We start from the raw sequence: 57,671 nt of genomic DNA, 5'->3' as shown, positions 1-57,671 counted from the left end.
AACTTGCAGAAAGTGAAAGTCATTCGCGAACCAGAACAAATTGACGACATCGTCAATAGATCAATTAGACAAACAATGACACGTTCCATTAACACAGTACTCACTGTAGTTGTTGTGGTTATCGCATTACTCATCTTTGGTGCAACAAGCATCTTTAACTTCTCACTCGCATTACTCATCGGCTTAGTTTCAGGTGTTATTTCATCTGTATTTATCGCCGTACCTCTTTGGGGTATTATGAAAAAACGCGAGTTGAAGAAAAATAACGGTAAAATTGTCGTACACAAAGAGAAAAAATCAAATGATGAAAAGATTTTAGTATAATCTTGATGATCAAGTCCGTAGACGCCCGAGTCTACGGACTCTTTTATGTTCTAGAGTCATAACAATGTGAATTTAATTTCCCATCTTTTAACACGCTTTTAGGGTGACTTAGAACTCTACTTGATTTCATAGTTGCATCAATTATTCCAGTCAATTGTTATAGAAGAACTGTGTGTTTTTAAATTTTATAGAGATTAGTACACGAGAATCACTAAGAGGTTGTCTGCCTAAAATATCGTTTGAACGAAGAAGAGATACTTTTTATTTACGCAGTTGTCTTGTATAATGACTTGTGGAAATGAGGGCGTATAAATGATTAAACCGAAATATAATTGGCTTTTATCAGAAACGAACGACAATCAAATTACGGACGACGTCGCACAACAATTTAATTTGAGTCCTATCATGAAACAAGTGTTAGAAAGTAAAGCAATTACTACAGCAGAAGAGATTGAACGCTTGCTTAAAGCACAGGTGAAACATGATCCTGCAATGATGAGTGATATGGCCAAAGCGGTAGAGCGGATTAATCAGGCGCTAGATCGCAACGAAACGATTCTTGTCTATGGAGACTATGATGCTGACGGTGTCACTTCAACGACGATCCTCGTCAAGACGTTAAGAGAATTAGGGGCACACGTCGGTTGGTACATACCGAATCGCTTCTCTGAAGGCTATGGTCCCAATGAATTAGCTTTCCAGAACGCGGTTGATGAAGGCGTTTCACTCATTATTACAGTAGATAATGGTATTCAAGGTCATGATGAAATTAAACTTGTACAAGATCAAGATGTTGATGTCATAGTGACTGACCATCACGAGATCGGTTCATCATTACCTGAAGCGTATGCGATTGTTCATCCAATGCATCCGGATTATGATTATCCATTTAAATATTTATGTGGTGCTGGTGTAGCTTATAAGCTTGCACAATCATTGTTGGATAATCCTCCTAGCTATTTCAAAGCTCTAGTAGCAATAGGGACGATTGCAGACCTTGTTTCAATGACGGATGAAAATCGTACATTAGTCAAAGAAGGTTTGGAAGTGCTTAATCAGCATCTACCTGTCCCTATCAAAGCTTTATTACAACAAGCTGGCTTTGATCAAACGATTACGGAAGAGACAGTAGGCTTTATTATCGGCCCCCGTTTAAATGCAGTAGGGCGTTTAGAAGATGCAAGTCTCGCCGCTGAATTATTGATGACAGACGAGATGGAAGAAGCTCAATTTTTAGCTGAACAAGTGGAGTATTTTAATAATGAACGTAAAGACATCGTCCAATCCATTGCGGATCAAGCTATGGCGATGGCACAAGAGCAAGTTGAACAAGGATCAAAGTTCTTATTATTAGCTCATCAAGATTGGCATGAGGGTGTGCTAGGTATCGTCGCATCTCGTGTAGTTGAAACGTATCATCTACCGACATTGATCTTAAATATCGACGAAGCTCAGAATCATGCTAAAGGTTCAGCACGCAGTATTGATCAAGTATCGATGTTTGAAGTCTTGAGCGAACAATCTGATTTGATTACGAAATTTGGCGGTCATCATATGGCAGCGGGTATGACGTTACCGATAGAGGATATTGAACCTTTACATCAAGCGCTCGATCAAACGATGCAAGCGTTAGCTAAACAAGTTTCTCTCGTGCCGACCAAGAAAGTAGATGTTGAGATAGCAGAATCTGATATTTCCGTTGACAATATTAGAGATTTACAGAAGTTACGTCCATTCGGTACAGACTTTGCTATGCCGTGCTTTAAACTTAGCGATATCAACGTGGTTCAAGCGAAAGGCATTGGTCAAGAGAAACGGCACTTAAAGTTAACGCTTGGTGCGGACCGTCTTCAAGCGCTTTACTGGCAGCATGGCCAGTTAGCATCGGAACTCGGTGAAAGCCAACCCCTTGATTTAATTGGTACGCTTGAAATTAATGAGTGGAATGGTCATCAATCTCCGCAGTTGATGATTCAAGATTTAGCAAGCAATCAATTACAAATCTTGGACTATCGCAGTAAAAACAAGCATATCTCCTTTGAAGATAGTAATGAAGTGGCTTATATTATTCGCGGTGAGCAAGATAAACCTTCAGAACATCATTACTATTATGGTGAAACATTCCAACAGCCCTATGATAAATATGTCATGATGGAATTGCCGGAAACATTATCGGTGATGCAAGAAACATTGAAACAAATTAATAATGCACAAATTTATTTGGTTCTGACACACCAACATTCTGTATACTTTGAAGGTATACCTAAGATGGAGAGCTTTAAAGCTTGCTACAAAGCGATTTATCAGAAAGGGAATTTAAATTTAGCGTCAGAAGGCATGCAGTTATGCGAATACTTGAGAATCAAACCTGATCATCTGAAATTTATTTTACGCGTATTCTACGACTTAGACTTTATTAAAAATGAAGATGACTTTATCGTGATCAATCCTGATTCAACAACGAAGGCGATTGATTCAAGTTCGCTCTATCAAGCACGACAAGCACGAATTGAAGTGGAACAATTGCTTCTATATGAAGATTTTAATAAACTAAAAAGCTGGATTAAAGCTGAAATGAACAATAATTAGGAGGCAAATCTTATGGATTTAAAAAAATACGTATCAGAGGTGCCAGATTGGCCACAACCTGGAGTAAGTTTCAAAGATATTACAACGATCATGGATAATGGTGAAGCGTTTGGTTACGCAACGGATCAAATCGTGCAATATGCGAAAGAGCGAGACGTCGATGTGGTCGTTGGACCTGAGGCGCGTGGATTTATCATTGGTTGTCCGGTTGCTTACTCTATGGGCATTGGATTTGCTCCTGTTCGTAAGGAAGGTAAGTTGCCTCGTAAGGTTATCCGTTATGAATATGAGCTCGAGTACGGTACAAATGTCTTAACGATGCATGAAGATGCCATTAAACCAGGTCAACGTGTGCTCATTACAGATGATTTACTTGCTACTGGTGGTACGATCGAGGCAGCGATTGGCTTAGTTGAGAAACTCGGTGGTATCGTCGTTGGTATCGCATTCTTAATTGAGCTCAAATATCTAAATGGTATTGAGCGCATTAAAGACTATGACGTTTATCGCTTAATTTCATATGATGAATAAGTGATACTGAATCACTTCATTTCATCCTATACGTATCATGATCACTCGTTTCAAGGTAGAATTGTTCTAAATTGAAACGAGTTTATTTTATTTGATGGTAGCTACAACAAACCATCAAACATTCAAATCTATTTCATGTCGTTTAAACATTTTATCTACTCAACCTAACATGTAATTGAAGTGATTTATTTCTGTGAAAAGTTGTAGTATGATAGAACTAATATTCTATTGAACGAGGACAGTTGACGTAGCGCCAGTCTGATAAGTTACAATATAGAGTAAATAACGTACAATAAGGAATTTCAGTAATAAGGTATAGGGGTGTCTAACTTGAATAACGAATATCCATACAGCGTAGACGAAGTATTATCCAAAGCGAAATCGTATCTTTCTCCAGGTGATTATGAATATGTACTGAAAAGTTACCATATCGCTTACGAAGCACATGAAGGCCAGTTCCGTAAAAATGGCTTGCCTTTCATCATGCATCCCATTCAAGTAGCAGGAATACTGACTGAAATGCGCTTAGACGGTCCAACGATTGTTGCTGGCTTTCTACATGATGTCATCGAAGATACATCTTATACCTTCGACGATGTTAAAAATATCTTTAATGAAGAAGTCGCAGTCATAGTTGAAGGTGTGACCAAACTTAAAAAGGTTAAATATCGTTCGAAAGAAGAGCAACAAGCAGAAAATCATCGCAAGTTATTTATCGCTTTAGCAAAAGATGTACGCGTGATCTTAGTTAAACTTGCAGACCGCTTACATAACGTACGTACGTTGAAAGCTATGCCACGCGATAAACAAGTCCGTATTTCTAAAGAAACATTAGAAATTTACGCGCCATTAGCTCATCGACTCGGTATTAATACGATCAAGTGGGAGCTCGAAGATACTGCATTACGCTATATAGATAGTGTACAATATTTCAGAATAGTTAATTTAATGAAGAAAAAGCGTAGTGAACGTGAAGCTTATATAGAACATGCGATTGATCACATCAACTCAGAAATGCAACAAATGAATATACAAGGTGAAATTAATGGCCGTCCTAAACATATTTATAGCATTTACCGTAAAATGGTGAAGCAGAAGAAGCAATTCGATCAAATATTCGACTTACTCGCTATCCGCATTATCGTGAACAGTATCAATGATTGTTACGCTGTCTTAGGCTTAGTACACACGCTGTGGAAACCTATGCCAGGTCGTTTCAAAGACTACATCGCTATGCCGAAGCAGAATATGTATCAATCTCTGCATACCACAGTTGTAGGTCCTAATGGTGATCCACTTGAAATTCAAATTCGCACTTATGAAATGCATGAAATTGCTGAGCATGGGGTCGCTGCTCACTGGGCTTATAAAGAAGGCAAGAAAGTCAACAGTAAGACACAAGACTTCCAGAATAAGCTCAATTGGTTGAAGGAACTTGCTGAAACAGATAAGACAACTTCGGATGCACAAGAATTTATGGAATCTCTTAAATTCGACTTACAAAGTGATAAAGTATACGCTTTTACACCTCAAAGTGATGTTATCGAGCTCCCTTATGGGGCCGTGCCTATCGATTTTGCTTACGCTATTCACAGTGAAGTAGGGAACAAGATGATAGGTGCGAAAGTCAATGGTAAGATTGAACCGATTGACTATGTTCTCCAAACAGGTGATATTGTTGAAATTAGAACGAGCAAGCATTCCTATGGACCAAGTCGTGACTGGTTAAAAATTGTAAAATCATCCAGTGCTAAAAGTAAGATTCGAAGTTTCTTTAAAAAACAAGATCGTTCATCCAATATTGAAAAAGGTAAATTCATGGTCGAAGCTGAAATTAGAGATCATGGCTATAGAGTCGAAGATATTTTAACTGAAGAAAATATTGAAGTCGTAAACGAAAAATATAACTTCTCAAATAGCGATGACTTATTTGCTGCAGTAGGATTTGGTGGTGTGACCGCTTTACAAATCGTCAATAAATTATCTGAAAAACAGCGCGTGCTCGATAAACAGAAAGCATTAAATGACCCTCAAGAAGTCAGCAAGACTGTACCGATTAAAGATAGCATTACAACAGAAAGTGGCGTGTACGTAGAAGGTTTAGACAATGTACTCATCAAACTTTCTAAATGTTGTAATCCGATTCCTGGCGATGATATTGTAGGCTATATCACTAAAGGTCATGGCATCAAAGTTCACCGTTCCGACTGTCCAAATATTAGAAATGAACAAGAACGCTTAATTGACGTGGAATGGGTAAAATCTAAAGATTCAACACAACGTTATCAAGTTGACTTAGAAATTTCAGCATATGATCGTAACGGACTCCTCAACGAAGTCTTACAGGCAGTCAACTCAACGACAAGTCATCTCGTCAAAGTTTCAGGCAAGTCTGATGTTGAGAAGAATGCAACAATTAATTTAAGCGTGATGGTTAAGAACGTCAACGAAGTCTTCAAAGTGGTTGAGAAGATCAAGCAACTCGGTGACGTCTATACTGTGTCACGTGTATGGAATTAGAGGTGTTATATAAAGATGAAGGTAGTAGTACAACGTGCGAAACATGCAAGTGTCTCCAATGACTCAATGAGTAACGAGATTCAACAGGGCTATTGTCTCCTCGTAGGTCTTGGTAAAGCGTCTACACAAGCAGACATCGAAGCTATAGCTAAAAAAATAGCTCATGCGCGATTATTCGAAGATGATAATGGTAAACTTAACTTAAATATTCAACAAGTCGAAGGTGAAATTCTATCTATTTCACAATTCACATTATATGCAGACGTGAAGAAAGGAAATCGTCCAGGCTTTTCTAACTCAATGCCACCAGACGAAGCTAACGAGATGTATCAGAAATTTAATCAAGCGCTAGAAAGTTATGGCATTACAGTTAAGACAGGCGAATTTGGGACAGACATGCTAGTGGATATCGCTAACGATGGACCTGTAACGGTTATTTATGAAAGTCAGGACGGTAAGATTCTATGACAGGCGTACGTAGATGGCTGAGTAAACATCGAATGTGGAATTTACCCACACTCATTGCCTTAGTACTTTTTCTAATCTTTGTCCTCTTCTTATTTATGGTGATGAATCATAACGATGAGAATAGTAGTACGATTTATGTAACTCAAGATGCCGAATTACGCACGGGGCCTAATGCTGCTTATCCAGAACTTTATCCCGTTCACAAAGGCGATAATTTTCATAAAATAGGTAAATCTGGTAAATGGATTCAAGTTGAGTCACACAACAAGAAAGAGAAGGGTTGGATCACCGGTTGGCATACGAATCTTGATATTAAGAAAGATGTCACTGCGAGCAAAGATTCTTTAAAAGGTAAGACGATTGTCCTCGACCCTGGTCACGGTGGTAGTGATCAGGGCGCTTCAAGTCGTACTCAGAAAAAGAGTTTAGAGAAAGTTTATACGCTTAAAACAGCCAAGGAGTTAAAGTCATTGCTTAATCGTGAAGGTGCGCATGTTAAAATGACGCGTGAAGATGACTCTTACGTCTCTTTAAGTGATCGTAATTTAAAAGGTGATGCGTATATCAGTATACATAATGACTCTCTCGATTCGACGAAAGCCAATGGAGGTACAGTCTACTGGTATCGTAAAGGACAAGAAGGTTTAGCCGAGACGTTAAACCAAAGCATCCAGAAGAAAGCCTTACTCAGTAACCGTGGGGCCAAGCAAGAGAATTTCCAAGTGTTAAGACAAACCAATCAACCCGCAGTATTACTTGAGTTAGGTTACATTAGTAACCCTACAGATGAAGATATGATTACTGACAAATTACATCGTCATGTAGTCGAAGAAGCAGTGGTTGATGGACTGAAAATATATTTTAGTAACTAACACTTGCAAACTACCAAGAAAGCCTTTAATATATAGATTGAATCTAATAGTATTGACCGTTAATATTCTTGATAACTACATGTGAAAGAGGTAAAGTTCTTCGACACAGTTAAGGTGAGACACGATATTACCTTTAACTGAGGAACTTGTAGAGACGTTATTCATAGCTGAAAGAATACGCTGAGTAACTTGTAGGTGGAACACAAGAAGAGGTACTTTACGAGAGTAAAGCGCGTGACGTCCGATAAACGTCGAGAGTGGGTTATATGTGAAGTATAACCAATTAGGGTGGCAACACGGAAATTCGTCCCTTGTGTGATTAATGATATCACGCAAGGGCTTTTTTAATGTAGAAGAGGAGAGATTCTATGATTAATATACCAAGAGGTACGCAAGATATACTTCCTGGAGAAACGAAGAAATGGCAATTTATTGAATCCAGACTTGAAGAACTAATGAAACTTTATAACTACCAAGAAATTCGCACACCTATCTTTGAGAGTACAGACCTCTTTGCGAGAGGTGTTGGCGATTCTACTGATGTGGTACAGAAAGAAATGTACAACTTTAAAGATAAAGGTGATCGAGATCTCACATTGCGTCCAGAAGGTACAGCAGCGGTTGTAAGATCTTACATTGAGAAGAAAATGCAAGGTCAAGCGAATCAACCGGTGAAACTTTATTATGTAGGACCTATGTTCCGTTATGAACGCAAGCAAAAAGGGCGTTATCGTCAATTCACTCAATTCGGTGTTGAAGCGATCGGTTCTGAAGATCCAAGCATTGATGCTGAAGTATTAGCCATGGTCGTGCATATATACGAATCATTTGGCTTAAAAAATCTAAAACTTGTCATCAATAGTATCGGTGATATCGATTCACGCCAAGAATATAATCAAGCGTTAGTCGAACACTTTGAACCCGTGATTGACGACTTCTGCCAAGACTGTCAATCTAGACTGCACACCAATCCAATGCGTATTCTTGATTGTAAAGTAGACCGTGACAAAGAGGCAGTGAAGACTGCACCACGCATCACAGATTACCTCAATGAGGAGTCTCAAGCATACTACAATCAAGTGAAGGCACACTTAGACGATTTAAATATTCGTTACGAAGAAGATCCTAACCTTGTTCGTGGCCTTGATTATTACACGCATACGGCGTTTGAGTTGATGATTGATGACCCTGATTATGATGGTGCGATCACCACACTTTGTGGTGGCGGTCGCTACAATGGGCTACTACAGTTACTTGATGGGCCAGACCAAACAGGTATCGGCTTTGCATTAAGTATCGAACGCCTGTTGATGGCATTAGAACAAGAGGGTATCGAGCTCGTTGAAGAAGACCCACTTGATCTCTTCGTTGTTACGATGGGTGATGATGCCGACCGATACGCAGTACGCTTGCTTAACGATTTAAGAAAGCAAGGTATTAGTGTCGATAAAGATTATTTAAATCGTAAGATCAAAGCTCAGATGAAACAAGCGGATCGACTCAACGCTCGTTACACTGTCGTCATCGGAGACCAAGAATTAGAACAACAACGCATTGCGATTAAAGATATGCAATCAGGTGAATCTGAAGATATCGCTTTAGATCAAATCGCTGAATTTTTTACTAAATAAGGAGTAGATAAAATGTCTAAACGTACAACATATTGTGGTTTAATCACAGAAGATTATTTAGAACAAGAAGTAACATTGAAAGGTTGGGTACACAACCGTCGTGACCTCGGTGGTCTTATCTTCGTAGATTTAAGAGACCGTGAAGGCCATGTACAAATTGTCTTCAACCCTTCATTCTCTGAAGAAGCACTTCAAGTGGCTGAAACAGTGCGTTCAGAGTATGTCGTTGAAGTGCAAGGTGTAGTTAAAAAACGTGACCCTGAAACAGTTAACCCTAAAATCAAAACAGGTAACGTAGAAGTTCAGGTTTCTAACATTGAAATCATCAATAAATCTCAAACACCACCATTTGCAATTAACGAAGAGAACATCAATGTAGACGAAAACGTACGTCTTAAATATCGTTACCTTGACTTACGTCGTCAAGAACTCGCTCAAACATTCAAAATGCGTCACCAAACAACAAAATCAATTCGTGAATATTTAGATGGCGCTGGATTCTACGATGTTGAAACACCTGTACTAACGAAATCAACACCAGAAGGCGCACGTGACTATCTCGTTCCATCACGTGTTCATGAAGGTGAATTCTACGCGTTACCACAATCACCTCAAATCTTTAAGCAATTGTTAATGATCAGTGGTTTCGACAAATATTATCAAATCGTTAAATGTTTCCGTGACGAAGACTTACGTGCAGACCGTCAACCAGAGTTCACTCAAGTCGATATCGAAATGAGCTTCGTAGACCAAGAAGATGTCATTGAAATGGGTGAAGAACTTCTTCAAAAAATCGTCAAAGATGTCAAAGGTGTTGAACTTGAAGGTTCATTCCCTCGCATGACATACGCTGAAGCAATGGCACGTTACGGTTCTGACAAACCGGACACACGTTTCGGTATGGAACTCATTGACGTATCTGAACTTGGCGAAACAATGGACTTTAAAGTATTTAGCAATGCTGTAAATAGCGGAGGCCAAGTTAAAGCGATCGTCGTAGAAGGTGCAGCCGACAAATATACACGTAAAGATATTGATAAACTTATGGAATTTGTTAATATCTACGGCGCTAAAGGTCTCGCATGGGTTAAAGTTACAGATGAAGGCCTTAACGGTCCGATTGCTCGTTTCTTTGAAGAAGAACACGTATCACGCTTAAGCGAATTAACTCAAGCGAAATCAGGCGACATCGTCTTCTTCGTTGCAGATTCAGTTAAAGTTGTAGCACAAAGTTTAGGTGCTTTACGTTTGAAACTTGCGCGTGAACTTGACCTTATCGACGAATCTAAACTCAACTTCTTATGGGTAACTGACTGGCCACTTCTCGAGTACGATGAGGATGCAAAACGTTACGTAGCAGCTCACCATCCATTCACTTCACCTAAAGAAGAAGACATTGCGAAATTAGATTCTGAACCTGAAAATGCACAAGCAAATGCATACGATATTGTGCTTAACGGTTACGAACTCGGTGGAGGTTCAATCAGAATTCATAACGAAGATTTACAAGCTAAAATGTTCGAAGTACTTGGATTTACTGAAGAACAAGCGAGAGAACAATTTGGTTTCTTACTCGATGCATTCAAATATGGTGCGCCTCCACACGGCGGTATTGCACTCGGCTTAGACCGTCTTGTAATGGTACTCACAGGTCGCACTAACTTAAGAGATACGATTGCTTTCCCTAAAACAGCATCCGCAACATGTCTCTTAACTGACGCACCAAGCGAAGTGTCTGATAAACAATTAGACGAATTATCACTACGCATTAAACATTAATTTGAGATGACAGGGCATTGTGTCCTATCCTGAGTTAATTAATTTCAATGCGCCAGTCAATGTGGTACTATTGAACCATACAGATAGAACCTGTTGTGTTCGAAAGTTTGCTTTTTATTTGGGCCTAACACTCTTTGATCCGGGAGCCCAATAGGTTTTCTTGCGGCGCACATGCCTCGTTCTGAGGACTTGCAAACCAAGAAACAGGGCACCCACCTGTACTTAGCAGGCCGAATGATCAAGCTTTTTACAACTACGGCACGAACGGATTCTATCATGCGCAAGGCGTTTGCCTTGCGTATTTTTTTGATTTTAACAGCAGAAGTAGTTAGGAATAGGAGTTAATTGGAACATGAAACATCAATTTTCACGTAATGAGCTTGCGTATGGCTCAGAAGGTATAGAAAGACTAAATGAGAAGACAGTTGTCGTGCTAGGCGTAGGTGGAGTAGGCTCTTTCGCAGCTGAAGCACTTGCACGTACGAACATCGGGCATATTATTCTGATTGATAAAGATGATGTTGATATTACTAACGTCAATCGTCAGCTTCATGCGCTTACTACAACCATTGGTCAGAGCAAAGTTTCTTTAATGGAAGATCGAATTAAACTCATCAATCCAAATTGTAAAGTTACGTCATTACATATGTTCTATACGGAAGAAACGTATGAAGATTTATTTAATAATTATGATATCGATTACTTCGTAGATGCGAGTGATACGATTATGTATAAAGTCCATTTAATGAAAGAATGTCTTAAACGCAATATTAAAGTGATTTCAAGTATGGGTGCCGCAAATAAAACGGATCCGACAAGATTTGAGATTGCTGACATTTCTGAGACACATACAGATCCTATCGCCCGTATCATTAGACGTAAATTACAAAAGGATGGGATTAAAAAGGGCGTACCAGTAGTATTCTCTGATGAAAGTCCCATCGTCATTCGTGAAGATGTTAAAGAAGTCGTAGGTGACGCGAATGCAGCGACAAGAAAGGGGCAGATGCCTCCATCTTCAAATGCCTTCGTGCCGAGTACAGTAGGACTTATCTGCGCAAGTTACGTAGTTAATGATATTCTGAAAGATTTCCCAGTAACGCGCATTAAAGATAAAGGGCAATAATATTGAGATCACTACTGAGTAGTAGGTATGTATTAAAAATGAGTATTACCTTTTGTTCAGTATAGATAGTACTAAGGGTCAATTTCACATCATTGAGAAATTGACCCTTATTATCTGTATTAAATTAAGCTCTTTTTAGCTTAAAAGCTTAAAGCGTTTTTAACCTCTTTAACTGCCTCTGCAGAAGCTCTCAATTGTGTTTGCTCTTCTTCACCTAAGTCTAATTCAACGATTTGTTCTACGCCATTTGAACCTAAGATCGTTGGCACACCTAAGTAAATGTCGTCAAAACCATATTCACCTTCAAGTAAGGCAATGCTTGGAAGTAAACGACGTTGATCTTTTAAGATAGATTCCATCATATTATAAATCGCTGCAGCTGGTGCATAGTAAGCTGAGCCATTTCCTAGTAATCCAACGATTTCAGCGCCACCTTTACGTGTACGTTCTACAATTGCCTCGAGCTTATCTTTAGCAATTAACTCTGTAACCGGTACACCATTCACATTAGTTGATTGAACGAGCGGCACCATAGTATCACCGTGACCACCAAGTACTAGGCCACGCACGTCTTTCACAGAAACACCTAACTCTTGCGCGATAAATGTTTGGTAACGTGCAGTATCGAGTACACCTGATTGTCCAATAACTCGAGACTTAGGGAAACCAGATGTTTTATAAACTGTGTAAGTCATCGCATCGACAGGGTTAGTTAATACGATAATCTTACAATCTGGAGAGTATTTAACAATTTGCTGAGTAACATCTTTCATGACTTTCTCGTTCGTTTGAACTAAATCATCACGACTCATACCTGGTTTACGAGCGATACCTGCTGTGATGACTACGATATCTGAATCTTTCGTCTTCTCGTAATCTGAGCTTGCAGTTACGTTCACATCGAAGCCAAAGATAGGACTGCTCTCCAACATATCTAACGCTTTACCCTTAACTGGATCTTCGACTTGAGGAATATCGACGAGAACGACATCCGCTAATTCATGTGTTGCAGTAATAAATGCAAGTGTTGCGCCAGTATTACCGCCACCAATAATAGATACTTTTTTTCTGCTCATGTGTGTTCACACCCCTTAAGTTGTTGAATATATCTTTTACAACTTTATTATACCATAGGTTCTGGTACGAAAGGGCTTTCTTATGTGCGAATTACGCATGAAAGTCACTTTTGTAAAAGACAAGAGAGTTATCGTTAAATTTAGCGTGCTATCGTTAATAAATTCTCTCTTACAACTAGATAAATAAAATCCCCACCAATGTTATATTAGTGGGGTGAATCAAATATGGTATCCCAACGTCACAACTTTTTCTGAGCAGCAAGAATATTATCATGCACCGATTTAAATTGTTGTTCACTTTTAGAAGTGGTTTTCGGTTCGTAGTAAATTTTATTTTTAAGCTTATCAGGAAGGTATTGTTGCGCGACAAAGCCACCCTCATGGTTGTGTGGGTATTTATAACCGATGGCACGTCCCAGCTTCTTAGCACCGCTATAATGGCCATCTCTTAAATGATCTGGAATTTGACCTGCTTGGCCTTTTCTAATATCACTAAGCGCAGCATCAATTGAAGTAATCGCAGAATTTGACTTCGGAGATAATGACAACTCGATAACTGCTTGACTGAGAGGAATACGTGCTTCAGGAAAGCCAAGGCGCTCAGCAGATTCAATCGCAGCCAAAGTGCGCTGACCCGCACCTGGGGAAGCTAATCCTACATCCTCATAACTAATCACGAGCAAGCGTCTCACAATCGTAGGGAGATCGCCGGCTTCGATTAAACGAGCGAGATAATGAAGTGCCGCGTTAACATCACTGCCACGAATCGATTTCTGAAATGCACTCATCACGTCGTAATGCATATCTCCATCTTTATCGCTCAGAAATGCACCGCGTTGCAAGCAGTCTTCGGCATCTTGTAATGTAATATGACGCAAATCATCTTTCGAGACATCACTACTTAAGACAGCGAGTTCTAAAGCGTTTAACGCACTGCGCACATCACCTTGACTTTGCGTAGCGAAATACGTCATCGCCTCATCATCTACTTTAACATTGTACTTACCTAATCCACGTTCTTGATCATGTAATGCTCGTTCTAACGCTTCATGAATATCATCTTCATCAAGCGGATAGAGTTCAAAGATTTGTGCACGTGAACGAATCGCTGGGTTTATCGCGTGATATGGGTTAGAAGTCGTCGCTCCAATTAAGACAATCTTTCCATTCTCGAGATGTGGTAGCAAGAAATCTTGTTTCGCTTTATCTAAACGATGAATCTCATCTAAGAGTAAGATGACTTGTCCTGACATCTTGGCCTCATCGACAATCATCTGCATATCTTTCTTCGTGTTCGTCACGGCATTCAGTTGTCTAAATTTATATTCCGTACTTCCTGCAATGGCCTTGGCGATACTCGTCTTTCCAATCCCTGGTGGGCCATAGAAGATCATGGATGATAATTGACGCGTCTTGACCATTCGTCTTATAATACCTTTTTCTCCAACAAGATGCTGTTGTGATATGATTTCGTCAATATTGTTAGGACGCATTCTTGAAGCTAATGGTTCGTTTGCCACGTTATTCACACCTTTCTCGCTATGATTTTAACATACTCTAGGGGAGTTGAAGATTATTTTAAGCTCGTCCATGCAGAGTAAAATGTACTGTATGACCTAGAGTTCAGTTTTATTTTTTTATTTATTTTATAACACAAACAGACACTTAGGGTTGATAAATGTTATAATATGTTTGAGATGATACAATAGATTGCAACAGTATTCGAACTAAGTGAGGTAATAAAATGAAGATATCAACAAAAGGCAGATATGGATTAACACTCATGATTTCCCTTGCTAAGAAAGAAGGCCAAGGTTGTGTTTCTCTAAAAACAATCGCAGAAGAGAATCACTTAAGTGATTTGTATCTAGAACAATTAGTCGGACCTTTGCGTAATGCTGGTTTAATCCGCAGTGTAAGAGGGGCGAAAGGCGGTTATCAATTACGCGTTCCTGCTGAAGAAATTAAAGCAGGCGATATTATCCGCTTACTTGAAGGTCCGATTACATTCGTTGAAAGCATCGAATCAGAACCACCAGCACAAAAACAATTGTGGATACGCATGCGCGATGCCGTGAGAGAAGTTCTAGATAATACAACATTGAAATATTTAGCAGAGTACAAAGAAACAAATAATTTAGATGGCTATATGTTCTATATTTAAGAAATAGTAGCTAGATCAACCCTTAAACAAAATAATAATTCAAATGAGAACAAATTAATCACAAAGAAATCCTATCTTTTACAAAATAAGATGTTTAGATCTGAAAGATAGGGGTATAAAGGAACTACACCAACGAAGGAGGACATCGAAATGGCAGACGAAAGCAAATTCGAACAAGCTAAAGGCAACATCAAAGAAACAGTAGGTAACGCTACAGACAACAAAGACTTAGAGAATTCTGGTAAAGAGGATAAAGCTTCAGGCAAAGCGAAAGAATTCGTGGAGAACGCGAAAGACAAAGCGACTGAAGTGATTGATAAATTTACTAAGTAATGAACTAATCGAAAGGAGTTATCTATAATGAGTGAAAATTTCTTAGATAAAGCCAAAGATGCAGCTAAAAACGTATCAGACACTTTAAAGAAAACGGACAATGATAAAGCGAAAGAAGTAAGCGATAAAATTGATTCCGTTACAGGTGAAGATAAAAAAGACGACAAAAAAGACAAGAAAGATAAATAATCTTTCAAACGTCTTAACGTTTTAAGAAGTGATGTTTCCATCACTTCTTCTTTTATTAAAAACCGTCAATTTCTGTTGAGTCGTAACTCAAGAAATTGACGTTTTTTGTGTTTAGTGTGAGTGAGTAAAGCCGCTTAGTTTCACTCACCTATATACAACACAATTATGCTTCATGCTTACTATTAAAGATATTCATTAAGTGCTCATATGATTCATGTTGGGCTTCTTGATCGTAAATATAGCTGACTGCCATTAATTCGTCGACTTCGCCATATGTGTCTTCAAATGCTTCAAACTTCTGTTTGACTGTTTCTTCAGAGCCGATAAGTGATTGTTCTAAGCGTTGTTTCGCCATTTCATATTCTCTCGGAGTGAGTAAGCCTTGTAAATCATCCGTGGGAGGTTGAACAGGTTGCATGCGACCACGTACGATACTAATCATCGTTTGCGCTTGCGTTGTAGCTAAGTATTCCGCTTGTTCGTCTGTCTCTGCAACGATTGCGTTCAGACATACGATGACATACGGTTCTGAAAGATGTTCAGAAGGCTCAAAGAGTTCTTTGTAAATTTCAATTGCTTCTTTCATTTGTTGTGGTGCAAAGTGTCCTGCGAAGACATAAGGCAAACCTTTGCGCGCCGCAAGATGTGCAGAGTCAGTAGAAGAACCTAGAATGTATAATGGCACATTTTTACCTACAGCGGGATAAGCTCTGACATATGCTTGCTGATTAGCAGGGCCGAAATACGTTTCTAACTGCTCAACCTCTTCAGGAAATTCGTAAACACCGTTGTGCTGATCACGACGTAAAGCACTTGCTGTCATCATGTCCGTACCCGGTGCACGCCCTAATCCTAAGTCTACACGGTCGGGGAACATCGTCTCCATCGTACCAAATTGTTCAGCTACGATGAGTGGGGCATGGTTAGGCAACATGATACCGCCAGAACCTACACGCATTGAAGATGTATGTTCTAAAATATGTTGAATCAGCAATGCCGTTGCTGAACTTACAAGATTAGGTGCATTGTGGTGTTCTGCAATCCAATAGCGTTCATAATTAAGTGATTCGAGATGTTGACCTAGAGACACCATATCATTGATGGCATCGCGATCTGTTTGACCTTCACGAATAGGTACTAAGTTTAAAGCGGATAGTTTCATATTTTTCAATTGATATCCTCCTCATTTAAATGCATACACATATTTTAACAATTCCTCAATAACTCAGATATTAACTTGCTCAAGTTAGCGAATTTAACAGACGTGCTAGGACATAATTAAGAAACTGGTTACAAAAGGTGAGTTATAGTATCTGATTTCATAAATTCACTAACTTTTTAAGTAATTTTAGAGTTAAATAGCACTTTTGCAGTAGACGTCTGAATTTGAAATTGCTTACGCAGTTTCAAATACTAGTCGTCCTTGCGGGGGCAAGACGACGAAATCAAAGATTTCTGTCCTGCTCCCTAAAACAGGCCGGTAGAAATTTAACTATAGAGGTGCTATTATAGTAGCGTTAAGAATATAGATTGGAGTGTCTTAAACATGGGAATTTATCTTGATTACGCTGCTACAACTCCAGTAAAGCCAAATGTTGTTGAAGCGATGATGGATATTTATCAGAATCATTATGGTAATCCGTCTTCTATCCATAATATAGGTAGAGATGCACGTAAATATTTAGATGACGCACGTCGTACAGTAGCGGAGAAGTTAGGCGCACAACCTAACGAAGTCATCTTTACGAGTGGTGCTACTGAATCTAATAATACTGCAATTAAAGGGCTCGCTTATGCGAACCGACATAAAGGGAATCATCTTATTACAACGAAGATTGAACACCATTCTGTTCTACATGTGTTTGAGCAACTTGAGAAAGAAGGATTCAAGGTTACGTATTTAGACGTGAATGAGGAAGGCCTTGTTGGTTTAGAACAGCTTGAATCCGCTTTAACTGAAGACACCATTCTTGTATCAATCATGTTTGTAAACAACGAAGTAGGTACGGTGCAGCCAATGTTTGATATTGACCATTTGCTTCAGGACAAAGATATTTATTTCCATGTAGATGCTGTACAAGCGATTGGTCATTTGCCCGTTGACTTTCATGAGCTCGACATCGATACGATGAGTCTAACTGCTCATAAGTTTGGTGGACCCAAAGGCGTTGGTACTTTATTAGTTAAAAATGCTACGGACATTCAGTTTAGCCAACTCGGTGGGGAACAAGAAGTTAAACGTCGTGCAGGTACGGAGAATATTCCACAAATTGTCGGACTAAGTGAAGCATTAAAGACGGCTACTGATGAATTAGATGACAATAATCTACATCTGATGAATTTAAAAAATCAATTTTTAGTCGCTTTACAAGATCGTGCGATTCCATTTGAACTCAATGGTTCAATGATTGAAACGACGGGTCACATCGTCAATTTATACTTCCCATTTATTGATGTAGAAACACTGCTCACATTATTAGATTTAGCGAATATTTATGTTTCTTCAGGTTCAGCTTGTACTGCAGGTTCAACTGATCCTTCCCATGTCATCTCAGCCATGTATGATAAAGAACGTGCATTCCACTCTATTCGATTTAGTTTTAACGAAATGACGACCGAACGTGAAATCAAACAAGTCGTAGCAGAACTTCACAAGATTTATCATAAATTTAAAAAGGAGGAAGTCTAGTTGGACAACAGCGATATTAGAGTAGTCGTAGGGATGTCAGGCGGTGTCGATAGTTCCGTGACGGCCTACTTACTCAAAGAACAAGGCTATGATGTCATCGGTATTTTTATGAAAAATTGGGATGATACAGACGAAAATGGCGTATGTACTGCAACAGAAGATTATAACGATGTCATTGCAGTATGTAACCAAATTGGGATCCCTTATTATGCGGTGAACTTTGAACAACAATATTGGGATAAAGTCTTCACATACTTCTTAGATGAATATAAAAAAGGGCGTACACCAAATCCAGATGTTATGTGTAATAAAGAAATTAAGTTCAAGGCTTTCTTAGAGCATGCGTTAAACTTAGGTGCTGATTATGTCGCTACAGGGCATTATGCACGAATTCGTCGCCATGATGACGGACACGTAGAAATGCTTCGTGGCGTAGATAATAATAAAGATCAAACATATTTTTTAAATCAACTTTCTCAAGACCAATTAGCCAACGTGATGTTCCCAATTGGAGATATTGAGAAATCTAAAGTACGTGAAATTGCTGAAGAACAGAATTTAGCTACAGCGAAGAAGAAAGATTCTACAGGTATTTGCTTTATCGGAGAACGTAATTTCAAAGAATTCCTTTCTAATTACTTACCTGCGCAATCAGGTGAAATGCAGACACTTGATGGTGAAGTTAAAGGGCAGCACTCAGGTCTTATGTATTATACGATTGGCCAACGTCACGGTTTAGGTATCGGCGGAGACGGCGATCCTTGGTTCGTCGTTGGTAAGAATCTAGAAGATAATGTGTTATATGTGGGACAAAGTTTCGATAATGATGCGCTTTACAGTGATTATCTTATCGCTTCTGACGTGTCATTCGTGAACCCAGTTGACCTTGATAATGGTTTCCATTGTACAGCTAAGTTTAGATACCGTCAGAAAGATACAGGTGTGTTTGTACAACGTGAATCAGACGACAGCATTCGCGTGACTTTCGACCAACCTGTACGCGCAATTACACCCGGACAAGCGGTAGTATTGTACGACGGTGAAGTTTGTCTTGGCGGTGCTACTATTGACGATGTTTATAAAAATAGCGGCCAGTTGGATTATGTAGTTTAAAAAGTTAAAGTTTCAAACGTACTTAATACTTTAAAATGTCAGGTTCGAAAAGGTGATGATACTTTTTCGAACCTTAATCTTTGAATTGCGGAGGAAGCACTACGAAATCAAAGATTTCTGTGCAATTTCGATGGGAACTTCTAATATATACGAGTACATCAATCTTAAACTAAGTTCTAATATAGTAACCGCGCAGTAGTTGTCTGACTTCATAATGGCTGTCGCTTTTATGAAGTCTAGTCAACCTTGCGGAGGCAGGACAACGAAATCAAAGATTTCTGTGCTTCTCTCCCTTTCTTTTTATGAAATTATTATTGTAGAATAGAACAAAAGACGTAATGAAATGAGGTAGTGTTTGTGGAACAAGAAAAGATTTATGAACTTATTAAAAAAGGTGAAATAGAACAAGCTTTACAAGCGCTATTTAACAATATTGAACGTAATCCTAAAGAAATTGAGAATTACATCAATGCTGGAATTCTCATCGCAGAAGCAGGCGAAGTGGAGAAAGCAGAAAAGTTCTTCCAGCGCGTACTCGTTCTTGATCCTGAGAATGCTGCAGTATTTTACAACCTAGCTAATGTTTACTACAACGAAGGACGTTTCAATGAAGCGATTAAGTTGTATCAACAAGCACTTCAATCGCCAGAGGTACACCAAGTGGATACCAACTATATGATTGGTATGTCATTTAATCAACTTGGCGCACATAAAGAGGCAATGCCATATCTCATGCGTGCAGCTGAATTAGATGACGAAGGAGACGTGGAAGTTCAGTTTCAATACGGACTCGTTCTTTGTCACTTGGAATTGTATGAGCAAGCAGTTACGCAACTCCAACACGTGCTCGAATTAGACGAGAAACATGTTGATGCGCTTTACAATCTTGGACTCGCGCAATATATGCTTACTGAGGATAAAGCGCTCGCTATGGAACACTTCCAACGTGCAGTTGACATTAATCCTGAACATCATATGAGTCAACACGCACTACAAACCTTTGAACAACTTTAACAAGAAAGGAGGGCGACTTGAATGGCTGATGACACTTTGTTTAACTATTCGATGTTGAAAGGCACGATTGAAGCAATCTTATTTCAGAATAAAGACAATTTCTATACGGTATTGAAAGTAGAAACGATTGAGACGAATGAAGATTTAGATGATCTCGCTACTGTCGTCGGCTTCTTCCCAGATATTGTTGAAGGTGATGTATATACCTTTAAAGGTCAAGTCGTCTCTCATCCTAAGTATGGTAAGCAACTCAAGGCAGATACCTTTGAGAAAGAGTTGCCGCAAACGAAAGAGGCCATCGTGAGCTATCTTTCTAGTGAATTGTTTAAAGGTGTAGGTAAAAAGACTGCACAGAATATCGTTAATACGTTAGGTGAAACAGCAATTACTGATATTCTTGATGATGCTTCAGTGCTAGACAAGGTTTCAGGCTTATCTAAGAAGAAACGCAAACAAATTGCTGAGCAAATTCAAGCGAATCAAGAAACGGAACGTATTATTGTGCGTTTACACGATTTAGGCTTTGGACCTAAACTTGCTATGACGATCTATCAAACTTACTTAGATGAAACATTAGAAATTATAGAGAAAGAACCGTATCGTCTGGTATATGACGTTAAAGGGATCGGTTTTAACAAAGCAGATACACTCGCGCGTAAGATGGGTATCGCATATGACGATGATGAGCGTCTCAAAGCTGGAATTCTTTATGTGCTAGAGGAATCTTGTATCAAGCAAGGGCATACATATTTACCTAAGACGAGAGTTTACGACGAAGCGATAGATATGTTGACTGATCCTCAAGAGGCCGAAATCACTCCCGATCACATTAGTAAAATGATTCAAGAACTGGTTGAAGAAGATAAAATGATTCAACAGGAAGAGGAATTAGCTGTACCGAGTTTATACTATTCTGAGCTTAAAAGTAGTCAAAACCTTTATCGTAATTATACGTATACGCAGAAACTCGAACACTTCGAACAATCTGATTTACAAATGCACATCGGTGAAATTGAGGAACGCCAAGGCGTGAGTTATGCGAAATCTCAAAAGGAAGCTTTAGAAACGGCTATCAACTCGAAAGTCATGTTACTGACTGGAGGCCCAGGAACAGGTAAAACGACAGTCATCAAAGGAATTGTAGAACTTTACGCAGAAATACATGATTTGTCATTAGATTACGACGACTATCAAGAAGATGATTATCCGATCGTGCTTGCTGCGCCGACGGGTCGAGCTTCCAAACGTCTCGCTGAAGCGACACAACTCGAAGCAATGACGATTCATCGCTTGATAGGGTGGAATCAAGATACACAACCTGAAGATATTCTAGACAACGAAATCAATGCGAGCTTAATTATTATCGATGAAATGTCAATGGTGGATACATGGTTGTTCCATCAGTTTATGAATGCCGTACCCCTTGATGCCCAAATCATCTTCGTAGGTGATGAGGACCAGCTGCCATCAGTGGGACCAGGCCAAGTCTTTAAAGACCTCATCGATTCTCAAGCCATTCCACGCGTGAATCTCACTGAAGTCTATCGTCAACAAGATGGCTCAAGCATTATTGAGCTAGCACATCGAATTAAATTAGGTCAACAAATTGATATCACGCAAAAGTTTCATGACCGTAATTTTATCCAATGTGGTACAGATCAAATTCCAAACATTGTCGAGAAAGTAGCGCAAAGTGCTGTACGTAAGGGTTATGATATGAGTGATATTCAAGTGCTTGCGCCAATGTATAAAGGCTCAGCAGGTATCCGTAGATTAAATGCTGTATTACAAGATATTTTAAACCCTAAATCTGAGGATAAACGTGAAATCGCGTTCGGGGACGTGAGTTTTCGTAAGGGTGATAAGGTCTTGCAGTTAGTCAATCGACCTAACGACAATATCTTTAACGGAGATATCGGCGTCATCGTCGGTGTCTTCTGGGCGAAAGAGAACGAGCTCGATAAAGACATTATCATCGTCGACTTTGAAGGAAATGAAATTATATTTACGAAACAAGATTTCTTAGAGCTCACACACGCGTATTGTACTTCGATTCATAAATCGCAAGGCTCTGAATTTCCTATCGTCATCATGCCTATGGTGAAACAGTATTATCGCATGTTACAACGTCCAATACTTTATACAGGACTCACACGTGCGAAACAATCACTTGTCCTACTAGGTGACCCTGAAGCTTTCCACATCGGTTTGACTACTCAAGGACAAACACGATTGACTCAACTTCGTCATATTGTACAATCGTATTTTAATATTAATACAGATAAAGGTGAGAGCGAATCAGACGCTCTAGAGCAAGCATCACAAACAGCGTCAGAAAGCGCAGCAACTGATACCGCGCAAGACGAGGCTGAACCTTCTCAGAAAGACCCATCATCTGTCGTACTTACCGAAGAAACAATCTACCAAATCGATCCGATGATTAACATGGGGCAAGTTACACCTTACGATTTCGTGAAACAGTGATTGACTTTAACGTCGAAAGCCCATACAATAGTATTAAATTCATAAAGACGAGTAAATCACGTTAGGCATACAGAGATGTGTCGTTGGGTGAGAGATACAGCTAACGTGATTGAACGCTACTTTATGTCAGAGTGAATAACGATTATTGAGTGATAAATTGACTGTTGAGTTAAGATAGCTCACACGGCGTCAATTTATAACTAGGGTGGTACCGCGAAACGTTCGTCCCTTGTGGATGAGCGTTTTTTTCGTGCTATAGGAGATAGGATGAGTAGAAGCGGTCATGCCTGTGATCTTAATGACGATTTGAGTAAAATGGAGGATTGAATATGAAGAATTTAAAAGCGAGTGAAATACGTCAGAAATTTATAGATTTCTTTAAAGAACATGACCATATGGTCGAACCTTCTGCACCATTAATCCCAATCGATGATGATTCATTGCTTTGGATTAACTCTGGAGTAGCAACATTAAAAAAATATTTTGATGGTCGTGAAATTCCACGTAAACCACGTATCGTGAACTCTCAAAAAGCGATTCGTACGAACGATATTGAAAATGTAGGATTCACTGCACGTCACCATACGTTCTTCGAAATGCTTGGGAACTTCTCTATTGGAGATTATTTCAAAAAAGAAGCGATAGAATTTGCATGGGAATTCCTAACTAGTGACAAGTGGATGGGTATGGAACCTGAGCGTCTATACGTAACCATTCACCCTGAAGATACAGAAGCCTATCGTTTATGGAATGAAGATATCGGTTTAGAAGAGAGTCGTATTATCCGTATTGAAGGTAACTTCTGGGATATTGGTGAAGGACCTTCTGGACCGAATACAGAGATCTTCTATGACCGTGGCGAAGATTATGGTCAAGATGATCCAGCTGAAGAAATGTATCCAGGTGGCGAGAATGAACGTTACTTAGAAGTGTGGAACCTCGTATTTAGTGAATTCAACCATAATAAAGATCATACGTATACACCACTTCCTAACCAAAACATTGATACAGGTATGGGATTAGAGCGTATGGCATCTATTTCTCAAGATGTCCGCACAAACTATGAAACAGATTTATTTATGCCAATCATTCATGAAGTTGAATCTATCTCTGGTAAAAAATACTTAACTCAAGATGACTATGATGTGGCATTTAAAGTCATTGCTGACCATATTAGAACCATCTCGTTTGCTATTGCTGATGGTGCACTACCAGCTAACGAAGGTCGTGGCTATGTATTACGTCGTCTGTTACGTCGTGCTGTACGTTTCAGTCAATCACTTGATATCCATGAACCATTCATGTATCGCTTGGTTGATATCGTAGCAGACATTATGGAACCTTATTATCCAAACGTGAAAGAGAAAGCTGATTTTATCAAACGTGTAGTGAAATCAGAAGAACAACGTTTCCATGAAACACTTGAAGAAGGCATGTCTATCTTAAATAATCTCATTGCTAAAGCGAAAGGCAAGACAAATGAAATCAGCGGGGAAGACGCATTTAAACTCTACGACACTTATGGTTTCCCTGTAGAATTAACTGAAGAAATGGCTGCTCAAGAAGATCTCTCTGTAGATATGGCTGGTTTCGAAACTGAGATGAGTAAACAGCGTGAACGTGCACGTCAAGCACGTCAATCTTCAGAATCTATGCAAGTGCAAAGTGAAGTATTGAAGAATATCACAACTGATAGCACTTTCGTAGGCTATGATGTGATGGATAAAGTCACAAATATTACGGATATTATTGCGAATGGTGAAAGAGTTGAAGAGGCAGAAGCGGGTGACACAATCTACTTCATCCTCGCTGAAACACCTTTCTATGCCGTAAGTGGTGGTCAAGTTGCTGACCAAGGTACAATTAGTAACGAGAATTTCGAAATCCAAGTCACTGAAGTGATTAAAGCACCAAATGGTCAGAACTTACACACTGGTGAAGTACAATTTGGTACTGTCAAATCAGGCGCTGAAGTTTCTGCATCGGTCAATCATAAAGAGCGTCGTGCGATTCAGAAGAACCACAGCGCGACTCACTTGCTACATGCAGCATTGAAAGAAGTGCTTGGCGACCATGTTAACCAAGCAGGTTCACTCGTTGCTCCAGACCGTATGCGTTTCGACTTCTCTCACTTCGGACCAATGAAAAAAGAAGAGATTGAGCAAGTTGAACGTCGTGTGAACGAAGAAATTTGGAACAGCATTGAAGTAAGTATTCAAGAAATGCCAATTGATGAAGCTAAAGAAATGGGCGCTATGGCACTCTTCGGTGAAAAATACGGTGATATCGTGCGTGTTGTAAACATGGCACCGTTCTCTATTGAACTGTGTGGTGGTATTCATGTTTCTAACACTGCTGAAATTGGCTTGTTTAAGATCGTGAGCGAATCAGGTACGGGTGCAGGTGTACGTCGTATTGAAGCACTCACTGGTCAAGCAGCATTCTTGTATTTAGAAGATATTCAATCTCAATTTAATACGATTAAAGGACAAGTGAAAGCGAAGTCAGATGACCAAGTCGTCAACAAAGTGACACAATTAATCGACGAAGAAAAATCATTAAATAAACGTGTAGATCAGCTTAACAAAGAAATTACTTCATTGAAGATGGGTGATATTACTGAACAAGTAGAAGACATCAATGGATTTAAAGTATTAGCTACTGAAGTAGAAGTACCTAATCCTAAAGCGATTCGCGAAACGATGGATGACTTTAAATCTAAATTACAAGATACTATTATCATTTTAGTCAGCAATGTGGACGGTAAAGTATCATTAATCGCAACAGTACCTAAATCTTTAACAGATCAAGTGAAAGCCGGCGATATCATCAAAGAAATGGCACCAGTTGTAGGCGGTAAAGGCGGCGGCCGTCCAGACATGGCTCAAGGTGGCGGCAGCGAACCTGAGAACATAACAGAATCTTTACGTTTTATTAAAAATTATATTAAATCTCTATAACTCAACATCTGAGTAGTGTAGAATGAGAGTGTGTTCAATTCTATACTAACTGGGAGGCGTGTCTTAAAATGGAAAACTTCGACAAAACGATGAAATTTAGTTATGATGATATCCCGAAAGAAGATGTCAAGTCCGTGCTACAGAATGTCTATACCACTCTAGAAGAACGTGGTTACAATCCTGTGAATCAAATCGTAGGTTATCTCTTATCTGGAGATCCTGCTTATATTCCACGTCATAATGAAGCGAGAAATCAAATTCGTCGTATCGACCGCGACGATATCATGGAAGAACTCGTGTCAAACTATCTTAAAGCGCACTCAGAACTTTAACGATGCTCAAGCATAAGATTATTGGTTTAGACGTAGGAAGTAAGACAGTAGGTGTAGCTATTAGCGACTTAATGGGTTGGACTGCCCAAGGATTAGATACACTCCGCATAGACGAAGAGAATGGCGATTTAGGTATTGAAAAGTTAGTAGACATTATTAATAAAGAAAAGGTGGGGACCGTAATTATCGGTCTCCCTAAGAATATGAATAATTCAATTGGATTTAGAGGCGAGGCTTCGTTACACTACAAAGAGACGTTGCAAGAAAGATTACCTGAGCTTGAAATCAAGACTTGGGATGAACGCTTAAGTACGATGGCAGCTGAACGCTCTTTATTAGAAGCTGATCTCTCTAGACAGAAACGTAAAAAAGTGATCGATAAGATGGCAGCAGTATTTATTCTGCAAGGCTATTTAGATTCTATACAATAATAAAGGAGCATAATCATGGCAGAGCATAATGAAGCTGAATTACATGTAAACAATAATGAAGAGTTATTAACACTTTACGATGAAGAGGGTAACGAAGTATTATATCGTAAAGTACTTGAGTTCTATCATCCAGAGTTCAAGAAAGAATATGTCATTCTCGCTGAAGAAGGCGCTGAGTCAGATGACGACGATATGGTTGAACTCGTTCCAATGATTAACGAACCAGATGAAGATGGTGAAGGTGGCAAATTCTTACCCGTTGAATCTGACGAAGAATGGGACATGATTGAAGAAATCGTGAATACTGAAATGAACGACGAAGAATAGTCATATTCTTTCAGTACTTTCACTTGATGAAGTGTGAAATAGTCCTAGCTGTTAGCTCATGTCACTCTAGCATGAGCAGGCGCTAGGGCTATTTTCTGTTATCATTTTGAGCTCAACGATCAAACTAATTTGCAACGCACATTTGAGCCATTTAATTATATAGAACTCACTTCGAACACTAGCGAAGAACGGAGACTTAATATTTTTATTAAAATGTGGTAGAATGTGTTGAGTTAAATTCAACTCCATTTTATAAAGTGCAAGGGCGGGCGTAATGCATTTACCGTTCATAACAAATCGAGGAGTTACTAAGGGAGAGACGATATGGACAAGAATCAAGAATATCTCTTAGAATTAATGAATTATAATAATAATGATATTGAAAGCTTGCGTGCATACGCTGAGGAGAATCGAGTCCCTATTGTCGACAAGATGAGCTTAGAAGCGATTAAGCAAGTGTTGAGAATCAAGCAACCACATCACATATTAGAGCTTGGTACAGCTATCGGATATAGTGCAATGCAGTTCGCTTCAGTATCACCTGACATACATATTACAACGATTGAACGTGATACAGCGATGCAAGAACAAGCATCTCAAAATATTGAGCATTTCGGTTATCAGCAACAAATAACGATGATTAAAGGTGATGCTCGTGAACAATTTGAAACGCTTAAAGATATGGCGTTTGACATCATATTCATCGATGCAGCTAAAGCTCAAACGCAACGCTTTTTCGAAACATATGAGCCATTATTGAATCTCGGCGGTCTTGTGATAACTGATAATATCCTTTATCACGATTTCGTTGCTGACATCGACGTTGTGCGTTCTCGAAATGTGAGACAGATGGTTAAGAAGCTTCAGAAATACAACGATTGGCTCGTTCAACATCCACGTTATGAGACAAACTTTCTTAATATTGATGACGGAGTAGCGATCTCCGTAAAAAAGGAGAATTGAAATGACTGAATTACTGGTCACACCCAAGTCCATTTCACATATTGAAACATTGATAGAAAAAGGCGCAGATGCCTTTGTAATAGGAGAACAGAAATTCGGCTTACGTTTAGCAGGCGAGTTTAATCGTGATCAGCTCGTTGAAGCCGTACAATTAATTCATGACCATGGAAAAAAAGCGTATGTGGCAGTGAACGGTATCTTCCATAACTATCATTTACGCGCGTTAGAAGATTACATCGCGTTTCTTCATGAAGTCAGAGTAGATCGTATTATCTTCGGTGATCCAGCAGTTGTGATGTATGTGAAGCAACAAGAAGATCCCATCCCATTGAATTGGGACGCTGAAACACTTGTAACGAACTATTTCCAATCTAATTATTGGGGAGAAAAAGGAGCGGAACGTGCTGTTTTAGCTCGTGAGCTTAACTTAGATGAAATTCTCAACATTAAAGAGCATGCGAATGTTGAAATTGAAGTACAAGTGCATGGTATGACTTGTATGTTCCAATCCAAACGAATGTTACTCGGTAATTATTACACGTTCCAAGACCGTCAAATGAAGATACAACGTCATAACGATGATAAAGATTTATTACTTTATGACGAAGAACGCGATAATTTATATCCAGTTTACGAAGATTACAACGGTACACATATTATGTCGCCGAATGATATTTGTTTAATCGAAGAACTCGATCCATTACTTGAAGCAGGTATTGATGCCATTAAAATAGATGGCCTGTTACATACAGAAGAATATATTAACGTATGTACTGAACAATATCGTGAAGCTATCGATTTATTTAATGAAGATCCTGAAGCTTATGAAGATGAGAAATTTATGCTCGCTGATTCTATAGAAGAGATACAACCTGACCATCGCCCATTTGACGAAGGATTCTTATTCAAACAAACTGTTTATTAAAGGAGGATGCATGCTGTGAAAGTATTAGAAGAAGTGCAACCTGATGCTAAGCCTCGCATAAAGAAACCTGAATTGCTTGCACCAGCAGGTAATCTTGAGAAATTGAAGATTGCGGTTCATTACGGTGCCGATGCAGTCTTTCTAGGTGGCCAAGAATATGGTCTTCGTTCAAACGCCGATAATTTCACAATGGCAGAAATTCAAGAGGGCGTTGAATTCGCTAAACGATATGGTGCAAAGATTTATGTAACGACAAACATCATTGCACACGATGAGAATATGGACGGTTTAGATGATTATTTAACAGCTTTAGAGGCCACAGGTGCAACAGGTATCATCGTAGCCGACCCACTGGTTATTGAAACTTGTAAGAAAGTCGCACCTCGTTTAGAAATCCATCTTTCTACTCAGCAGTCACTATCAAACTATAAAGCTGTTGAATTTTGGAAAGAAGAAGGATTAGATCGTGTCGTACTAGCACGTGAAACTGGCGCAAAAGAGATGCGTGAAATGAAAGATAAAGTGGATATTGAAATTGAAGCCTTTATCCATGGTGCAATGTGTATCGCTTATTCTGGGCGTTGTACTTTGAGCAACCACATGACTGCACGTGATTCTAACCGTGGTGGTTGTTGTCAAAGTTGTCGTTGGGATTATGACCTTTTACAAATCGAAGACGATGGCGAGTTAGATTTACTCTATAAAGAGGGTGACGTAACGCCATTTGCGATGAGTCCGAAAGACTTGAAACTGATAGAATCAATCCCTAATATGATGGATATAGGTATAGACTCATTAAAAATAGAGGGGCGCATGAAATCAATTCACTATATCGCCACAGTCGTTTCCGTTTATCGTAAAGTCATTGATGCTTATGCTGCTGATTCAGAACACTTCCAAATTCAACCTGAATGGTTGATTGAGCTAGACAAATGTGCGAACCGTGATACTGCACCAGCCTTTTTCGAAGGGACACCTGGTTACGAAGAGCAAATGTTTGGCGCAGAACAGAATAAGAAAGCGGCATATGATTTCTGCGGTCTTGTCCTAGATTATGACGAAGATTCCCGTATTGCGACGATTCAACAACGTAATCATTTTAAACCAGGTCAAGAAATCGAATTCTTCGGACCTGAAATTGATACCTTTAGACAAGTCGTTGATGTGATCTATGACGAAGAAGGCAATGAATTAGATGCCGCACGTCATCCACTTCAAATCGTTCAGATCAAAGTGGATCAACCACTGTATAAGAATAATATGATGAGAAAGGAACTCAAACGATGAGTGGCACAACGATTATAGGTATCGCTGGTGGTTCAGGTTCTGGAAAGACGAGTGTGACGAGTGAAATCATGTCTTTACTTGAGGGATATAGTATTGCACTTATCGCTCAAGATTATTATTATAAAGATCAATCTCATTTAAGCTTTGAAGAACGTTTAGAAACGAATTATGATCATCCATTCGCATTTGATAACGATTTGTTGATTAGTAATCTCCAGTCTTTAAAGGATGGACAAACTGTCGAAATACCCACTTATGATTATACCAACCACACGCGAAGTGATGTTACAATCACATTTGAACCGAAAGATGTGATTATTGTTGAAGGTATCTTTGCTTTGGAAAATCAAACATTACGTGAGATGATGGATGTTAAAGTATATGTAGATACTGACGCTGATTTACGTATTCTACGAAGATTGATGCGTGATACAGCGGAACGAGGACGCACGATGGAATCCGTGATTACACAATATTTAAATGTCGTACGTCCTATGCACAATCAATTTATTGAACCAACTAAGAAATATGCTGATTTAATTATTCCTGAAGGCGGCAGTAATAAAGTCGCTATCGATATTTTGACAACTAAGATTAAGTCACTTATACGTAAACAATAGAACAGTAAGAAAAGGAAGATGACATTATGGAAAATCAAAAACAATATCCAATGACCCAAGAAGGTTATGACAAGCTTGAAAAAGAATTAGAAGAATTAAAGACCGTTAAGCGTCCAGAAGTAGTAGAAAAAATTAAAGTTGCACGTTCTTTCGGTGACCTTTCCGAGAACTCTGAGTACGATGCAGCGAAAGATGAACAAGGCTTCATCGAACAAGATATCCAACGAATTGAGAATATGATTCGTAACGCTTTAATTATCGAAGATACTGGTGATAACAACGTCGTTCAAATCGGTAAGACGGTTACTTTCGTTGAACTCCCAGGCGACGAAGAAGAAAGCTATCAAATCGTTGGTTCTGCAGAATCAGACGCTTTCAACGGCAAGATTTCTAACGAATCTCCAATGGCGCAAAGCTTAATTGGTAAACATCTTAACGACGAAGTTCGTGTACCTCTTCCAAATGGTGCAGAGATGAACGTTAAGATTGTTGATATTAAATAAGTCTATTTTTTTAGCGTACTTCCCAAACGAATTCGACCATGTTTGGGAAGTTTTTCTTTTTTATGGTAAAAGTAATTCTAGTCGAAAAACTCTGAATTTGGTAAATTTATAGTTATAACTCATTACAAGCGTTTAACTCATAGTAAGAAAGTGAAATTAAGAACTATCGCGTTGATCCAAACGCTCATGCTACTTTTAGCAAAATAGAAAAATAGAGAAGGGTTAAAATAATTAAACATGTAAGCCCTAAATCCTATTGATTAAATATACTTTATAAACGTTGATAAAATTTCTTTATTAAACAACATCGCTACTGAAATGGTATAATAAAGTGTATTGCTTAAGTAAGCGTTTACTTAATGTGCATTGAAGGAGGTTAATCCATCATGAATTATCAGATCATCAACGAACAAGCACTTATGATTTATCTAGAAGAACGAATTAGTGAAGATATATTTAAGCAAATGCAACAAGTTGTTCAATACATACATAATCTGAACGTAGAAGGTATTACAGAAATTGTACCTTCTTACCGTGCTATTCTAATCAATATAGACATCGAGAAGATGACACCTCAATCACTGGTAGAAGAGCTCAAACTAGGTGAGTTAGACGAAAAAGACTTTGCTGGTCAAGACGTCGACACAAAGACAGTGTATATTCCTGTGCTTTATGGTGGAGAAGCAGGACCAGACATCGATGAAGTAGCGTCTACCAACAATCTCAGCACAGATGAAGTGATCAATATTCATAGCAGTCAACCATATCTCATTTATATGCTCGGATTTATGCCAGGATTCCCATTCCTAGGTGGTTTAGATGAACGCCTTCATACACCACGACGTTCGGAGCCGAGAACGCGTTTACCTGAAGGTTCAGTAGGAATCGCAAATCAACAAACAGGTCTTTATCCTAGTGAATCTCCTGGAGGTTGGCAAATTATTGGTCGCACACCAATCAAAGTCTTTGATTTAACTCGCGAACCGATGTGTCTCTATCAACCAGGTGATTACATCAAGTTCTATGCTATATCTGAAGAACAATATAACCAAATCATTGACGAACAAGAATCTGATTCTTTCGATATGAGAAAGTGGGTGTCTAAAGACAATGAGTATTCTAATTAATAATCCAGGTCTCTTTACGACAGTACAAGATCAAGGCCGTTATGGATTTCAAGATCAAGGATTTTCAACAGCTGGAGCTTTAGACCTTGTAAGTTATCAGCTCGGACAGAAATTAATCGGTAACGATGGTCCTGCGATTGAATTCACAGTCATCGGTCCGACGATTCGTTTTACCACTCCAAATACCTTTGTGGTTACAGGAGGAGAGTTTGGTAGTGAGTTAAATGGTGAACCTATCGAGATGCAATCTGTTTATAAAGCTGAAAAGGGCGACGAACTTAAACTTGGAGCGGCCAAGCAAGGCGCTAGAGGATATATCTTCTTCGGTTGTCCGCTAGATATCCCAGTAGTAGCTAACAGTCAATCTACACATACCCGGATTCATATTGGTGGTTTCGAAGGTCGCACTTTGAAAGCACAAGATCGCATCCAAACCATTCCTAATGATGAAGCGAAATATCGCGTGGGACTCAGTACTGATGTTCATTTGGTGAATACAGAAGAAACAACGATTCATATCGTTAAAGGACCTCAATACGATCGTTTCTCAACTGATGCGATTAACACAATGAGCTCAGATGACTATCAAATTTCTGAACAATCAGACCGTATGGGCTACCGTCTAAGAGGAAGTGAAATCCCACCTGAAGCATCTGCTGATATTATTTCAGAACCTGTAGCTTTAGGTAGTGTCCAAGTACCCAATGATGGTAACCCAATCATACTTCTCAATGACAAACAAACTGTGGGGGGATATACTAAGATTGCCACAGTAACACAAGCAGATTTACCCATTCTTGCTCAAAAACAACCTGGCGAAACAATTCGTTTCGAATGGGTAACAGTTGAAGAAGCAGTCGAAAGTTTACAACAACTTGATGACGCACTACAAGAAGCTTTACAAGAAATAGAACGTACACCTGTTTATCAAATACAGCAGTTACGCTCTACTTCAAAACGTCTTAATGCATTATTGAAAGGGGAAGCATAATGAATTTTGAAAATATCGAGCAATTAATCAAATTAGTTAAAGAAAATGAATTAAAGAAATTTAAATATAAAGATTACGAACATGAAATCGAACTTGACTTCACTGAAGAGAATGCGCCAGTAGCGAGCATGCCAGCAAGTATGCCAGCAAGTATGCCACAAGGTGCTAGTGACTCAGCTCAATCACAATCATCAGATGAAGGTCAAAATGCTAGTGAAAATTCAGAAGGCCAAGAAGTTAAAGCACAAATGGTAGGTACTTTCTATTTACAAGAAGAGAAAGAACTCACTGATCCAATCATCAAAGTTGGCGATCAAGTGAAATCAGGTGACGTCATTGGCTATATTGAATCAATGAAAGTCATGAACGAAGTAACAAGCGATGTTGACGGTGAAGTGACAGATATTCTCGTCGAACATGGTTCAAATGTTGAATATGATCAACCAATTATTAGAGTGAAATAATCAACGCAAAGGGGGGCATTGCATTGTATCGTTGTTTAATTGCAAACAGAGGAGAAATCGCAGTTCGTATCATTCGCGCTTGTCGTGAACTCGGTATTGAAACTGTAGCTATCTATGCTAAGGGAGATGAATCAAGTCTGCATGTGAGCTTGGCCGATCAAGCTGTATGTGTCGGTGAAGCCAATGCGCTTGATAGTTACTTAAACCAAGATCGTATTATCTCAGCAGCAGAAATGACTGGAGCGAATGCGATTCATCCAGGATATGGTTTCTTATCAGAAAGTCCGTCATTTGCCCATAAAGTTGAAGAGAATGATATTTACTTTATCGGTCCTACGAAAGAAACGATGCAAATGATGGGTGATAAGATTACTGCTCGCCAAACTGTAGATCAAGCGGGTGTGCCTATCATTCCAGGTTCAACTGATGCAGTTGAATCAGTTGATGAAGTAAAGGAAATTGCTAAAGAAATTGGTTACCCACTCGTGTTGAAAGCTGCTAGTGGTGGTGGCGGTAAAGGTATCCGTATCGTCAAAGAGCCAGAGATGTTAGATAAATCTTTTAAAGAAGCTAAAAGTGAAGGTAAAAAATACTTCGACGATGATCGTATTTACGTCGAAGCCTTCATTCCTGTAGCTAAACACGTCGAAGTACAAATTCTCGGTGATGGTAAAGATAATTTCATCCACCTTGGTGAACGTGACTGTTCAGTACAACGTAAAAATCAAAAATTAATCGAGGAATCTCCATGTTCGTCACTTACTGATGAAAAACGCCAACGTATCTGTGACGATGCCGTGAAGGTTGCGAAAGCATCTCACTATCGCAGTGCAGGTACAATAGAATTCCTCGTTACTGACGATGCATATTATTTCATCGAGATGAACGCACGTATTCAAGTCGAACATACAGTAACTGAAATGCGTGCGGGTAGAGATTTATTAGCAGCGCAACTGTACTTGATGCAACATAATCATTTACCGTATACACAAGATGACATCATCTTTGACGGACACGCGATTGAAGCACGCATCAACGCAGAAGATCCTGAGAAACACTTCCAACCGACACCAGGTAAAGTACAAGCTTTACACTTACCACAAGGATTTAACGTACGTGTAGACTCATTGCTTTATCAAGGTTACATGGTTTCACCATACTACGATTCACTCGTAGCTAAAGTGATCGTTAAAGCACCAACACGTGCGCTTGCTATCAATAAATTAAAATGTACGTTAGACGAAATGGTTATAGACGGTTTCTCAACAACAGCTGATTTCTTATACGCAGTACTCTCTTATCCTGCCTATGCAGATGGAGATGCTAGCGATGTAGATATTAAATTCTTAGAACGTCATAAAATTATCAAGGGGGCTTAAGAATGAAGATCGATTTAAACTGCGACTTAGGAGAAGCATTTGGTAATTATAGCTTTGGTGGAGACAATGATATTATTCCTTTAATTACTTCTGCTAACGTGGCATGTGGTTTCCACGCAGGTGACTGGAATGTCATGCATGAAACGGTGAAGTTAGCGAAAGAATCTAATATCGGTATTGGTGCACATCCAGGTTTACCTGATTTACAAGGTTTCGGTCGTCGTAATATGGATATTTCTCCTGACGAAATCTACAACATCGTGACTTATCAACTCGGCGCACTCAATAGCTTTTGTCAGATTCACGATGTTCGCATCAACCATGTGAAACCACATGGTGCACTTTACCAAATGGGTGCGCGTGATAAAGATATTGCACATGCGATTGCACAAGCAGTATATGATTTCGATCCAGAACTTATTTACGTAGGCTTATCAAATACGCTATTGATTTCTGAAGCTGAAAAAGTAGGTTTAACAGCTGCTTCAGAAGTCTTTGCTGACCGTCGATACGAAGAAGATGGACAGCTTGTAAGTCGTAAAGAGCCTGATGCTGTGCTCACAGATAAAGATGAAGCTATCAATCAAGTCTTGAAGATGGTCAAAGACCAACAAGTTGTAACTAAGACTGGCAAAGTGATTGATTTGAAAGCAGATACAATCTGTGTACACGGTGACGGCGCAAATGCATTAGAGTTTGTACGTAACATTCGTGAGACATTAAACAAAGAAGGTGTTTCCATTACACAACTAGGGGGTTAACACATGGGGAAGAAGAAACTTCAAACAAATGATTTTCAATTCACTAAAGGTCACAAGAGGCTATTATTAGGTTCAGTCTTCTTGATGGCAACATCAGCTATTGGACCGGCATTCTTGACGCAAACTGCAGTATTTACTGGTCAATTTGCAGCAAGCTTTGCCTTTGCCATATTACTATCCATACTTATCGACATCGCAGCACAAGTAAACATATGGCGTATTCTTGTCGTTACAGGTAAACGTGGACAAGAAATTGCCAATGATGTTGTGGGTGGCTTAGGTACATTTATTTCCATATTGATCGCTATAGGGGGACTCGCTTTCAATATCGGTAATATTGCCGGTGCTGGACTAGGGTTAAATGCCATCTTTGGCCTTGATGTGAAATGGGGCGCTGCAATTACAGCAGTTCTATCCATCGCCATCTTTATTTCAAAGAATGGTCAGAAAGTGATGGACGTCGTATCTATGGTGCTCGGTGCACTCATGATTATCGTAGTTGCAGTCGTTATGTTTAAAGCCAATCCACCATATGCAGATGCAGCAGCACATATGGTTTGGCCAGAACATCCAGTAGCACTCGTATTACCAATCATTACACTCGTAGGTGGTACGGTAGGTGGTTACATCACCTTCGCAGGCGCACACCGTATCCTGGATTCAGGAATTAAAGGTAAAGATTACTTACCGTTCGTTAACCGAGCAGCGATTTCAGGTATCTTAACTACTGGTGTCCTTCGTGCTTTACTGTTCTTAGCAGTGTTAGGGGTAGTCGTAACTGGCTTTACTTTAAGCCAAGATAATCCACCAGCTTCTGTTTTTGAAAAAGTCTTAGGACCTATCGGTAGAAATATCTTTGGTATCGTATTATTCGCAGCAGCGATGTCATCCGTAATTGGTTCAGCATATACTAGTGCGACATTCTTAAAGACGATGCACAAGAAGTTATTTGAACGTAACAACTTAATCGTTATTACATTTATCGTTGTTTCAACTTTAATCTTCTTATTCATCGGTAAACCAGTTAAATTATTAATCATTGCTGGTGCTTTAAATGGTTTAGTACTTCCAATTACTTTAGGTACAATTCTTGTCGCAAGTACACGCAAGTCTATCGTCGGTGATTATCGACATCCGAAATGGATGATGATACTCGGTATTATTGCTGTAATTATTACGATAGTAACAGGTATTATGTCATTCAAAGAGCTTGGTGCACTTTGGACAAGCTAACTTAATATAGAAACTAAACATTTCATTCATAAAATCTTGAGCTCATTGTGGGCTCAAGATTTTTTCTTTATTTAGCCAAATGATTGGGGCATAGACAACTAAGGTTCCGTACCAATGGGAAGATACGGAACCTTAAGGATGATGTCTTTCATTATTATTTTAGGGAGAATAGTTCGTACAAAAGGGATAAAGTTTTGCTATCGGGTGCTTAGTGACAAATATTGTTATTCAGCTTGAGTATAGTAGTCGACGTTACGTTCTTTGTATACTTTTTTCACTAATTGAAGTGCATTTAGTACACGTGGGAAACCAACATATGGAAGTAAATGCATAATTGTTTCTGAAATTTCTTGAGGTGTTAAACCTACTGTTAACGCAACATTAATGTGTAATTCTAATTGCGGTTCAGTACCTAATGTGACAAGGGCAGAAATAGTACTGATTGCACGTTGTCTGTAATCAAGTCCTTCACGAGAATAAATATCTCCAAACGCGAATTCTTTGACTAAGTCTCCTAAACCTGGTGCAACATCTCCAAGTTCTTCTTCGATGTTAGCATGAGTAGGAATATTCTCGTTATCACTTGCTGTTAAATCATCCATAATTTTTTGTCCGATTTCGCTACGACTTTGTTCCATCGTTAAGACCTCCTCTATCGAAACTCTAATTCTATTGTAGTACGAGATCTTATATTCTAAAAGTTCATAATGATAATACTAAGTATTACTAAATTTCATAGAATGAATGTGTTCCTTCGTATATTCAATAAAAGTTTTTAACGGCGTGGACAATGGTTTATGACTTTTTACAACGAAATTAATATCCATCGACATTGCAGAATCATCAATAGGAACAGTAGTTAATTTCTCAAAATTGAGCAGTGAACTTAACGAATAAGGCATGACTGCAATTCCGAAACCTTCATTCACCATAGATAATATAAAGTCCCATTGCGTACTTTCCATTTGTATAGAGGGTTTGAAATGATATTTATAGCACTCGTAAACCAATTTTTTACGTAATTCATAGTCTGATGTAAGGGCGATAAATGATTCGTCTTTAAGATCGTTCAAACTAACAGAAGCGTGTTGTGCTAAAGGATGATCTTGATTTACATAAACTACAAGTGGATCATTAATGAGTGGAATGACATCAAGGTTGGCTTCACTCTCAAGCTCCATTGAAACAACGATATCCACAGTACCATCAAGCAGTGCATTCTTAACCTTGTATGCACCAGCCTCGTAAATTTGAAGATCAATTCTCGGATACATGTCTGTAAACGTTTTAATGATTTCTGGAAAATAGAGTGTCCCTGAAATCGGCGGAAGCCCAATATTTATATGACCTTGTTTAAGATTCTCAATATCAAAGAGCTGATTAGTAATGTTATCTAAAGAATGTAAGACTTGCAATCCTTGTTGGTAAACAATCTTACCAGTTTCCGTTAATTCAATCTGTTTATTCGAGCGATCTAATAATGTTGTATCTAATTCATCCTCTAAACTTTTAACAACTTTACTTAATGTTGATTGCGAGAGGTAGAGCGTCTCCGCTGCTCTAGAGAAACCTTTATTCTCAACAACAGCGATGAAATACTTGAGTTGGCGAATGTCCATACTTAACCTCCTTAATAATACTATGATTTTTTGTCATAAGTATAATTCTAATTATATATTTTACGCATAGGTTAATGCAAAGTTAAAATAGTAACTATTAGGAGGCGTTTATAATGAAAAAAATCGGTTTTGTAGGTCTAGGAAATATGGGTGCTGGAATGGCGATGAATTTACAAAAATCTGGCTTCCAAGTTCTTGCATATGATCTTGATAAAGATAAGATTAAAGAATTGGAAAAAGAAGGCATTCAAGATTGTGAATCGATTAAAGAAGTCACTGAACAAGTTGATGATGCAGTAATTACAATGGTGCGCAACCAAGCACAGACAGAAGATGTCATCTTCGGGGACAATGCCATCACTTCTGCTGATAATCATAATGTAACTGTGGTCGTTATGAGTACCCTCAATCCAACTATTATGGAAGATCTTGAGAAGAAAGTATCAGCATATGATTTAAATCTTCTTGATGCTCCTGTAAGTGGTAGCTTATCTGGTGCTGAAAAAGGTAGTCTAGCAATCTTCTCATCTGGTGCACAAGAAATTAAAGAACAACTCAAACCTTATTTTGAGGCGATGGGTTCTCACATCTTTGATCTAGGAGATAAAATAGGTGCAGGACAAGCAGCGAAATTAGCGAACAACTTGTTATTAGGTATCAACATGGTGGGAATTTCTGAAGCTGTGAAATTTGGTAATAGTTATGGTCTTGACGAAGAAGATGTACTCGATATCGTTGAAGTAAGTACAGGTAATAGTTGGGCAGCGAATAACTGGGGTGAAATTAAAGAGTATAAAAATAACGGTACGTTAGATGCAATTTATAAAGACTTAACTTCTGTTATCGCTGAATCTACTAAAAATAAAACATTCGTTCCAGTCAGTGGACTCGTTCTTAACGTACTGCATAATTCAATGGACAGCGAAGATAACTCAAATAAATAATTCGAATATAAAGATAGCCTCAATCGTGTTGATGTTAGTGTTCGCACGATTGAGGCTTATTTTTAAATTATTTTATTTTGCTGTATCAGGATTGATACCTTTTGGAATGAAGAAGCTAACAATTAACGCAGCTAAAGCGATCAAGCTAAGAATGCTAAAGGCTACGAAATAATGAGTGAGCTTTTCTAAATAAATTGAAAGTACTGGTGCAATTGCAGTACCAAGGAACAAGATAAAGGTATTCACTGATAAGAAGAAACCGCGATTTGTCGCTGCAAGCATACCTACTTTAGAAATCACAGATGGAATACAGAATGCAACACCTGCAACAAAGACGATACTAAAGAAAGTAATGATAACAATATTTGAAGTAATACCTAAACCGATGAGTGAAACAATTTGAGCTACGAGCGCAATTTTAATAACCCAAATAACACTCAACTTGTCACTAATACGTCCTGCAAATAACGATAAAATCATGCCGATAATACCTAACAATTTAACAACGAAAGCCGTCGTTAAATCACCATGTACATAATGAGATTTAATATAGTCATTAAGAATGGTATACATACTGATGAAATTTGTGAGTAAAGTCAATGAAATAAAGAAACATCCAATGACTGATTTATATAAGAATATATCTTTAAAGTGACTCATGAAACGTGAAAGTTTAATATCTGGGTTACGATATGGACTTTCCGGAACAAGTTTCGAAACGACGAAAGTTAAGATGATATAGAGTACACTGAGTACAATATAAGTAACGCGCCAGCCATAAGCATTAGATAAGATTTCACTTAAGTTCTGACCTATAATACCTGAAAGCATGAAGCTCGTACTAATGAAACTAATTGCCGTCACACGTTTAACAGGGGGATACATCTCAGTAGTATAAGCTAGAGAAACAGGTGAGAACGTCGCTGCGAACATACCTTGGAAGACTCTAAGGACAAGTAATAAACCAAAGGAGTTAACAAATCCAATACCAAGTGAAACTACAACGAGTCCTACTAGTCCTATCAATATAATTTTAATACGACCAAATTTATCTGAAATGACACCATAGAGTAAACAACTAATTGAATAGGCCAGTGAGAAGACCACACCATTCAAAGTAGCTGTCGCCTTGGAGATGCCGAAATCTTTCGCAATGTGGGGTAGCATTGGAATAGCTGCATATAAGCTACACATAACAATAATACCAGTGATAAAGAACACTGTAGTAATTCGATTATATTTAAGCTCTTGTTCCATAACATTCACCTTTCTATTTTATTTGCCTGTGATATTATCACACGAAGATAAACGTATTTAAAGTGTAAAATTTAATTTTTCACAAATTGATAACAAACTATTTATTCTTAACATTAATACGAATACAAATTTTCTTAAAGTTTGCACGTTTTATTCTTTTAAAAAGATTAAGTTGATTACGTGCAATAATAAATGTATAAGTATTTATTATGAATCGAAGTTAGTTAATAAGGGTATAGAACAACAACAAGGAGGTATGAAAAAATGCAATATTCACCAAAACAAGGAACAAGAAGTCACGGACTTCTACATGATCCATTTAAGAGCAGCACTGTACCGAGACCTATAGGCTGGTTATCTACTACATCTAAAGATGGTAAAGATAATTTGGCTCCTTACAGTCAATATCAGAATTTAACATGGGATCCTCCTATGGTTATGTTCGCAGCTAACCAATCTGTCTTGGGTGACCATGAACGTAAAGATACTGTGAAGAACATCGAAGAAACAGGTTGGTTCGTTTGGAACATGGCAACATACGATTTAAGAGAAGCAGTCAATCTTTCAGCGAAAGCACTCGATTATGATGTAGACGAATTTGATTACGCTGGTGTGACGAAAGAAGAATGTATTGAAGCGCCAGGTTATCGTGTTAAAGAAAGTCCTATCCATTTCGAGTGTGAATATGTTCAAACGTTACGTATTCCAACTGGCGACCCAGTTTCAACTGTAGATATCGTTATTGGCCGCGTTGCTCACGTGCATATAGATGATCGTTTCATCACTGACGAAGGTAAGATTGATATCCCATCTATTCGTCCGATTGCACGTTTAGGTTATTATGATTACACAGTGGTAGATAAAATCTTCGAAATGAAAGCACCTGCTGCTTCTAAAGAAGAGTTAGCCGGTTTAGAGGGTCGTAATTTCGATAATAAATCAGATGATGAAGAATAAAAGGCTTTAAACGATATAACGTCGTTGAGATAAATAAAAATTGGTTGTAAACACCTGCGCGGACTTAGAATGATTATACTCATCCGTGTGGGTGTTTTTTACGATGAAGAAATGACCGCACATGATCGAGGAAAGTTCGAACTTATGGTAAAATAACTAAAGCATTAAATATATCAACGAGGTGACAAATCATGATAGGTATTATTGGCGCTATGGAAGAAGAAGTAGCGATACTTAAAGATCAATTAACTCAACTTGATGAAATACATATTGCTCATGTTAAGTTCTATCGTGGACAACTGAATGGTCATGAGGTAGTGTTAACACAAAGTGGCATTGGTAAAGTGAATGTAGCCATTTCTACAACATTATTAATCCATGAATTTAAGCCCGATGTCATCATCAATACGGGTTCAGCAGGTGCGCTTGATGCCGACTTAAACGTAGGAGATGTGGTCGTGAGCGAAAGTGTAGCTTATCATGATGCAGATGCACAAGCTTTCGGATATGAGCTCGGTCAAATCCCTCAAATGCCAGCACAATACGCAGCTGATGCAGAACTATTAGAGCTAACGACAGAAGCGATTGAAGCGCAATCATTAACTGCTCAGAAAGGACTTATCGTCAGCGGAGATAGCTTTATCGGTACCAATACACAAAGAGAAACGATACGTGTTGCCTTTCCAGATGCACTTGCAGTAGAAATGGAAGCGACAGCAATTGCGCAAACTTGTTATCAATTCAACGTACCGTTTATTATTACGCGTGCGATTTCAGATTTGGCTAATGGAGAAGCAGAATTATCCTTCGAAGCATTTCTGAAAAAAGCTGCACAATCATCAAGTCAAGTGGTAGAGAATTTAGTGAATAAAATAGGGCAAAAAGGTGACTAACTATGGGTTTGATTAAAAAATACTTTATGCCAAACGCGTATGTGCAATCAATCCACCAAATTGATTTAGCACATCTATCCCAGAGTGGCGTTAAAGGAATCATTACAGATTTAGATAATACATTAGTAGGTTGGGATGAGGCAGAACCCACACCAGAAGTGAGAGAATGGTTCCAACAATTACAATCATTAGGTATTACTGTAACGATTGTCTCAAATAACAATGAACAACGTGTGGGTAGCTTTTCCGAATCGCTAGATGTGGATTACATTTTCAAAGCCAAGAAACCGATGGGTAAAGCATTTAAGAAAGCAATTCAACGCATGGGACTCCAACCTAGCGAGACAGTCGTCATTGGCGACCAAATGATGACGGATGTATTCGGTGGAAACAATCGTGGACTTTACACGATTATGGTCGTTCCTGTGAAACAAACAGATGGTTGGATCACGAAATTAAATCGCATGATTGAGCGTCGTTTGTTAAATCACTTTAGACGTAAAGGCTATATCAAATGGGAGGAATCGTGATTGAGTGAAACAGAAGTATTAAGATGTATAGGTTGCGGTGCACCGCTTCAATCTGAAGATCCGAAGGCACCAGGCTATGTACCTGAACATAACTTATTCCGAGATGATGTAGTATGTAAGAGATGTTTCCGTCTCAAGCATTACAACGAAGTGCAAGATGTAGGCATGGACAGCGAAGACTTTCTCAATTTGCTCAATACGCTAGCAGATAAAAAGGGTATCGTAGTTAATGTTGTCGATGTCTTTGACTTTGAAGGTTCCTTTATCAATGCAGTGAAACGTATCGTCGGAAATAAGAAGATTATACTTGCAGCGAATAAGATTGACCTTTTACCTAAACAAATTAATAAAAACAGAGTGAAAGACTGGCTACGTCGCACAGCACGTAAATATGGTTTAGACGCTGAAGCAGTCGTACTTCTTTCCGCCCAACACAATAAAGGCATTCAAGATTTAATTGACGCCATCAACAAAGTTCGTCGCAATGAAGATGTATACATTGTAGGTGCAACCAATGTAGGTAAGTCTACATTAATTAACCGCTTAATTGAGCAAAGTGTTGGAGAGAAAGATGTCGTCACAACTTCACGTTTCCCAGGTACAACGTTAGATATGATTGATATTCCTTTAGATGAAACGTCATTTATGTACGATACCCCAGGAATTATTCAAGAACATCAAATGACCCATTATGTGACGCCTGAAGAGTTGAAGACAATTATTCCTAAGAACGAAATCAAACAACGTGTCTATCAATTAAACGAAGAACAAACACTCTTCTTCGGTGGTCTCGCTCGTATCGATTATGTCAGTGGTGGACGTCGTTCACTCGTGTGTTACTTCTCAAACGAACTCAACATTCATCGTACGAAGACAGAGAAAGCGGATGACTTATGGCGCAATCACTTAGGTGAAATGCTCACGCCACCTACATCTGCTTCTCATTTCGATTTGTCACAGGTGAAGCGTGTACGTTTAGAAACAGGCAAAGAGAAGCGCGACGTGATGATTTCCGGACTAGGATTTATCACTATTGAAGCAGGCGCTAAAGTCATCGTGCACGTTCCTAAAAATGTTGATGTCGTATTACGTAAATCTATAATGTAAGGTGGAGAAACTATGAAATTTGCTGTAATAGGTCATCCTATAGCTCATTCGTTATCACCTGTCATGCACGAAGCGAACTTCAGTGCTTTAGGACGTGATGATACTTATGAGGCGCTCGATATACCGCCGGAACAGTTTGACGATATCAAAGATATTATTGCTTCAAGACAGCTAGATGGCTTTAACATTACTATTCCGCATAAAGAACGTATTCTCCCTTATCTCGATGATATCGATGCACAAGCTCGTGATTTAGGAGCAGTTAATACAGTTAAAATTGTGGATGGTCAATGGATTGGTTATAACACGGATGGCATTGGCTACGTCCAAGGTTTACAAACTGTATACCCAGACTTAGCCAACGCTTATATCTTAATATTAGGCGCAGGTGGTGCGAGCAAGGGCATCGCTAACGTACTTGATCAAGTTGTTAAACCTAAATTATCAGTTGCGAACCGTACTATGAAACGTTTTGATAACTGGGACTTAGAGGTGAATAAACTCACCCTACAACAAGCAGAGGCACATTTAGGAGAATTTGATATCATTATTAATACGACTCCAGCGGGTATGAGTAATAATAGAGACGTCGTTATTGCATTAAATCACCTCGATGAACGCACATTAGTGAGTGACATCATTTACACACCGAGCAAAACTGCTTTTTTACTACAAGCAGAAGCAAACGGAAATGAAATTTATAACGGATTAGACATGTTTATCAATCAAGGTGCAGAAAGCTTTAGAACATGGACGGGTCAGGAGCCCGATACGGAAGCCATGAAGCAAACTGTCATTAAGCATTTAGAAGGAGAGTAGTTATGTTAACAGGAAAGCAGAAACGCTATTTACGTAGCTTAGCACATAATATTGAACCGACATTCCAAATTGGCAAAGCAGGAATAAATGAGAATATGGTGGAACAGTTGAAGGATATTTTAGAAAAAAGAGAGCTCATCAAAGTTCACATTTTACAAAATAACTTTGAAGATAAGAAAGAATTAGCGGCCAATTTAAGTGAGATGACTGAGAGTGAACTCGTTCAAGTGATAGGGTCAATGATCGTCTTGTACAAAGCATCATCCGAGAATAAACAGATTCATTTACCATCATAAATGACACATCAACAGGAATCTATCGTCCTCTATGGCGGTCAATTTAACCCGATACACACTGCTCATCTCATGGTAGCAAGTGAAGTTTATCATACGCTTCAGCCCGATCGTTTCTTCTTCTTGCCCAGCTATATGTCACCGTTAAAGTCACACAAAGATGCCCTTGACACAAAGCATCGCGTGGCTATGGTGAAATTAGCGATTGAAACGCTAGGCTTTGGAGAAATTTGCTATTTGGATTTAGAAAGAAAGGGACAAAGTTATACTTACGATACGATTTGTTCGCTACGTGAATCCTATCCAGATAGCACGATTTACTTTGTGATTGGCACAGATCAATATGAGCAACTCGATAAGTGGTATCATATTGAAGATTTAAAATCTTTAGTGACATTTGTCGTCGTGAATCGAGGGACTGCTCAACAAGAAGTTGAACCCTCAATGGTGAGTGTCACGATACCACGCATAGATATTAGTTCAACTATGATTCGTCAGCGCATACAAGAACGACATAATATTCAGGTCCTCGTACCACCACTTATTCAACAATATATTGCAGAGGAGAACTTGTATGAATAAATCAGAAGCGATTGAATTAATTAAAGAGAAATTACCAGATAAACGCTATCAACACTCATTACGTGTGGCTGAAACAGCTGTCAAATTAGCACAAATTTACGAAGGTGATGTAGATAAGGCAGAGATGGCCGGTATCTTACATGATTATTGTAAGTATGATGATTTAGGCTACATGTATCAAATTGTAAGACAACATGACTTAGATCCAAATCTATTAAGCTTTGGAGGAGAAATCTTACATGGACCTGTGTGTGCTTCATTGATGAAATCAGAATATGATATTACTGATGAAGAAATTCTCACAGCCATTGCTTACCATACCACAGGCCGTGCTCAGATGACGAAGACCGAGAAGATTGTCTTTATCGCCGACTATATCGAGCCTGAACGTCAAATACCAGGCGTTGAAGAAATCCGAGATATGGCATACAATCAAGGTAGCTTAGATAATACAATTTATGAGATTTCTAAGCGTACTGTTCTTTATTTAATTAGCAATGACATTACCGTTTTTAATACTACAATTGAATGTTTAAATTATTATAACTATAGTGATGAAAGAGTAAAGGATGATTAAATGAAATCAAGCGAGTTATTAAATATTGTGATTAAAGCAACTGAGAATAAGAAAGCAGAAGATATTATTTCACTTGATATGCAAGGTATTAGTGATATGACGGACTATTTCGTCGTTTGTCACGGAAATAACGAACGCCAAGTTCAAGCTATTGCACGTGCAGTGAAAGAAACTGCGCATGAGCAAGGCTTAGATGTAAAGAGAATGGAAGGTTTCAACGAAGGACGTTGGATTCTAATAGACTTGGCAGATGTAGTCATCCATGTCTTTCATAAAGACGAACGTAACTACTATAATCTTGAAAAATTATATCAAGATGCACCACTTAAAAATTATAATCAGGCAGTTTATTAAGTATGGTACAATATCACGAATTAAGTCAGTTCTATGACAGTCTTACACGTGACCAACCTTACACATCTTGGCGCGATATTATAGAACATTATCGAGAAGATCGACAAACACTGTTAGATATAGGTTGCGGAACTGGTAATCTCACCACTCTATTAAGTGGCTTTGATACAGTGTTTGGTATGGATTTAAGTATTGATATGCTTACATTAGCAGAGCAGAAGTCATCGAATGTAAAGTGGGTTGAAGGTGATATGACTGACTTCGACCTCGGTATCCAGTTTGATATCGTCACTATTCTATGTGATTCTTTGAATTATCTAGCAACTGAAGAAGAGGTTGAACAAACTTTTGAACGTGTTTATCAACATCTCACTCCAGGAGGTTTGATCATTTTCGATGTCCATACTGAGCACAAGATGCAAACGTGGTTCAACGATCAATGTTATATAGATGAAACAGAGCAAGTATTTCTCGCTTGGGAAGCTGTAAGAGGCGAGGAACCACTTAGCGTATGGCACGATTTAACCTTTTTCGTTCATAATGAAGATCAAACGTATCATCGTATTAACGAGTCACATTATCAGAGAACTTATACGCAAGACACTTATCTTAAAATGCTTAAAGACAAAGGTTTCACTATCGTTAATACGTTTACTGACTTTGAATATAATTCATGCGACCTTGAAGGCAACCGTTTATTCTTTATCGCAAAAAAATAAAGTAAAATCACTCCGAACTACGTGTATATAGTAAAGGAGTGATTTTTTATGTCTTGGGATTTAACTCATCTTAAAGCACTAGTGATGAAATATAAGATTTATGTGATTATTTCATGTGTCGCTTTATGCGCGCTCGCTTTTTACTTTATGTCTCATATGGGTCAAAGTAATGATATGAAAGCTGAAGATGCAACATTACAAGAACAAGCTTTTAAAACGGTAGATACTCAAGGAAAAAATAACGGAGGAACAAGCGGTACTTCAAGTTCTACTGCTACCAACGGATCTAACACTAAGGTTGAGGAAATTTATGTTGATATTAAAGGCGCAGTAAAGCATCCTAATATATATCGTATGATGTCTACAGATCGACTCAAGCAGCTATTAGATAAAGCGCAACCTACCTCTCAAGCCGATTTAACTCAAATTAACTTAGCTGAAAGACTCACTGATCAAAAGCTCATCGTCATTCCAAAGAAAGGAGAGCAAGCAACCGGTGGTAATAACGGGGGCGCGACACAAGGAGCAACTGCTTCTTCAAGTGCGCCTACAGGTTCGGCGAGCAGCAATTCATCTGTGGAGAAACAAGTCAATATTAATACAGCCACAGAAAGTGATTTGCAGTCGATACCTGGGATAGGACCATCTAAAGCGAAATCGATCATTGAATACAGAGACAATAACGGTGCCTTTGATTCTGTGGAGAAGATCAAGGAAGTGAATGGTATCGGCGAGAAGACCTTTGATAAATTAAAGGACTTTCTCACAGTTTAAAATTTATTGCATTCTAACGCTGTAAGACTTAACCTAGAATTATTAAACCAAGAATAGAACACGGAGGATCGAAGATGAAACGATTACAATGGGAAGAATACTTTATGGCACAGAGCCATCTACTTGCTTTACGCTCGACTTGTACACGTCTCTCAGTAGGCGCAACGATAGTGAAAGATAACCGTATTATAGCTGGAGGATATAATGGCTCAGTTGCTGGTGAAGTACACTGTATCGATGAAGGCTGTCTTATAGAAGACGGTCATTGTATTCGCACGATTCACGCTGAGATGAACGCTTTATTACAATGTGCGAAACAAGGTGTCTCAACAGAAGGTGCGACGATTTATGTCACTCACTTTCCTTGTCTAAATTGCACAAAGTCAATTATTCAAGCAGGAATTAAGAAGATTTATTACGCAGAAGATTATCATAATCATGACTACGCTCTGAAACTGCTCAATCAATCTAATATCGAATATAAGAAGATCCCTTTCGATAAAGAGAATGTCGCGCAGTATTTAATGGACTAAGATGTTTTATTTAACACTTGCGTACCTCATAGGTATTCTCTTTCTTTACCACCGCTACATGGCTGTATGTTTGTTGCTATTATTAATCTTCATATTATATCGCAAGCAAGTGCGTAGTTTAATAATAGTGGGTTGTCTCATATTACCGTTGATTAGTGGAAGTTATTTTCATTATCAAGATAAACGTTACCAACAAGCATACAGTTCACAGTTGCTACATCCTGAACTTCAAGGACGAGCGACTTTTACCGATCAAGCAATGCATAATGGAACGGCACTTCGTGGCCACGTCTCCATAAATGATAATTCATATTCTTATCATTATTTCTTAAAACAACCTAACAAGATACCTCCCTTAACTCCGGGAACTCAATGCGAGGTCAAAGGGGAACTAAAGTATTTAAGTGATTCTCCATATAGCCCACAGTATTTCTTTATCAAAGATATTAATTTAAACAGTTGTGATGTGAATATAAAAGCTTCCTTAAGTTTGATTGAACGACATAAAAATTTCATCTATCAACAAATATCTCACACTCATTTAGAACATCCTGGTCGTATTATCGCTCTCGTTTCCGGGGATACGAGTTATTTAAGCGAACAAGAAGTCTTAGAAGTGAAGAATTTAGGTATCTATCATCTCATTGCAGTAAGTGGTTCTCATATTGCCATTATATGTTCGATTACTTATGCACTACTTCTAAGACTGAACGTGCCTTTGTTCTATATTAAACTCTCATTATTATTTTTGTTACCTATTTATGGTCTTTATACTGATTTAGCTCCTAGCGCACTTAGATCTATTTTCACCGTGATGTTAGTCATTCTGATACCATCGCGCTTTTACCATCATGCTTTAGATATTGTAGGCGCTTCATTTATTTTATTAACCCTTATTTTTCCACACTTTTTATTCGACATTGGCTTTCAGTTTTCATATTTAATCACACTTTTTATCTTGTTGTCACAACCGTTATTAGATCAAACTCCAATTATTAAAAGTCTATTGTATATGACTTTTATAGCTCAAATTGGTTCCTTTCTCATTAGTGCCATTCATTTTAACGAAGTACAATGGATAGGGCTATTCGCTAATCTCATTTTTGTACCATTTTATTCAATTATTTTATTTCCTTTAGCAATTTTCTACTTTGCTTGGTTACATTTAAAGATACCGTTGAATCTACTCGATCATTTCATTAATATGATGTTTCATGTTCATGATTATATCGTTCGTTGGATTTTGCAATTTAGTCATTTTAAATGGTTTATTCCACAGTTAAATGAAATATTGCTTACATTATTGTTGATTGTTTTATTCAGTATATTGTACTTCTTTGTGGCTCAGCGATTTATAACTACTTTTGTAATTAGTATAGGCTTATTTTTAATTCTTCAATTTTTCCCGGCTCATCATGCGAACCGTCTCACCATGCTTAATGTAGGTCAAGGCGATGCGTTTTTAGTAGAAAGTATAAAAGGGCAGACTTTGATGATTGATACAGGAGGTAAACATCTTCGTCCAGGAGAAGTCGATAAACATCAAATTAGTAAGTATCATATTCTTCCCACTTTTAAAAAAAGAAATATTACGAGCTTAGATTATTTAATCATTACTCATCCACATGCAGATCATATGGGAGAATTGGACTATTTGCTCACTCAAATTAAGGTGAAGCACCTTATTCTTAATCCGCATAGTTATACACCACAACAACTCAAGCATCTCACTCAACGTTTGAGTCATTGGAAAGGAAACGTCATAGATTTTCGTCAAATACCCCAACTCAATTTTGATGAATATCAACTCCGGTTACTAGATGCGACTCATGACACGAGTGAAGATTTAAATGAACACTGTATTATCACTTTAATGCAATTTCGCAATAAACAGTTACTCTTTATGGGCGATGCCACTGTAAAGAATGAAGAGACATTACTTCAACAATATCAATTGCCTCCAATTGATATTTTGAAAGTAGGACATCACGGTATTAAGACGAGTTCTAGTCAAGCTTTTATCGATGCGATCCATCCCCGTGTGAGTCTCATTTCAGCCGGTAAAAATAATCGCTATCATTTACCAAATAAAGAGGTGGAAGATCGACTGAATGACAACCAATCCGCAATACTAACCACAGTCGAGAATGGTGAAATCACCTTAGATTTAGAAGCCTCTATCGAAACCATGCTCAAACCGTGGAAAATATACGAGCCTTTAAAATCGTCGGAATAGCATCATCAAACATGCTATAATGAATGAGCGATGTTGATGTAGAAAGGAAGCTAATACACTATGAGTGACATGATATATACAATTTATGGTGAAGTTCCTGAACTCATTGAGAAGAAAGCGAACGAGCTGGTTGAGGAATATTTAGATGAGCCTAAGGATGACTTTAACTTTATCAGATACAATATGTACGAAGACTCACTGAATCAAATTATTGAAGAAACATTGACCATGCCTTTCTTCTCAGATAAAAAAGTCGTGATAGTACAAAATGCATTCGTCTTTACAGGGGAGAAAGCACCGAAAGACATCAATCCAAATATCGATGAACTCATTGAGTTCTTAACTAAATATGATGGTTCTACGTTACTCATATTTGAAGTGAATCATAATAAATTAGACGAGCGAAAGAAGTTAGTAAAGACACTCAAGAAACAAGCTAATTTGATTAAAATAGAGCAGATGTCAGAGAAAGAAATGAAAAACTGGATTAAAAGTTATTTGCATGAAAACTACAAAGATATTAAAGAAGATGCGTTAAACTTATTTATTGAATTGACTGGTATTAATTACAATATTATTAAACAAGAACTCGAAAAATTACAGCTCTTCTTAGGTGATCGCCCAACGATTAATCGTCAAGATGTACATGATATCGTGAATCGTAGTTTGGAACAAAATGTCTTTTTACTTACTGATTACATACAGAAAGGAAATAAAGACAAAGCCATTCATCTAGTTAGAGATTTGATAGCTATGAAAGAGGAGCCTATTAAATTACTCGCTCTTATAACGAGTAATTATCGATTGTTCTACCAAAGTAAGATACTCAACGAGAAAGGGTATAGCGGTCAGCAAATCGCGAAGACAGTTAACGTGCATCCATATAGAGTGAAGCTCGCATTACAACAAGCGCGTTACTATCAGTTACACCAACTGTTAAATATTATTAATAACTGTGCTGAGACGGATTATAAACTTAAATCTTCGTACATGGATAAACAGCTTATTTTAGAATTATTCATTCTTTCTCTGTAATAATCTTTCGAATTACACATAAAAAAGGGGCTAAGACCTATTAAGCCTTAGCCTCTAATTTAGTAATAATTATTTGCTAGCAGACATTAATTTAGATTTAATTCTGTCCGCTTTATTTGAGTGAATTAAATTACGTTGAGCTGCTTTGTCGACTTTTTTAAGTGCGAAGCTCACTAATTCATCTTTCTCACTAGCATTTGTTTCGATAGCTGTTTTAGCACGTTTCACAGCTGTACGCATAGCGTTTTTCTGTGAAATGTTACGGTGTTCAACTTCTTCAGTTTTTCTCACACGTTTAACTGCAGATTTAATATTTGGCATATCTGTCACCTCCTAGATTAGGCTACCATATCAAAATAATTTTTGATTACAACAAGAAATATTTTATCAAAACAGTTCTCATTCTGCAATCATTTATTTAATACAGATACTTAACATTATAACTGTATCATAAGTGATTGGAAAGTCTCTGCATAATTTATATAATAATAGATGTAGCATGGTAACGTAAAGAGGAAGAACTATGAAATAGCATTAGAGTCACAACTAGAACAAATATTAGCTCATGCTACCCATTGTTAGCGAACCCCATGGTTTAAGGCAAAGGAAAGTACTTACCACTTGAACTAACCTCAACTCTAATCAATTGAGAGAATGGAACGTTCTATAACTTAACGCTATCGGCTTAGAACTCTTGCAATTAAAGGTTAAAAACGTTACTATGACAAAGATGTTTAATAATCAGGGTAATATGAAAGCGAGAAGGATATGACATGGATAATCAAGAGAGATTAAATCGTCGAAAATATATACGAAACTTTTCTATTATTGCACATATTGACCACGGTAAATCTACTTTAGCTGACCGTATATTAGAAAATACTAAGTCAGTTGAATCACGCGAAATGCAAGATCAATTACTTGATTCAATGGATCTTGAAAGAGAACGTGGTATCACAATTAAATTAAATACTGTGCGGTTAAAATATGATGCTAAAGATGGCAATACATACACATTTCACTTAATCGACACACCGGGACATGTCGATTTCACTTATGAAGTCTCACGTTCACTTGCAGCATGTGAGGGTGCGATTCTCGTCGTCGATGCTGCACAAGGTATTGAAGCACAAACTTTAGCCAACGTTTACCTCGCATTAGATAACGATTTGGAGCTACTTCCTGTTGTTAATAAGATTGACTTGCCAGCAGCTGAACCTGAACGAGTGAAACAAGAGCTAGAAGACGTTATAGGTTTAGATCAAGATGACGTTGTTCTTGCTAGTGCTAAATCTAATATCGGCATCGAAGAAATATTGGAACAAGTTGTCGAAATGGTACCGCCACCTGAAGGCGATCCTCAAGCACCACTTAAGGCGCTCATCTTCGACTCTGAATACGATTCATATCGCGGTGTAATTTCAGCTATCCGTGTGATGGAAGGCGTTGTTAAAGCTGGTGACCGTATTAAGATGATGGCTACTGGCAAAGAATTTGAAGTAACTGAAGTTGGAATTAATACACCTAAAGATTTACCGGTTGAAGAATTAACTGTTGGGGATGTAGGTTATATTATCGCAAATATTAAAAATGTCGATGATTCACGTGTAGGTGATACGATCACTCACGTGAACCAACCGGCTCCAGAGCCATTAAAAGGTTATAAAAAGATGAATCCTATGGTCTTCTGTGGTTTATTCCCAATCGACAACAAAGATTACAATGATTTACGTGAAGCATTAGAAAAACTTCAACTTAATGACTCGTCACTTGAGTTTGAGCCTGAGTCATCCCAAGCATTAGGCTTTGGTTATCGTACAGGTTTCCTCGGAATGCTTCACATGGAAATTATTCAAGAACGTATTGAGAGAGAGTTCGGCATCGGATTGATTGCAACAGCGCCATCAGTTATCTACCAATGTATTTTAAAAACGGGCGAAGAGGTGTCTGTAGACAACCCTGCACAAATGCCAGAACGTGATCAAATTGAAGCTGTCTATGAGCCGTTCGTTAGAGCTACTATGATGGTTCCTAATGATTACGTAGGTCCTGTTATGGAGCTATGCCAACGTAAACGTGGCCAGTTTATTAATATGGATTACTTAGATGACATCCGTGTTAACATCATCTATGAAATTCCATTAGCTGAAGTTGTATTTGACTTCTTTGATCAATTGAAGTCTCAAACGAAAGGCTATGCATCATTTGATTATGAATTTATCGATAACAAGGAAAGCAACCTCGTTAAGATGGACATTTTACTCAACGGCGACAAAATTGATGCATTAAGCTTTATCGTGCATCGCGACTTTGCTTACGAAAGAGGTAAAGCTTTAGTAGAAAAGCTTAAAACACTAATTCCTCGCCAACAATTCGAAGTACCAGTACAAGCAGCGATCGGACAAAAAATCGTCGCTCGTACCAACATTAAATCAATGGGTAAAAACGTCTTATCTAAATGTTACGGTGGGGACATTAGTCGTAAACGTAAACTGTTAGAAAAACAAAAAGCTGGTAAAGCAAAAATGAAAGCAGTAGGAAACGTAGAAATTCCACAAGATGCATTCTTAGCAGTCCTTAAGATGGACGACGAATAATATACTCGTAAACGCAAGGGTGAATTCCAGTCATTTCATGGAGTTCACCTTTCGTATTTCAAGAAAAAGTGAGGGTTAGCATGAAAGTTCAAAGTGCCTATATTCATATTCCGTTCTGTGTTCGTATTTGTACTTATTGCGATTTCAATAAATATTTTATACAGAATCAGCCCGTGGATGAATATCTCAACTGTTTGGTTAAGGAGATGAAGACAAGCGAAGTACGTCATTTGAAGACTTTATTTGTGGGTGGGGGAACACCGACAGCTTTATCTGAATCACAGCTAGAAAGACTCCTTCAAGCCATAACTTCATTATTTACCATTGAAGATGAATTTAGTTTCGAAGCCAATCCAGACGAGCTAACGCTGAACAAAGTTCGTCTGCTTAAAAAATATGGCGTGAACCGCTTATCAATGGGTGTGCAAACTTTCAATCCACAACTCCTTGATTTGCTTGGTCGCACACACTCTCCAGACGATATCTATCAAGCTATAGACAACGCACGCCAAGTCGGCATCGACTCGATAAGTTTAGACTTAATGTATCATCTCCCACAACAAAGTTTAGATGATTTCAAAGAAAGTTTAGATATCGCACTCTCACTGAATATTGATCATATTTCCAGTTATGGGTTGATATTAGAACCTCAAACGCAATTCTATAATATGTATCGTAAAGGTAAGCTCAAGCTCCCTTCAGAAGATGTTGGTGAAGAAATGTACACATACTTAATTGAACGGCTTAATCAAACCAATTTCCATCAATATGAGATTTCTAACTTTGCTAAAAAGGGACATGAATCTGAACATAATAAAGTATATTGGAGAAACGAAGGATACTATGGTTTCGGTGCGGGAGCGAGTGGTTACGTTAATGGCGAGCGTTATACCAATGTGAATCCCGTCAATCATTACATTAAAAAGATTCAAGCTAAAGAGCGACCTGTTCTTCATTCAACTCGACCTACACTCCAAGAGCAAATGGAAGAAGAGATGTTCTTGGGTTTACGAATGAACAGAGGTGTAAGTATGAAACGTTTTGAAGAAAAGTTTGACCAATCCATTGATCAAATCTATGGTCAAACATTAAATCAACTCGTTTCCGATGGTCTTATTGTAATAAATCGGGTGTATATCTCGTTGACTGAGAGAGGGAAAGTGATTGGTAACGAGGTGTTTGAAGCATTTTTACTTAGCGTGTAAACTTTCTCAAAAATTTTTTCAAAAAAGCGTGCTTTAACATTGACTTACTTTGACCAATTTGATAAATTATAATTAGCACTTGAAACAAAAGAGTGCTAATGAGGTGAAAACATGATAACTGAAAGACAATTAAGCATACTTAATGCAATTGTTGAAGATTATGTTGATTTAGGACATCCATTAGGATCAAAGACGTTGATTGAACGACATCAACTCGATGTGAGTCCAGCAACGATTCGCAATGAAATGAAAGCTTTAGAAGAGTTTGACCTTATTGAGAAGACACACACGTCTTCAGGCAGAAGTCCTTCAGTACAAGGTTTCAAATATCATGTGGACTATCTATTGGATCAAGCATCTCATCAACAACAAAGTAAGACCCAACGTTTAAAGACGCTAATGGCTTCCAATCACTACAATATTTCGTCTGCATTGAGTGAATTTGCGGACGAGATTTCAAAAGCGTCACAATACACGACGTTGGTAATGAGACCAGATCATAAACAAGATGTAATCAATGACATTCATTTGGTTCGAGCAAATGCGTTTCTTGTCATTATGATTGTCGTTTTCACTTCAGGTCACGTCGAACATTTGCATCTCGCATCCCAAGCTCCTTTGACCAACGAAGAGCTTACTAAGATTGCAAATTTCGTAAGTGCGCAATTCAAACATCAACGAGATGTTCGTTTTGACAGTGAGATCAATATGTTTACTAATTCTCCGACTGAGCGAGATTTCATTAAAAATCTCGTATCATCATTAGAAGTGCATATTGATGAACAAAGTAATGGCATTTTCACCGGTGGAAAGGTTAAACTAATTGATGCATTAAATGAACAAAATGTCTCATCTATTCAACCTATCCTACAGTACATTGAATCACATAAGATAACACAGTTATTAGATTCAATGTCTAATGTGCCGATAAGCGTAAAGATAGGCGATGAAATAGACGATCATTTGAGTGACATTTCCATCATCACGAGTGATTATCATATCGATGATAATCTACGTGGACAAATTGCAATTATCGGACCAATTGCAATGCGATATCAAAACGTCATCCAGTTGCTTAATGCAATTTGGTAAGACGAGATAATTGGAGGGCAGACAATGGCAGAAAAAAATGAATCAGTCAACAGTCAAACTGATGCTCAAGAAGAAGAAGTTCAGTCTCAAGATGTAGAGCAAGAAACTTCTGAAGAACAAGCATCAGCTGATCAAACTGATGTTAATTCTGATGCTCAAAATGAATCATCTTCACAAGCGACATCAGATGAAGAATCAACTGCTGATGAAGAAGAAAATGTTGATCCTAAAGATGAAGAGATTCAACAATTAAAAGAACAAGTTAAAGAAAACGAAGACAAATATTTAAGATTGTACGCGGAATTTGAAAATTATAAACGCCGCTTACAAAAAGAAAATCAAA

At 38.3% G+C, this 57,671-nt stretch carries 57 protein-coding genes and 1 other RNA gene (1 of these 58 cut by a window edge); 51 read left to right on the top strand and 7 right to left on the bottom strand.

Going from position 1 to position 57,671, the window contains the following annotated elements; translation table 11 throughout:
- The 10 genes from secDF to CD039_RS05170 form a co-directional block, all read left to right on the top strand.
- A protein-coding gene (secDF, locus tag CD039_RS05215) for a protein translocase subunit SecDF (protein WP_103371414.1) crosses the window boundary here: on the top strand, positions 1-324 show its final stretch. It extends 1,962 nt beyond the left edge of the window; the window shows 324 of its 2,286 coding nt (coding positions 1,963-2,286); its start codon lies off the left edge, out of view; its stop codon occupies positions 322-324.
- Positions 325-636: 312 nt separating this feature from the next.
- Complete coding sequence (gene recJ / locus CD039_RS05210) at positions 637-2,913, top strand: single-stranded-DNA-specific exonuclease RecJ (protein ID WP_103371413.1); 2,277 nt, start codon at positions 637-639, stop codon at positions 2,911-2,913.
- Between the two features lie 12 nt (positions 2,914-2,925).
- A complete protein-coding gene (locus CD039_RS05205; protein ID WP_049411459.1) occupies positions 2,926-3,444 on the top strand; it encodes an adenine phosphoribosyltransferase in 519 nt (172 codons plus the stop codon).
- 330 nt (positions 3,445-3,774) lie between these two features.
- Positions 3,775-5,964 carry a RelA/SpoT family protein gene (locus CD039_RS05200; RefSeq protein ID WP_103371412.1) on the top strand — a complete coding sequence of 730 codons (2,190 nt, stop codon included), beginning with the start codon at positions 3,775-3,777 and terminating at the stop codon, positions 5,962-5,964.
- Between the two features lie 15 nt (positions 5,965-5,979).
- On the top strand, positions 5,980-6,432 hold the full coding sequence (dtd, locus tag CD039_RS05195) for a D-aminoacyl-tRNA deacylase (RefSeq protein ID WP_103371411.1): 453 nt from the start codon (positions 5,980-5,982) through the stop codon (positions 6,430-6,432).
- On the top strand, positions 6,429-7,304 hold the full coding sequence (locus CD039_RS05190) for an N-acetylmuramoyl-L-alanine amidase family protein (protein ID WP_103371410.1): 876 nt from the start codon (positions 6,429-6,431) through the stop codon (positions 7,302-7,304). Before dtd ends, CD039_RS05190 begins: the two co-directional genes overlap by 4 nt.
- A gap of 368 nt (positions 7,305-7,672) precedes the next feature.
- Positions 7,673-8,935 carry a histidine--tRNA ligase gene (gene hisS, locus CD039_RS05185; RefSeq protein ID WP_103371409.1) on the top strand — a complete coding sequence of 421 codons (1,263 nt, stop codon included), beginning with the start codon at positions 7,673-7,675 and terminating at the stop codon, positions 8,933-8,935.
- Positions 8,936-8,947: 12 nt separating this feature from the next.
- Positions 8,948-10,714, top strand: a complete 1,767-nt coding sequence (aspS, locus tag CD039_RS05180) for an aspartate--tRNA ligase (protein ID WP_103371408.1) — start codon at positions 8,948-8,950, stop codon at positions 10,712-10,714.
- 84 nt (positions 10,715-10,798) lie between these two features.
- Positions 10,799-10,989: non-coding RNA, 6S RNA (gene ssrS, locus CD039_RS05175), on the top strand.
- Positions 10,990-11,066: 77 nt separating this feature from the next.
- Positions 11,067-11,840 carry a tRNA threonylcarbamoyladenosine dehydratase gene (locus CD039_RS05170; protein ID WP_103371407.1) on the top strand — a complete coding sequence of 258 codons (774 nt, stop codon included), beginning with the start codon at positions 11,067-11,069 and terminating at the stop codon, positions 11,838-11,840.
- A gap of 140 nt (positions 11,841-11,980) precedes the next feature.
- Here the strand turns inward: CD039_RS05170 and mdh are convergent, their stop codons facing one another.
- Both mdh and CD039_RS05160 read right to left on the bottom strand, forming a co-directional pair.
- The gene (mdh, locus tag CD039_RS05165) at positions 11,981-12,916 is read right to left on the bottom strand and encodes a malate dehydrogenase (RefSeq protein WP_103371406.1); all 936 of its coding nucleotides are present in this window, start codon (positions 12,914-12,916) and stop codon (positions 11,981-11,983) included.
- Between the two features lie 239 nt (positions 12,917-13,155).
- Entirely contained in the window at positions 13,156-14,436 is a 1,281-nt protein-coding gene (locus tag CD039_RS05160) for a replication-associated recombination protein A (protein ID WP_167386228.1), read from the bottom strand.
- A gap of 224 nt (positions 14,437-14,660) precedes the next feature.
- Here CD039_RS05160 and cymR point away from each other — a divergent pair, with 224 nt between their 5' ends.
- The 3 genes from cymR (at position 14,661) to CD039_RS11835 (ending at position 15,602) form a co-directional block, all read left to right on the top strand.
- Positions 14,661-15,080: a cysteine metabolism transcriptional regulator CymR gene (cymR, locus tag CD039_RS05155; protein ID WP_103371404.1), complete on the top strand. Its 420-nt coding sequence runs from the start codon at positions 14,661-14,663 to the stop codon at positions 15,078-15,080.
- Between the two features lie 150 nt (positions 15,081-15,230).
- Positions 15,231-15,413 (top strand): CsbD family protein, encoded by a 183-nt coding sequence (locus tag CD039_RS05150; RefSeq protein ID WP_002470875.1) that lies wholly within the window; start codon positions 15,231-15,233, stop codon positions 15,411-15,413.
- 27 nt (positions 15,414-15,440) lie between these two features.
- On the top strand, positions 15,441-15,602 hold the full coding sequence (locus CD039_RS11835) for a hypothetical protein (protein ID WP_002470877.1): 162 nt from the start codon (positions 15,441-15,443) through the stop codon (positions 15,600-15,602).
- Between the two features lie 163 nt (positions 15,603-15,765).
- Here the strand turns inward: CD039_RS11835 and CD039_RS05145 are convergent, their stop codons facing one another.
- Positions 15,766-16,764, bottom strand: a complete 999-nt coding sequence (locus CD039_RS05145; protein ID WP_167386235.1) for an LLM class flavin-dependent oxidoreductase — start codon at positions 16,762-16,764, stop codon at positions 15,766-15,768.
- A 384-nt stretch (positions 16,765-17,148) separates the two neighbouring features.
- On the opposite strand from CD039_RS05145, the gene CD039_RS05140 reads away from it, so the two are divergent.
- The 19 genes from CD039_RS05140 (at position 17,149) to CD039_RS05050 (ending at position 37,205) form a co-directional block, all read left to right on the top strand.
- Positions 17,149-18,291 (top strand): cysteine desulfurase family protein, encoded by a 1,143-nt coding sequence (locus tag CD039_RS05140; protein ID WP_103371402.1) that lies wholly within the window; start codon positions 17,149-17,151, stop codon positions 18,289-18,291.
- Entirely contained in the window at positions 18,292-19,404 is a 1,113-nt protein-coding gene (gene mnmA / locus CD039_RS05135) for a tRNA 2-thiouridine(34) synthase MnmA (protein ID WP_103371401.1), read from the top strand.
- Between the two features lie 357 nt (positions 19,405-19,761).
- Positions 19,762-20,418 (top strand): tetratricopeptide repeat protein, encoded by a 657-nt coding sequence (locus tag CD039_RS05130; protein ID WP_103371400.1) that lies wholly within the window; start codon positions 19,762-19,764, stop codon positions 20,416-20,418.
- A gap of 21 nt (positions 20,419-20,439) precedes the next feature.
- On the top strand, positions 20,440-22,902 hold the full coding sequence (gene recD2, locus CD039_RS05125; RefSeq protein WP_103371399.1) for an SF1B family DNA helicase RecD2: 2,463 nt from the start codon (positions 20,440-20,442) through the stop codon (positions 22,900-22,902).
- Positions 22,903-23,231: 329 nt separating this feature from the next.
- A complete protein-coding gene (gene alaS, locus CD039_RS05120; RefSeq protein ID WP_103371398.1) occupies positions 23,232-25,862 on the top strand; it encodes an alanine--tRNA ligase in 2,631 nt (876 codons plus the stop codon).
- Between the two features lie 68 nt (positions 25,863-25,930).
- A complete protein-coding gene (locus CD039_RS05115) occupies positions 25,931-26,194 on the top strand; it encodes an IreB family regulatory phosphoprotein (RefSeq protein ID WP_103371397.1) in 264 nt (87 codons plus the stop codon).
- A 2-nt stretch (positions 26,195-26,196) separates the two neighbouring features.
- The gene (gene ruvX, locus CD039_RS05110; protein WP_103371396.1) at positions 26,197-26,625 is read left to right on the top strand and encodes a Holliday junction resolvase RuvX; all 429 of its coding nucleotides are present in this window, start codon (positions 26,197-26,199) and stop codon (positions 26,623-26,625) included.
- A 15-nt stretch (positions 26,626-26,640) separates the two neighbouring features.
- Positions 26,641-26,952 carry a DUF1292 domain-containing protein gene (locus tag CD039_RS05105; protein ID WP_002471066.1) on the top strand — a complete coding sequence of 104 codons (312 nt, stop codon included), beginning with the start codon at positions 26,641-26,643 and terminating at the stop codon, positions 26,950-26,952.
- Positions 26,953-27,276: 324 nt separating this feature from the next.
- A complete protein-coding gene (locus CD039_RS05100; protein WP_103371395.1) occupies positions 27,277-27,915 on the top strand; it encodes an O-methyltransferase in 639 nt (212 codons plus the stop codon).
- A gap of 1 nt (position 27,916) precedes the next feature.
- Complete coding sequence (locus CD039_RS05095) at positions 27,917-28,840, top strand: peptidase U32 family protein (protein WP_103371394.1); 924 nt, start codon at positions 27,917-27,919, stop codon at positions 28,838-28,840.
- A gap of 15 nt (positions 28,841-28,855) precedes the next feature.
- Entirely contained in the window at positions 28,856-30,127 is a 1,272-nt protein-coding gene (locus tag CD039_RS05090) for a peptidase U32 family protein (protein WP_103371599.1), read from the top strand.
- Positions 30,124-30,747 carry a uridine kinase gene (gene udk / locus CD039_RS05085; RefSeq protein ID WP_049405579.1) on the top strand — a complete coding sequence of 208 codons (624 nt, stop codon included), beginning with the start codon at positions 30,124-30,126 and terminating at the stop codon, positions 30,745-30,747. The genes CD039_RS05090 and udk overlap by 4 nt, the downstream gene beginning before the upstream one ends.
- 26 nt (positions 30,748-30,773) lie before the next feature.
- Complete coding sequence (greA, locus tag CD039_RS05080; protein WP_002471052.1) at positions 30,774-31,250, top strand: transcription elongation factor GreA; 477 nt, start codon at positions 30,774-30,776, stop codon at positions 31,248-31,250.
- Between the two features lie 386 nt (positions 31,251-31,636).
- Complete coding sequence (pxpB, locus tag CD039_RS05075; RefSeq protein ID WP_103371393.1) at positions 31,637-32,377, top strand: 5-oxoprolinase subunit PxpB; 741 nt, start codon at positions 31,637-31,639, stop codon at positions 32,375-32,377.
- A complete protein-coding gene (locus tag CD039_RS05070) occupies positions 32,361-33,368 on the top strand; it encodes a 5-oxoprolinase subunit C family protein (protein ID WP_103371392.1) in 1,008 nt (335 codons plus the stop codon). The genes pxpB and CD039_RS05070 overlap by 17 nt, the downstream gene beginning before the upstream one ends.
- Positions 33,368-33,832 carry an acetyl-CoA carboxylase biotin carboxyl carrier protein gene (gene accB, locus CD039_RS05065; protein ID WP_103371391.1) on the top strand — a complete coding sequence of 155 codons (465 nt, stop codon included), beginning with the start codon at positions 33,368-33,370 and terminating at the stop codon, positions 33,830-33,832. The genes CD039_RS05070 and accB overlap by 1 nt, the downstream gene beginning before the upstream one ends.
- Positions 33,833-33,855: 23 nt before the next feature.
- Positions 33,856-35,211, top strand: coding sequence for an acetyl-CoA carboxylase biotin carboxylase subunit (locus tag CD039_RS05060; RefSeq protein WP_103371390.1), 1,356 nt, complete (start codon positions 33,856-33,858; stop codon positions 35,209-35,211).
- A 2-nt stretch (positions 35,212-35,213) separates the two neighbouring features.
- On the top strand, positions 35,214-35,972 hold the full coding sequence (gene pxpA, locus CD039_RS05055) for a 5-oxoprolinase subunit PxpA (protein WP_103371389.1): 759 nt from the start codon (positions 35,214-35,216) through the stop codon (positions 35,970-35,972).
- A gap of 3 nt (positions 35,973-35,975) precedes the next feature.
- On the top strand, positions 35,976-37,205 hold the full coding sequence (locus CD039_RS05050) for an NRAMP family divalent metal transporter (protein WP_002471053.1): 1,230 nt from the start codon (positions 35,976-35,978) through the stop codon (positions 37,203-37,205).
- A gap of 224 nt (positions 37,206-37,429) precedes the next feature.
- On the opposite strand, the gene CD039_RS05045 is transcribed toward CD039_RS05050, so the two are convergent.
- Positions 37,430-37,843: a carboxymuconolactone decarboxylase family protein gene (locus tag CD039_RS05045; protein ID WP_103371388.1), complete on the bottom strand. Its 414-nt coding sequence runs from the start codon at positions 37,841-37,843 to the stop codon at positions 37,430-37,432.
- 78 nt (positions 37,844-37,921) lie between these two features.
- Positions 37,922-38,824 (bottom strand): LysR family transcriptional regulator, encoded by a 903-nt coding sequence (locus CD039_RS05040; protein WP_103371387.1) that lies wholly within the window; start codon positions 38,822-38,824, stop codon positions 37,922-37,924.
- Positions 38,825-38,937: 113 nt separating this feature from the next.
- On the opposite strand from CD039_RS05040, the gene CD039_RS05035 reads away from it, so the two are divergent.
- A complete protein-coding gene (locus CD039_RS05035) occupies positions 38,938-39,768 on the top strand; it encodes an NAD(P)-dependent oxidoreductase (RefSeq protein WP_103371386.1) in 831 nt (276 codons plus the stop codon).
- Positions 39,769-39,840: 72 nt separating this feature from the next.
- Here CD039_RS05035 and CD039_RS05030 read toward each other — a convergent pair whose 3' ends face one another.
- Positions 39,841-41,025: an MFS transporter gene (locus tag CD039_RS05030; protein WP_103371385.1), complete on the bottom strand. Its 1,185-nt coding sequence runs from the start codon at positions 41,023-41,025 to the stop codon at positions 39,841-39,843.
- 264 nt (positions 41,026-41,289) lie between these two features.
- Between CD039_RS05030 and CD039_RS05025 the strand changes: the two genes are divergently transcribed.
- From CD039_RS05025 to holA, 14 genes are all read left to right on the top strand, one after another.
- A complete protein-coding gene (locus tag CD039_RS05025) occupies positions 41,290-41,982 on the top strand; it encodes a flavin reductase family protein (protein WP_103371384.1) in 693 nt (230 codons plus the stop codon).
- A gap of 191 nt (positions 41,983-42,173) precedes the next feature.
- Positions 42,174-42,875 carry a 5'-methylthioadenosine/S-adenosylhomocysteine nucleosidase gene (mtnN, locus tag CD039_RS05020; protein WP_103371383.1) on the top strand — a complete coding sequence of 234 codons (702 nt, stop codon included), beginning with the start codon at positions 42,174-42,176 and terminating at the stop codon, positions 42,873-42,875.
- Between the two features lie 2 nt (positions 42,876-42,877).
- The gene (locus CD039_RS05015) at positions 42,878-43,405 is read left to right on the top strand and encodes a YqeG family HAD IIIA-type phosphatase (protein ID WP_103371382.1); all 528 of its coding nucleotides are present in this window, start codon (positions 42,878-42,880) and stop codon (positions 43,403-43,405) included.
- On the top strand, positions 43,406-44,512 hold the full coding sequence (yqeH, locus tag CD039_RS05010) for a ribosome biogenesis GTPase YqeH (protein WP_103371381.1): 1,107 nt from the start codon (positions 43,406-43,408) through the stop codon (positions 44,510-44,512).
- 12 nt (positions 44,513-44,524) lie between these two features.
- The gene (aroE, locus tag CD039_RS05005) at positions 44,525-45,331 is read left to right on the top strand and encodes a shikimate dehydrogenase (RefSeq protein ID WP_103371380.1); all 807 of its coding nucleotides are present in this window, start codon (positions 44,525-44,527) and stop codon (positions 45,329-45,331) included.
- 2 nt (positions 45,332-45,333) lie between these two features.
- On the top strand, positions 45,334-45,627 hold the full coding sequence (gene yhbY / locus CD039_RS05000; RefSeq protein ID WP_103371379.1) for a ribosome assembly RNA-binding protein YhbY: 294 nt from the start codon (positions 45,334-45,336) through the stop codon (positions 45,625-45,627).
- The gene (locus CD039_RS04995; RefSeq protein ID WP_103371378.1) at positions 45,628-46,206 is read left to right on the top strand and encodes a nicotinate-nucleotide adenylyltransferase; all 579 of its coding nucleotides are present in this window, start codon (positions 45,628-45,630) and stop codon (positions 46,204-46,206) included.
- Entirely contained in the window at positions 46,199-46,783 is a 585-nt protein-coding gene (yqeK, locus tag CD039_RS04990; RefSeq protein ID WP_103371377.1) for a bis(5'-nucleosyl)-tetraphosphatase (symmetrical) YqeK, read from the top strand. Before CD039_RS04995 ends, yqeK begins: the two co-directional genes overlap by 8 nt.
- The gene (gene rsfS, locus CD039_RS04985) at positions 46,784-47,137 is read left to right on the top strand and encodes a ribosome silencing factor (protein WP_103371376.1); all 354 of its coding nucleotides are present in this window, start codon (positions 46,784-46,786) and stop codon (positions 47,135-47,137) included.
- A gap of 2 nt (positions 47,138-47,139) precedes the next feature.
- On the top strand, positions 47,140-47,856 hold the full coding sequence (locus CD039_RS04980) for a class I SAM-dependent DNA methyltransferase (RefSeq protein ID WP_103371375.1): 717 nt from the start codon (positions 47,140-47,142) through the stop codon (positions 47,854-47,856).
- Positions 47,857-47,904: 48 nt separating this feature from the next.
- Entirely contained in the window at positions 47,905-48,630 is a 726-nt protein-coding gene (locus CD039_RS04975) for a helix-hairpin-helix domain-containing protein (RefSeq protein ID WP_103371374.1), read from the top strand.
- A 74-nt stretch (positions 48,631-48,704) separates the two neighbouring features.
- Positions 48,705-49,163, top strand: coding sequence for a ComE operon protein 2 (locus CD039_RS04970; RefSeq protein WP_103371373.1), 459 nt, complete (start codon positions 48,705-48,707; stop codon positions 49,161-49,163).
- 148 nt (positions 49,164-49,311) lie between these two features.
- Complete coding sequence (locus CD039_RS04965; protein WP_167386227.1) at positions 49,312-51,399, top strand: DNA internalization-related competence protein ComEC/Rec2; 2,088 nt, start codon at positions 49,312-49,314, stop codon at positions 51,397-51,399.
- A 60-nt stretch (positions 51,400-51,459) separates the two neighbouring features.
- Positions 51,460-52,434: a DNA polymerase III subunit delta gene (gene holA, locus CD039_RS04960; RefSeq protein ID WP_103371371.1), complete on the top strand. Its 975-nt coding sequence runs from the start codon at positions 51,460-51,462 to the stop codon at positions 52,432-52,434.
- Positions 52,435-52,503: 69 nt separating this feature from the next.
- Here the strand turns inward: holA and rpsT are convergent, their stop codons facing one another.
- Positions 52,504-52,755: a 30S ribosomal protein S20 gene (gene rpsT / locus CD039_RS04955; RefSeq protein WP_049405621.1), complete on the bottom strand. Its 252-nt coding sequence runs from the start codon at positions 52,753-52,755 to the stop codon at positions 52,504-52,506.
- A 452-nt stretch (positions 52,756-53,207) separates the two neighbouring features.
- Between rpsT and lepA the strand changes: the two genes are divergently transcribed.
- From lepA to grpE, 4 genes are all read left to right on the top strand, one after another.
- Positions 53,208-55,031 (top strand): translation elongation factor 4, encoded by a 1,824-nt coding sequence (gene lepA, locus CD039_RS04950; protein WP_103371370.1) that lies wholly within the window; start codon positions 53,208-53,210, stop codon positions 55,029-55,031.
- An 80-nt stretch (positions 55,032-55,111) separates the two neighbouring features.
- Positions 55,112-56,236 carry a radical SAM family heme chaperone HemW gene (hemW, locus tag CD039_RS04945; RefSeq protein ID WP_103371369.1) on the top strand — a complete coding sequence of 375 codons (1,125 nt, stop codon included), beginning with the start codon at positions 55,112-55,114 and terminating at the stop codon, positions 56,234-56,236.
- A 111-nt stretch (positions 56,237-56,347) separates the two neighbouring features.
- On the top strand, positions 56,348-57,328 hold the full coding sequence (gene hrcA, locus CD039_RS04940) for a heat-inducible transcriptional repressor HrcA (RefSeq protein ID WP_103371368.1): 981 nt from the start codon (positions 56,348-56,350) through the stop codon (positions 57,326-57,328).
- A 24-nt stretch (positions 57,329-57,352) separates the two neighbouring features.
- Positions 57,353-57,671 (top strand): nucleotide exchange factor GrpE (gene grpE / locus CD039_RS12045; protein ID WP_338112675.1); only part of this gene is annotated, 319 nt, incomplete at its 3' end.

This window comes from Staphylococcus argensis, assembly GCF_002902305.1.
Lineage (GTDB): Bacteria > Bacillota > Bacilli > Staphylococcales > Staphylococcaceae > Staphylococcus > Staphylococcus argensis.
This window is presented reverse-complemented; position numbering and strand designations above follow the sequence as displayed.

What these genes read in the sequence shown, in the direction of transcription:
- recJ (WP_103371413.1), top strand. Translation starts at nt 637, where the DNA reads ATGATTAAACCGAAATATAATTGGCTTTTATCAGAAACGAACGACAAT.
- CD039_RS05205 (WP_049411459.1), top strand. Translation starts at nt 2,926, where the DNA reads ATGGATTTAAAAAAATACGTATCAGAGGTGCCAGATTGGCCACAACCT.
- dtd (WP_103371411.1), top strand. Translation starts at nt 5,980, where the DNA reads ATGAAGGTAGTAGTACAACGTGCGAAACATGCAAGTGTCTCCAATGAC.
- CD039_RS05190 (WP_103371410.1), top strand. Translation starts at nt 6,429, where the DNA reads ATGACAGGCGTACGTAGATGGCTGAGTAAACATCGAATGTGGAATTTA.
- hisS (WP_103371409.1), top strand. Translation starts at nt 7,673, where the DNA reads ATGATTAATATACCAAGAGGTACGCAAGATATACTTCCTGGAGAAACG.
- aspS (WP_103371408.1), top strand. Translation starts at nt 8,948, where the DNA reads ATGTCTAAACGTACAACATATTGTGGTTTAATCACAGAAGATTATTTA.
- CD039_RS05170 (WP_103371407.1), top strand. Translation starts at nt 11,067, where the DNA reads ATGAAACATCAATTTTCACGTAATGAGCTTGCGTATGGCTCAGAAGGT.
- mdh (WP_103371406.1), bottom strand. Translation starts at nt 12,916, where the DNA reads ATGAGCAGAAAAAAAGTATCTATTATTGGTGGCGGTAATACTGGCGCA.
- cymR (WP_103371404.1), top strand. Translation starts at nt 14,661, where the DNA reads ATGAAGATATCAACAAAAGGCAGATATGGATTAACACTCATGATTTCC.
- CD039_RS05150 (WP_002470875.1), top strand. Translation starts at nt 15,231, where the DNA reads ATGGCAGACGAAAGCAAATTCGAACAAGCTAAAGGCAACATCAAAGAA.
- CD039_RS11835 (WP_002470877.1), top strand. Translation starts at nt 15,441, where the DNA reads ATGAGTGAAAATTTCTTAGATAAAGCCAAAGATGCAGCTAAAAACGTA.
- CD039_RS05145 (WP_167386235.1), bottom strand. Translation starts at nt 16,764, where the DNA reads ATGAAACTATCCGCTTTAAACTTAGTACCTATTCGTGAAGGTCAAACA.
- CD039_RS05140 (WP_103371402.1), top strand. Translation starts at nt 17,149, where the DNA reads ATGGGAATTTATCTTGATTACGCTGCTACAACTCCAGTAAAGCCAAAT.
- recD2 (WP_103371399.1), top strand. Translation starts at nt 20,440, where the DNA reads ATGGCTGATGACACTTTGTTTAACTATTCGATGTTGAAAGGCACGATT.
- alaS (WP_103371398.1), top strand. Translation starts at nt 23,232, where the DNA reads ATGAAGAATTTAAAAGCGAGTGAAATACGTCAGAAATTTATAGATTTC.
- CD039_RS05115 (WP_103371397.1), top strand. Translation starts at nt 25,931, where the DNA reads ATGGAAAACTTCGACAAAACGATGAAATTTAGTTATGATGATATCCCG.
- ruvX (WP_103371396.1), top strand. Translation starts at nt 26,197, where the DNA reads ATGCTCAAGCATAAGATTATTGGTTTAGACGTAGGAAGTAAGACAGTA.
- CD039_RS05105 (WP_002471066.1), top strand. Translation starts at nt 26,641, where the DNA reads ATGGCAGAGCATAATGAAGCTGAATTACATGTAAACAATAATGAAGAG.
- CD039_RS05100 (WP_103371395.1), top strand. Translation starts at nt 27,277, where the DNA reads ATGGACAAGAATCAAGAATATCTCTTAGAATTAATGAATTATAATAAT.
- CD039_RS05095 (WP_103371394.1), top strand. Translation starts at nt 27,917, where the DNA reads ATGACTGAATTACTGGTCACACCCAAGTCCATTTCACATATTGAAACA.
- udk (WP_049405579.1), top strand. Translation starts at nt 30,124, where the DNA reads ATGAGTGGCACAACGATTATAGGTATCGCTGGTGGTTCAGGTTCTGGA.
- greA (WP_002471052.1), top strand. Translation starts at nt 30,774, where the DNA reads ATGGAAAATCAAAAACAATATCCAATGACCCAAGAAGGTTATGACAAG.
- pxpB (WP_103371393.1), top strand. Translation starts at nt 31,637, where the DNA reads ATGAATTATCAGATCATCAACGAACAAGCACTTATGATTTATCTAGAA.
- CD039_RS05070 (WP_103371392.1), top strand. Translation starts at nt 32,361, where the DNA reads ATGAGTATTCTAATTAATAATCCAGGTCTCTTTACGACAGTACAAGAT.
- accB (WP_103371391.1), top strand. Translation starts at nt 33,368, where the DNA reads ATGAATTTTGAAAATATCGAGCAATTAATCAAATTAGTTAAAGAAAAT.
- pxpA (WP_103371389.1), top strand. Translation starts at nt 35,214, where the DNA reads ATGAAGATCGATTTAAACTGCGACTTAGGAGAAGCATTTGGTAATTAT.
- CD039_RS05050 (WP_002471053.1), top strand. Translation starts at nt 35,976, where the DNA reads ATGGGGAAGAAGAAACTTCAAACAAATGATTTTCAATTCACTAAAGGT.
- CD039_RS05045 (WP_103371388.1), bottom strand. Translation starts at nt 37,843, where the DNA reads ATGGAACAAAGTCGTAGCGAAATCGGACAAAAAATTATGGATGATTTA.
- CD039_RS05040 (WP_103371387.1), bottom strand. Translation starts at nt 38,824, where the DNA reads ATGGACATTCGCCAACTCAAGTATTTCATCGCTGTTGTTGAGAATAAA.
- CD039_RS05035 (WP_103371386.1), top strand. Translation starts at nt 38,938, where the DNA reads ATGAAAAAAATCGGTTTTGTAGGTCTAGGAAATATGGGTGCTGGAATG.
- CD039_RS05030 (WP_103371385.1), bottom strand. Translation starts at nt 41,025, where the DNA reads ATGGAACAAGAGCTTAAATATAATCGAATTACTACAGTGTTCTTTATC.
- CD039_RS05025 (WP_103371384.1), top strand. Translation starts at nt 41,290, where the DNA reads ATGCAATATTCACCAAAACAAGGAACAAGAAGTCACGGACTTCTACAT.
- mtnN (WP_103371383.1), top strand. Translation starts at nt 42,174, where the DNA reads ATGATAGGTATTATTGGCGCTATGGAAGAAGAAGTAGCGATACTTAAA.
- CD039_RS05015 (WP_103371382.1), top strand. Translation starts at nt 42,878, where the DNA reads ATGGGTTTGATTAAAAAATACTTTATGCCAAACGCGTATGTGCAATCA.
- aroE (WP_103371380.1), top strand. Translation starts at nt 44,525, where the DNA reads ATGAAATTTGCTGTAATAGGTCATCCTATAGCTCATTCGTTATCACCT.
- yhbY (WP_103371379.1), top strand. Translation starts at nt 45,334, where the DNA reads ATGTTAACAGGAAAGCAGAAACGCTATTTACGTAGCTTAGCACATAAT.
- CD039_RS04995 (WP_103371378.1), top strand. Translation starts at nt 45,628, where the DNA reads ATGACACATCAACAGGAATCTATCGTCCTCTATGGCGGTCAATTTAAC.
- yqeK (WP_103371377.1), top strand. Translation starts at nt 46,199, where the DNA reads ATGAATAAATCAGAAGCGATTGAATTAATTAAAGAGAAATTACCAGAT.
- rsfS (WP_103371376.1), top strand. Translation starts at nt 46,784, where the DNA reads ATGAAATCAAGCGAGTTATTAAATATTGTGATTAAAGCAACTGAGAAT.
- CD039_RS04980 (WP_103371375.1), top strand. Translation starts at nt 47,140, where the DNA reads ATGGTACAATATCACGAATTAAGTCAGTTCTATGACAGTCTTACACGT.
- CD039_RS04975 (WP_103371374.1), top strand. Translation starts at nt 47,905, where the DNA reads ATGTCTTGGGATTTAACTCATCTTAAAGCACTAGTGATGAAATATAAG.
- CD039_RS04970 (WP_103371373.1), top strand. Translation starts at nt 48,705, where the DNA reads ATGAAACGATTACAATGGGAAGAATACTTTATGGCACAGAGCCATCTA.
- holA (WP_103371371.1), top strand. Translation starts at nt 51,460, where the DNA reads ATGAGTGACATGATATATACAATTTATGGTGAAGTTCCTGAACTCATT.
- rpsT (WP_049405621.1), bottom strand. Translation starts at nt 52,755, where the DNA reads ATGCCAAATATTAAATCTGCAGTTAAACGTGTGAGAAAAACTGAAGAA.
- lepA (WP_103371370.1), top strand. Translation starts at nt 53,208, where the DNA reads ATGGATAATCAAGAGAGATTAAATCGTCGAAAATATATACGAAACTTT.
- hemW (WP_103371369.1), top strand. Translation starts at nt 55,112, where the DNA reads ATGAAAGTTCAAAGTGCCTATATTCATATTCCGTTCTGTGTTCGTATT.
- hrcA (WP_103371368.1), top strand. Translation starts at nt 56,348, where the DNA reads ATGATAACTGAAAGACAATTAAGCATACTTAATGCAATTGTTGAAGAT.